Genomic DNA, 54144 nt, shown 5'->3' with positions numbered 1-54144 from the left:
GTCGACGTAGTGGGTCGCGTCGCCCTCCCAGATGACGCTGGTGCCGAGGGCGACGTAGAGCGTCTCCGAGGATATCTCTGGCGTCGTCCACTCGAAGCTGTACTCCCGCCAGCCGTCGGTGAGCCAGAGCGGTTCGCGGAGGCCGCCGTACGGCGTCTCCCCGAGGTCGGTCGTGTTCACGCCCGGTTGCGGGAAGTCCTCCTCTACGTCCGGCGGTTCGGGTCCGAGGCGCACCACGGCGTCCCGGAGCGTGTTGAACGACTCCGATTCGCTCCAGAACTGCGCGTTCACCGTCGCCTGATAGGACCGCCCGGACTCGACGGGGACCGGGTGAACGCCCCACGTCACCCCGTCGTCGTAGTCGCCCTCGTTCCAGATACGCAGCGACCGGTCGCCCGTCGCGGCTTCCGCGTCGGACACCCCGAGTTCCCACTCGAACTCCTCGATGTCGACTTCCGGGCCGATGGCCGCACCGCTCTCCCAGTCGCCGATTCCCTCCTCGAACCCCTCCCGAAAGGCGGGAGAGTCCGAATCTCCCGCACAGCCCGCGACGGCGACGGCACCCATCGTCGCACCGCCGCGGAGCACCTCGCGTCGTAACATGAGCGTTCATCGAACCGCTTCCGTTTAAACCCGTGTTCGGCGGGTTCGCCCGTCCGCGGTACGACCGGCACGCCGGTCTCACCCCTACCGCGACCCCACTCGAAATCGGTGATTCACCCGAATCCGACGGGCCCGAACATACTTTGCCGTGTCACCAATCACCACTAGTGAAATGCCCCAACTGACCATCTCTGAGGACCTCTACAGACAACTGGAGACGGCGGCGGACGGCGAGGAGATAGAGCAGATACTGTGGGAGATGGCCGCGATGTACCGACGCCAGCAGAATCCGGAAGCGGACACGGAGTGAGGCGTTCGACCCGGGGAGAGCCCGGTCGAACGCGCGGCCGGCAAGCGCGGCGGAACCGACGGTTCGCGACTTATCCTCGCAGTTCGGAGACGTCGAAGACGGGCTTGCACGTCCCGCCGGAGACGAACGTCTCGAACGCCTCGTCGGCGTCGAGAAGCGAGAACCGGTCGTCGAGGAACGTCTCGCAGTCCACGTCGCCGGAGGCGATGAGGCGAAGCGAGTGCTCGAAATCGTCGTACATCGAGGCGTACGAACACTGGAGGTCTACCTCCGCGCGGACCAACGGCGAGTACGGCATCGTCGTCTCGCCCGTCTGGCCGACGAGGACTATCTGTCCGCCCTTTCGCACCTCGTCTACGGCCATCGTCAGTCCCGAGGGGTGCCCCGTCGTGTCGAACACCACGTCGTAGCCGACGCCGTCGGTCAGCGTCTCGCGGTGGGCGTCCAAATCGTCGCTCTCGACGTTTATCGTCCGGAAGCCGAGTTCCTCCGCGAGGGGCAGGCGGTACTCGGTGTCCTGTCCGACGCCCGCGACGACCACCTCGCCGCCTTGGGCGTCGGCGATTTGGGCCGTGAGGAGGCCGATGGGACCGGGCCCTTCGACCATGACTCGGTCGCCCGCGCCGACGCGGGAGTTCTCGATGACGGCGCGCGCGCCGATGCTCGTCGGTTCGACTATCGCGGCGTGTTTCGGCGGCACGTCGTCGGGAACGGGGTGAAGCGCCGACTCCGGCACGGCGATGTAGCCCGCGTACGCTCCGTCGTGGTCGACGCCGGTGATGACCGCGTTCTGACAGACGTTCTCCTCGCCGATTCGGCACTGATAGCACTCGCCGCATCCGCGAATCGGTCGCTCGACGACTCGGTCGCCGACCGAGAAGTTCGTCACCCCTCCGCCCACTTCGACGACGCGGCCGGAGTACTCGTGACCGATGACGTTGGGGAGCGTCATCCGTTCGAACGCCGACTCGAACTCGTATATTCCCGCGTCGCTTCCGCACAGTCCGGCGTAGTCGACTTCTATCAACGCTTCGTCGGGCCCCGGGTCCGGTCTCTCTCGGTCGACCAGTTCCATCGAACCGTGGCTCCGACTCGTCTTGGCAAGTCCGCGCATACCACCCTCTCTCCCGCCGACGGGTATAGTTCTGTGGGAGCGGAGATGCCGAATTGCGTTCTTTCGAGGCTTCTCGGCGCCGGTGAGGGAACTCTCTCGTTTCGTCACGTCGCACCGAGACCCCGTCGGTTCACTCATGTCGCACGGCGTTTCGACGCGGCGCGACTCCGACGGCGTCGACGCCCGCCTCGCCGAGTCGCTTCCGACGGCCGCGACGTGGGCGGCGTCCGGGAACGCTGACGGCATACCGGGCAGGTACGGGAGCGACCCGAGTAGCCTCTGGGATGCTCTCGCCCGGTTACAGGCCGAGTACGTCGCGGACCTGCGAGGGAGTGGCGACTTCACGCCCGAGTTCCTCCGCGACGCGGACGGTCCGTTCGACCAGTTGCGCGTTGCTCTCTGCGAGTTCGCCCCGGCGGTAGTAGACGTTGTCCTCCAGTCCGACGCGGACGTGCCCGCCCAACAGGACGCCCATCGTCGCGAACGGCAACTGGTGCGGGCCGAATCCGAGCGTGTTGAACTGCGCGCCGTCGGGGAGGTTGTCGACGGCGTTCAGCAGGTTCCGCGGACGCGGCCGAGTGAGCGTTCCGCCGCCGAAGATGAGCGTCGCGTACACCGGGTCGGCCACCTCTCGCCGTTCCAGCAAGCCGTACACCTCGTTGAGGTGGCCGTCGTTGAACACCTCCAGTTCGGGCTTGATTCCTCGCTCTCGCATCTCGTCGTGGAGCGAATCGACCATCGCTCGCGTGTTCTCGCTGGTCAGGTGATCGTATCTGTTCAGCGGACCCATGTCGAGAGAGGCCATCTCCGGCGGCGGGTCGGTCCGAAGCGGTAAGTGGCGGTCCTCGGCGGGCGCGCCGGTGCCGCCCGTCGAGTGTTGGAGTATCACGTCGTCGGCGTACCGCCGCACCGCGTCGTCTATCGCCTGAAAACGCTCGGTGTCGAACGACCGTTCGCCGTTCGGTCGCCGGGCGTGGAGGTGGACCACCGCGGCGCCCGCCGCCTCCGCCGCCGCGGCCGCTTTGCCTATCTCCTCGGGCGTCTCCGGCAGGTTCGGGTTCGCCTCCTTCCCGTGGACGCCGCCCGTCAACGCCGCGGTGACGACGAGGGGGTCGCCCGCGAGATACGACTCGTAGGTCACGACTCTCCCTCCCCGTTGCGGGCGCGGTATATCTCGCAGTGGTCTGCGTGGTCCAGACCGTAGCGGTCGTTGCAGATGTCGGCGCGCATCGGTTGGACGAACCGGTCCGCGACGGTGCAGTACGCTCGCGGTTCGTCGAACTCCTCGCCGTTAGCCGACCGGTGGTACGCGAGGTGAGGACAGGCCATACGGACGCGTCGCCTCGAGGTAGATTAACGGTTTGCGGGCGTCCGCGTCACCGGGTGACGACGTCGCCACCGCCGCGCCCCCGCGCCGACACTCCGGGCGGGACGCTTAATCCGCTCTGGGCGTACTGTCGCGTGTGGCTCCCGCCCTCGAAGACCCGATCGAAATCTCCGGACTCGACGTTCGGAACCGCCTCTATCGCGCGCCACTGTTAGAGTGCGCCGGCGAGGGGCCCGACGCGGTGGACGTCCTCCGCGAAGAACTCGAACCCGCGGCGGCGTCGGGCGTCGGCCTCATCTGTCAGGGGGCCAGTCCCGTCCGCGAGGAGACGGGGCACGTCGCGCCGAACATGACGAGTTTCGCGGACCGGGAGTTCGTCCGCGGCCTGCGACCTCTCACCGACGCGGTGCACGACCACGGCGCCAAGATACTCGCGCAACTCGACCACGGGGGGATTCGGAGCCTCGAAACGTGGCACGCCGCCTACCGAAAGGAGCGTTCCGCACCCGAGCAACTCGCCGTCTCGCCGTTGCCGATGCCGCTGAAACTGCTCGACGCGGCGGGGATTCTCTCGTACGACGCGCGCGTTCTCACGACGGCGGAGGCGTACGAACTGGCGGCGGATTTCGGCCGGTGCGCCGAACACGCGGTGGCGGCGGGGTACGACGGAATCCACATCGCGGGCGCGAACATGGGCATCGTCCAGCAGTTCCTCTCGCCGTTCTACAACGCCCGAGACGACGAGTTCGGCGGGAGTCTCCGAGAGCGGATGCGGTTTCTCGAACTCGTCTACGAGGAGATTCGAAAGCGGGTGGGCGAGGACGTGCCCGTCGTGACGAAGGTGCCCGCCGAGACGGCGTCGCCTTCGGTCGTTCGCTCCCGTCTCTCCGTCGAAGACGGCGTCCGCGTCGCCCGGCGACTTGAGGAGGTGGGATTCGACGCCGTCGTCCCCGTCGAAGGCTCCGTCTTCTGGGACATGAGTCTGATTCGCGGCGAGTTCCCCGAACGCGCGTGGTCGGGGTCGCAGTTCCGCGAGGGCTACCGAGAGGCGTTCGGCGGGCGACTCCGCCCGCGCCTCGTCGCCCTCGCGCACAGACTCCACGCGCGGAGTCAGTCGTTCGACCCCGCGTGGAACGAACCGTTCTGCGCTCGCGTCCGTGAGGCCGTCTCGATTCCGGTCCTCGCGGAGGGCGGCGTCCGGCGGCGGACGGAGATGGACCGCCTCCTCTCTGCGAACCGGTGCGACATGGTGGGGATGGGCCGCCCGTTCTACGCCGAACCCCGAATCGCCGCGCGACTCCTCCGAACCGAAGGAGAGGAGGTGGAAGCGACGTGCGAGAACTGCAACAACTGCACCGTGCCGCAGGTGACGGGCGCGCCCGGCGTCTGCCGAACGCCGAGCGTCCTGCGGAAGACCGGCGAACTCCGGAAAGAAGGCGCGTACGGCGAGACGCAGGGCACCGACGGCCGGTAGCCCCTCGACCGGTTCTCGCTCTCGCCGCCCCCGCGGACGCCGTGTTCGCCCCTTCGCACTTCGTCTCGTCTCCCTCTGCGACGCGCGACTATGTATTCTCGACTGATGTGTCTATCAGGATTCGACGGGCACGTCGCGCAGAAATCGCCGGGAGAACTAGTTCGTATATGTCGTCCCAATTACTTATGCTGGCTCTGTCCTAGGTCGATACCGTATGAGCGCAGACGACGTTCCGACGTCAGACCGCATCGACGAGACGACGACGTGGCCCGAACTCGCAGTCGGGTTGTACGACCGACTCACGGGCCGCGGAGCCGAGATAACCTACGAGTTCGAGGAGATGACCGTGGACGTTCCGAGCAAGACGGGCGAGGACGCCGAACACGCCCGCTGGGGACTCGACGGGACGATTCGAGTCCGAACCTCGGAATCGAACGACTGAGCGACGGATGTCCGACGCATCGAGCGTCCTCCGCGTCGAAGCGGACCTGACGCTCACCGTCGACGGAGAGACGGCGACGGTGTCTACGGGGCCGTTCGGCGAACTGTACGTCGACGCCCCGTCGCTCTCGTCGGCGTTTCGCGTCGCGCGCCACGTCGGTGACCTCCCGCCGCCGTTCGAACACTCGGGCGAGAGGCTGGCGGAGACGGGACTCACCGTCGTCGTCCGCGTCCGCCGGGCGATAGTCGCCAGAGTCGGCGACGGCGTCGAAAGCGGCCCACTCGAACGGCTTGCGGGCGAAGAGCGGACGCGAATCTATCCCGACGGCGTTCTGACGGCGACGGTGAGGGAACTGCGCGGCGTCGAGTGAGACGCGGCGGGCGTTCGCGGGCTATCGGACCGACCGCGGTACCGCGCCAGCGCCCGCATCGAAAGAATCAGCGGAAGTCTTCGACGAACCGGTTCGGCACGTACACCAACACGCCCGCCGGAAGCGCGTCGACGACGCGTTGGGCTATCGTCACCATCGGCTTTCGGAGGACTACGTAGGCGGCGGAGACGCCGAGAGCGACGAGGACGCCCGTTCTGACGTGACCGTCGAAGACGTACAGCGTCGGCGCGGCGAAGACGACGGCCGCCGCCAGGTCTTCTGGCGCGCCGTCGTAGCGAATCCACCGTCGCGGCGGGACCCACCGGCCGTGGTAGTGGCTGTAGACGGCGCGGTCGGACGTGCCCAGCCACGGTTTCAGCTCTAGCCCGCCGCCGAAGGCGTCCATCACGGAGTGAAGCGCCGCGGCGGCGAGAAACAGCGCTACGGACAGCGTGAGCGTCGTGGGAACGACGGCGGCGACGGCGAGTGCGGGCACCGCGAGCACGCTGAAGTACACCGGAAAGTGCAGCGTCTTTCGGTGTGCGACGTACAGGTCGAAGTCGGGGAACAGACCCCCGAGCGCCGCGGCTACGACCGGTATCGGTATCGTCCCCGCGGCCGTTTCCGGAAACAGCGTCGCGAACACGACGGCGAGCACAACCCCCGCAAGGGCGTGCGTTGTTGCCATCATCGCCACCACGTAGGAGGATGAAGGGAAAAACGTTGTCGTGTCAAGTGTTATCACTCCTACATCACGGCCGTTTATCCCGCTCGGCTCGTAGAGTGAGGGTATGAACAGTCGGCGACGGACGTTCGCGCCGCGCCAACTGGCCGTCTACGCGATGCAGTTTGCCATCGTCGGCATCCTCGTCGCCGGCCTCCTCGCGCGGAACGTCAGCATCGTCGTCAACGGCGTGTTGGCCCTCGCCGTCACGTTCCTCCCCGCCCTCGTGAGTCACGACTGGGAAGTCCGCCCGTCGCCGGGAGTGACGCTGTGGATAACGCTCGCCGTCTTCCTCCACGCCGTCGGGATGTTGGGCCTGTACGACCACGTCTGGTGGTACGACCACGTCACGCACACCCTCTCTGCGACAATCGTCGCGGGCGTCGGCTACGCCACCGCGCGGGCGATAGACCGGTACACGGACGCCGTCTACCTCCCCCGTCGGTTCATGTTCGTGTTCATCGTCACGTTCACCCTCGCGTTCGGCGTCTTCTGGGAGGTGTTGGAGTTCTTCGTGCGCCTCGGAGCCGACTACTTCGGCGCGGAGGCGGTGCTCGTCCAGTACGGCCTGGAGGACACTATCATGGACCTGCTGTTCGACACGGTGGGCGCGATTCTCGTCGGTCTGTTCGGGACGCGGACGCTCTCGTCCGTCGTAGACTCCATCCACTACCGAATCGAGGAACTCCGCGCGGGCTGACCGACGGCGGACGCCCGTTCAAGCTTTTATCCTCGGCGGTCGTCAGGTACTGTCATGAGATTCGTTATCGTGGGGTACGGCCGCGTCGGCGCCCGCGCCGCCCGAGTGCTGCAAGAGGAGGGACACGACGTCGTCGTCGTCGACAACCTGGACACGAAAGCCGAACGCGCCCGAGATGCGGGATTCGAAGTCGTCGAGGGAGACGGGAGCAACGAGTCTGTGCTTCGCCGCGCGGGTATCGAAGACGCCACCGCCGTCGGCGGACTGACCGGCGACCCGAACGTCAACTTCGCGGCGTGCATGATCGGCGCGGAGTTCGGCTGTCGGACCGTGATGCGAATCAGCGAGGACTACAGACAGGAGATATACGAGCAGTACGCAGACGACGTAGACGAAGTCGTCTACCCCGAACGACTCGGCGCGGCGGGCGCGAAGACGGCGCTTCTCGGCGGGAACTTCAACGCCATCGGCGACCTGACCGAGCAACTCGGACTCTCGACCGTGAACGTCCCGGAGGACTCGCCCGTCGTCGGCCGGAAGATATCGGACATCGATCTCGGCGAGGACGGCATCATCTACGCCCACGGGCGGCAAAGAGAGGCGATGACGATTCCGCTCCCGGGGACGAAAATCGAGTCGGGCGACCAACTCGCTCTCGTCACGGAACGGGACGGCTTAGACAGCGTGCGCGCGGTGCTTCTCGGAAGCGAGACGTAACACGTCGAGCGAACGTGAGCGGTGGCGGCGCGATGGGGGGGAGGAGTGCGCCGCCGGTGGGTGTGCCGGGCGCGCGTCGGGAGGATGGGAACTGAGGCCGTCGTGCGCGCCCGGGAGGATATCGGAAACGACTCGCCTTAAATCCGTGTCAGACGGACGCGTGACCCGCGACGTCGCCGGAACGGGCACCGAGAGCAGACCCTATCGATTGCCGACGCACGGACTCGCGCCCCCGCCCGTCCCGCCCGATTACGCTCCCTCTCCGTCCCTCTCTGTGACCGTCTCGACGGCCGTGGCCCGCGTCGCCGTCGCCTTCCACGACGCGACGACGCCCGCACCGGGAGCGAGTCCGAGTCGGTCCGCGCTATCGGCGGTGACGAGCGCCCACAACGGGTCGGAAAAACCGACGTCCACGGCGACGCGGACGACGGCGTCGCCGCGTTCGACCGCTTCGACCGCGCCGTCGAGTCGGTTCCGTGCACTCGTCGCCCCGGGCGCGGGCGCGTCGTCCGGCGCGTGAAGCGTCACGGCGTCGGCTCTGACGCTCACTTGGACCGGGCGGCCCGGTTCTCGAACCGCCTCGTCGCCGATGGCGCGGACCCGGCCCGCCTCCGTCTCGACGTCGCACAGTTCTCCCTCGACGCCGGTGACGGTTCCGGGTGCCATCGTCTCGGGGACGCCCGCGGTGCCGGAGAGGGCGGCGTGGAGGCGGTCGAACCGCGCGAGAACGTCGCGCCCGGCGGGGGTGAGTTCGCTTCCGCCGCTGTCGGACCCGCCGCGACGGCGTTCGACGAGCGACCCCAACGCGTCTTCGAGTTCCTGCAGTCGCGAGAGACACCGGGGACGCGACCGTTCGAGCGACGAGGCGGCAGCGCTGACAGACCCCGTCTCGGAGACGGCCCGCAGGAGTGCGGCGTCGTCGTCGTCGAAACTGACGCCGTCGGCGTCGAGGTACGCCTCGAACCAGTCGTCGACCATACGCGCCCCGACGGCCCCCGGCGGTAAAAATCAGTAGACGAGTTCGCCCGCGACGAACTGCCGCGTTCGCTCGTCGTCGGGGTCCTCGAACACGCGGTCGGTCGGACCGCACTCGACTATCGACCCGTCCAAGAGAACTTCGGTGCGGTCCGACACCCGTCGGGCCTGTTGCATGTCGTGGGTCGCGATTGCGACGCCGATACCGCGGTCTCTGGCCGCCTCGACGGCCTCCTCTACGAGCGCGGTGTTCCGCGGGTCGAGGTTCGAAGTCGGTTCGTCCAGAAGCAGTACGTCCGGGTCGGGCGCGAGTGCGCGGGCGATGGCGACCCGTTGGGCCTCCCCGCCCGAGAGCGACGAGGCGTGTCGGTCGGCTTTGTCGGCCATTCCGACCGTCGAGAGGGCGTCTTTTGCCGCCTCGGGCACCGAGTCGCGGCCGACGATCCGACGCATCGCGGCGCGGAGGCGGTCGCTCCACGACTCGCGGACGCGCAGTCCGTAGGCGGCGTTCGTCGCCGCCGTCGCAGAGAAGAGACTCCGAACCTGAAACACCATCCCGACGCGGCGGCGGACGGCCAACCGGTCGGCCGGAGAGAGCGTCCACACGTCCGTTCCGTCGGCGCTGACGACGCCCTCCGTCGGTGGATGGAAGCACGCCAGCAGTCGCAGGAGCGTCGTCTTTCCCGTCCCGGAGGGACCGACGACGGCGAGCACTTCCCCGGGTTCGACCGCCAACTCGACCGACTCGAATATCGGACCCCCGCCGAAGCCGTGAGTCACGTCTTCGGCGGCGAGGCGAGTCCCCTCGCGTTCGGCGCTCTGCGTTCCGTCTCTCCCCTTTCGGTCCGTCTGCTTGCGGCCGTTACGGGCGTGGTCGGCGTCGGTCACCTGTCGCTCCCTCCGTTTCCGGTCGGGCCGTGCGACCCCCGCCCCCGACTTCCCGACGCCGAGTTGCCGGGCGTCCGGTCGCGGAACCGCGAACCCAGTGCGTTCACGCCGAGAACGAGTGTCAGGAGGATGACTCCGAGTGCGATGCCCGTCTCGACGTTCCCCTTACGGGCCTCGACGGTGATGGCCGTCGTGAGCGTCCGCGTGAAGGACGTCTGGTCCGAGAAGACGATGTTGCCGCCGACGATGAGCACCGACCCGACTTCGCTTATCGCGCGGCCGTACCCGGCGAGAACGGCGGTGACGATGCCGTACCGCGCCTCGCGCAAGACGAGAAGCCCCACGTCCGTCTGCGTCCCGCCGGCGACGAACGCGGCGTCGCGCAGGTCCGCGGAGACGGCCTCGACGGCCGACAGCGACACGCTGAGGACCACCGGCGTCGCGAGGATTGTCTGCGAAATCATCATCGCCTGCGGGGTAAAGAGCAGGTCGAAGTCGCCGAGGGGACCGGAGTTCGAGAGGGTGAGCAGGACGACCAATCCGACGACGACGCTCGGAAAGCCCATCCCCGTCGAGATGAGAGAGGTGAGAAGCGACTTTCCGCGGAAGTCGCCGAACGCGACGGCGACGGCGACGGGGAGGCTGACGGCGGTGCTGGCGACGACTGCGGCGGTGCTGACGTACAACGAGACGAGCGTGATGCTGACGAGATACTGCGTGTTCAGGTCCCCCAACGTGCCGCCGAGAAACATGGGTAGTTCTCCCTTCCCGTCGGATTAAAAGTCCTCGGGAACGCGCTGGTCGACCCACGACTGGAACGTGATGTCCTCTCGGGAGGGGTTCGACCCGTCCCAGTCTTCGGGTACGTACTGCGCGAAGTTCGGCTCCTCGGAGAGAGCGTTCGGGAAGAACAACTGCGACCCGTTCGCCGTGTAGTTGTCTATCAGGTCCTGCCCCTCCGGACCGGTGATAAAGCCGACGTACGCCATCGCGAGTTGGTAGTTCACGTCGTCGTACTTCGCGGGGTTCACCGGGATGACGCCGTAGGGGTTCTTGAGGATGGTCGGGCCGTCCTTCAGCGGGCCCTGCACGTGAATCACGAGGTCGATTTCGCTCTGCATCGAGAGATACGTCCCCCGGTCTGCGAGGGTGTACGCCCCGGATTGACTCGCCTGCACCAGCGTGTCGCCCATGCCTTTTCCGACCTCTTGGTACCACTGTCCGGACGGTTCGACGCCGGACTCGGCCCAGATGTTCAGTTCCTTCTTGTTCGTCCCCGAGTCGTCGCCGCGGGAGACGAACGTCGACTCCGTCTCCGCGATGGTGGCGAACGCCTCCGTCGCCGACGACGTTCCGCCGATTCCCGCGGGGTCGTCCTCCGGGCCGACGATGACGAAGTCGTTGAACATCACGTCGCGACGGTTGACGCCGAACCCGTCCCGCAGGAACTCGTCTTCCGCGCCGCGGGCGTGGACGAGAATGACGTCGGCGTCGCCGTTCCGCGCCGTCTCGATGGCCGCCCCGGTTCCCTGCGGCACCGCCTTGACCGTCGCGTCGAACGACTCCTCGAACGCCGCGTTCAGTTCGTCGAGCAGTCCGGTGTCGTACGTGCTCGTCGTCGTCGCCAGGGTCAACTCCCTGTCGCCTGACCCTCCCGACTGCTGCCCTCCGCTCTCGACGCTGTCTTGCGTTTCGTCTTCCTGCGTCGCCGTCGATCCCGTCTCGTCGCTCGTGCATCCGCTGAGACCGAGAACCGTTCCGACGCCCGCCGCTTGGAGGAACCGCCGCCGTTGTATCGACATGGGAACAACGATGGCAGCGCCCGAAATAAATGTACTCCTCTAAACGTAACTCCGCGCGGTTTCGTTCGCCCGCGACATACCCGGTGAAGGTTACCGAAAACGTTGAAGTGAGGCCCCCGTGAGCGACTCTCCGATGGGTCTCACCGACGTTCACACCGGTCGTTCGCTCCGCTTCGACGCCGGTGAGGCGGCGGGTGCGCTCGGGGACTCCGTGACGGTTCTTCCCCTCGTCGTCGCTCTCGGAGCGCTCACCCCGATTTCGGTCGGCACCGCGTTGCTCTGGTTCGGCGTCTTCCAACTTCTCTGGGGTCTGCTGTACGGGCTTCCGCTCTCGGTGGAACCGATGAAGGCGCTCGTCGGACTGGCCATCGCGGGGACGATAACCGCGGGCGAACTCGTCGCCGCCGGCTTAGCGGCGGGTGTGGTCCTCGTCGTCGCCGCCCGCTTTCGCGTGCTCGGCCGGGTCCAGTCGCTCGTCGGCGAGGCGGCGATTCGCGGCGTCCAACTCGCCGTCGCACTCCTGTTGGCGACGACGGGCGTCGAACTCGCCGCGGGCGACCCGACGCTCGCGGCCGTATCCGTCGGTCTGGTCGCGCTCGCGGCGGCCGCCGGACGCGCCCGCCTCTCGTCGCTTCTCGTCCTCGGCGCTGGCGTTCTCGTCGCCGTCGCCGCCGTCGGCGGCGTCTCCCCGTCGCTTCCTCCTCTCGCCGCCGTCCCGGTGACGCCGACGGCGACGCTCGGCGCGGCGGAGGCGACGCTCGGACAACTGGCGATGACGGCCGGAAACGCCGCCGTCGCCACCTCGCTTCTCTGTTCTGACCTGTTCGACGCCGACGTGCCGCCGGACCGACTCGCGGGGAGCATGGGCGTGATGTGTCTCACGGCGGTTCCGTTCGGCGGCCTGCCGATGTGCCACGGAAGCGGCGGACTGGCCGGGAAACACGCCTTCGGCGCGCGGACCGGCGGCGCGAACGTCCTTCTCGGCGTCTGCTACCTCGCGGCGGCCTGCGTCGCGGGCGTCGTCGTCGCGTTCCCCACCGCGTTCCTCGGCGTCCTCCTCCTTCTCGTCGCGTGGCACCTCGCCCGGGCCGCCGCCCGGAGCGACCGACTGTTTCTCGTCTGCGCCGTCGGCGTCGTCGGACTTCTGACGAACGTCGGCGCGGCGTTTCTCGTCGGCGCAGTCGCTGACCGTCTCCTCGACCGAGCGCTGTCGGCCTGACCGGGTTCGAGGACCGAACCGCCCTTCTATCCGCGGACCGAACATCCTCGCATGAACTCGTGGACCGACCTGTTCGACCGCGCGGCGTCGTTCGAGCGGACGGTAGACGACGTGCGCGAGACGCTCGATTCGCGACGAGAGGGCGACGATGAGTGACGGTTCGGACGTCCCCGACCCCGAGGACGTCGAACGGAATCCCGCCCGCGTCGTCGCCGACGCCGACGTTCTCGCGGCGGACCTGTTCGGCGACGACGACTCCAGAGAGGCGTTAGACGCCCTCCGCGAGCACTCGTGGACGACGCTCGTCGCCAGCGACCCCCTCCTCGACGACGCCCGCGCCGTCGTCGAATCGCTGGGCGACGAATCGCTCGCAGAGGCGTGGCGAGAGCGAGCCGAAAACTGGCGCGACCCCGTCTCGCACCCCCCCGAAGACCACCCGGCGCTCGGGTCGGCGTACCGCGGCGGGGCGATGCACATCCTCTCGTTCGACGACCGACTGACGTCATCGGAGGCCGGTGCGACGCTCGGCAGTCAGTTCCCTGTGAGCGTCCACCACCCGCGAGCGTTCGCGACGCTCTTCGACGCGGAGAGCCTCTACGCGGAAGTCGTCGGCGGCGACTATCCCGGACCGGACCGCGACCCGCGGGAGTGATTCTTGCGGTACAGACTCCCGATATTTCCGTTCGCTCTTCACCTCGCTCACTCCGTTCGTTCCGAGCACTCCCCCTCGGTCGCTTCGCTCCCTCGCGGGACCTCCGTGAGACTCGCTACGCTCGTCTCACGAGGTTTGCCTCGCTCACTCCGTTCGCTCGGCAAACCACTCCCCGAACTTCGCCAACGCCCGCCCGCGGTGGGACACCGCGTTCTTCGCTTCGGCGTCCATCTCCGCGAACGTCGTCCCGTCGTGTTCGAAGATGGGGTCGTAGCCGAACCCGCCGTCGCCCCGCGGCGGGACGATACGCCCGCGAACGGTTCCCTCGAACAGTCTCACGGGGAGGAGTTCGGTCTCCTCGCCGTCACGTTCCGCACCCGCGGCGGCCGCGGCGGTTCGGTCATCTCTGTCTATCGGGTCGGGACTCGCCTCGAACTCCGTCCCGTCGCAGTACGCGAGCGTGCATTTGAACGCCGCGCGGCGCGGTTCGTCCAGTTCTCTCTCGACGAGTCGGTAGACCGCTTCGACGCCGAGTGTCTCTTCGACGTACGACGAGTACGGGCCGGGGAACCCCTCGAACCCCTCGACGAACAGTCCGGCGTCGTCCACGAGGACGGGTTCGCCGGCGTGTCGGTACGCCTCGCGTGCGCCGTGGGCGGCGATAGGCCCGAGATTTGAGCCTTGTACCTCGGTGTAGTCGTAGTCGAGTCGCTCGACTTCGTCGAGATACTGAAGCGCCTCGCGGACCTTCCCCGGATTCGTCGTGACGTATCGGAGCATCCGCTCTGGAGTCGGGCGGGTCGAGAGAAAGAGGCGTCGGTGTCCGACGGTCAGTCGTCGTCGACGACGACTTCGACCGGGCCGTCCTCGTCTGCGGCGGCAGCGGTGTCGGACCCCGAGGAACGCTCCTGCCAGAGGAGGACGCCGACGACGACCAGCGCGACCCACGAGCGCCAGTTGGCCATGTTCAGCGTGTACCCGATTCCGAACGGCTTCTCGACGAGCATTCCCTTGTCGGGCTGCCAGTACGACGAGAGCATCCGACCCATCGACGGTCGCTCGAAGTTGTACGGAACGCCGAGAATCTCACCGGTCTGCGGTTTGTCTGCCATACTACACGATTACGCGGGCGGCCGATAAATCGTTTTGGTGTCCTCTCGAACGGTGCGCCTCGCGAGGCGACGTTCGGAACGCCGCCGCGCCGTCGGCGACGACCGCTACTGATAGCGGCCGCGACCCTCTATCTCCCGCAGGCGTGCGAGAACCGCGTCGTCGCCGACGCTCTCGTATCCCGCCTCGAACGCCCCGAGGAGTGGGTCGGGTTCCGTCGCCGTCCCCTCGACGCTCTGCCCGAACACGTGGAGGTCCATCGCGTGGTCCTCGACGTGACCGGTGTGGTATCCGAGGCCGAAGTCGATGAGGTACGTTCGGTCCTCGCCGACGCGGACGTTCCGCGTGGTCGGGTCGCCGTGGACGAACCCCGCGCGGTGGATTCGAGCGAGATGTTCGCCGACGGTCCGGCATCTGTCGGCCGTGAGATGTCCCGCGAGGTCCGCCTCGCCGACGTAGTCGAAGACGATGACGCCCTCTGTAGGGTCCACGTCCCGGACGACGGGCGTCGGGACGCCGACGCGCCGCGCTTGACTCGTCAGGCGTGCCTCGGCGACCGTCCGCTTTCGTCGGAGCCTGTCGTCCAGTTCGGGATGACGGTACGTCTTCGGAACGCGCCGCTTTTCGACGCGTCCGGACTCGACTGTCACCGTCGCCTCCGCGCCGCGAATCGCTCCGTCCGTGGTCGGGGCGCGCGCGACGGACTCCTCGCCGTCACGCCACGTCACCGGCACCTGGTCGGGCCGGAAGTTCGGGTCTACCGAGGACTCGGACACCGAGAGCGTGTCGCCCGCCTCGTACATCCGCGCGCCGAGGACGGCTATCATCCCGGCGTTGTCGCGGAGGAACCGCGGTTCGGGCGCGTAAAACTCCGCGCCGCGTTGCTCGCACATCGTCCGGAGCATCTCGCGCAGGCGGTCGTTCTGCCCGACGCCGCCGCCGAGGACGAGTTCGTCCGTCCCCGTCAGCGAGAGGGCGCGTTCGGCCACCTCCGCGAGCATCCCGAAGATAGTCTCTTGGAGGCCCGCGCAGATGTCTTCGACCGGGACGCCGTCGTCCGCGGCCTGTTTTGCGGCGCTCATGATGCCGGAGAAAGAGAAGTCCATCCCCTTGACGACGTACGGGAGTTCGTGGAACTCGCCGTCTCTCGCGGCGCGTTCGACCTTCGGCCCGCCGGGATGCGTCCACCCGACGTGTCGGGTGAACTTGTCGATGGCGTTGCCGACGCCCGTGTCCATCGTCTCACCGAGGACGCGGTATCGACCGTTGTGGTAGCCGAGCAAGTGCGCGTTCGCGCCCGAGGCGTTCAGACAGACCGGCGAGTCGAACCCCGACTGGTACCGGCCGATTTCGAGGTGCGCCACCATGTGGTTGACGCCGACTAGCGGGACGTCGAGCGTCTGTGCGAGCGCGCGCGCGGCGGTGCCGACGATGCGGAGACACGGGCCGAGACCCGGCCCGCGGGAGAACGCGACGGCGTCTATCTCTATTGTCTCGCCCTCCGCCGTCTCCGCCGCCCTGTCGAGAACGGTCTCGACCACAGACGGAATCGCCTCGCCCATGTGTTCTGCGGCTTCGCGCGGGTGGATGCCACCGCTGTCCGGTTCGTACGGGTCCGACTCGATGACGACTTCGTCGGCGTCGCTATCGAACAAGGCGGCGCTGGCGGCCCACGCGGTACCCTCTATTCCGATAACTCGCATCGAAAATTCGAAGACGGGTTACGAGTCCGTTCGACCCGGAGTTAGGCCTCTTCGGCCTCTGCCTCGGCCTCTTCGGCGTCGGCAGCTATCTTGTTTCGGTCGAGCATGTAGTCTTGTTCGACGTCGCGCGCGAAGTCGGGCGAGTCGTAGACTTTCGCGTAGCCGACGGTCTTTCGCATGCCGAACTTCGTCGCGAGTTCGTGGACCACGACTTCGTCGGAATCTTTGTTCAGCTTCGCTGCGAGGCTGTCGCGGACCGACAGACGGGACGGCGAGGCTTCTTCGTGCACTATCTCGAAGCGAACGTCGCTCCGGTGTAACATCGGGTTCTCATCTTCAGAGATGACTTCGATTTCCATGGTTCAGTTGGGTTAAAATGCTCCCGAGGCAAGTAAAAGGATTTCGAAGGGACGAACAGACGCGGGCGGGCGTGGCCGTGGCTCCGACGCCGGCGTCCGGACGGCGACTCCGGTGCGGCGTTCGACCGCTTCGGGTCCGTCGCTACGGTTCGACGCCGAGAACGCGGAGGGCGGCGTCGGCGTCGCCCTCCATCCGGGCCAGCAACTCGCGCATCTCCCGTTTCGTTTCCTCGGTGACGGAGACGAGGACCATCCCCTCGTTCGGTTGCCCGTAGACGACGCTCGCGCCGACGGGCGCGGCGACGACTGCGGGAAGCGTCGCCAAATCCTCTTCGCCCTCGACGACGACGGTGACGGGCGCGTCGCCCCCGGCGAGTGCCGCTTCGAGGGCGGCCAGTAACTCCTCGCCGATGGTTCCGGCTTCGTTCGCCACCTCGACGGGGTCGTCGGGGTCGGCGACGGCGCGGCGAACCGTCTCGTCGACGGCTTCGCGCTTCGTCTTCCCGTCCACGACGGCCACGTCCGGGACGCGTCCGGCCTCGCGGAGGTGGTAGGTGACGACGTCGCCGACGGCGACTATCGGCGCTCCCGCGTCTTCGAGAAGCCGGTCCGCGCTGCGGTACACCGGCCCGAACGGGGTTTTGAACTCGTCGCGAAGGTCGCGAGGCAGCCGGAGCATCGTTCTTCGGCGTCAGCGAACCTTCAGCGCGTAGCCGCCGGGTTCGTTGACGTTCATCTCCTCTGCTATCTCGCTCTCTTCGGGGTGCGTGATGACGACGTACCCCGCCCAGTCTTCCGTGAGTGTGGTCGCGCCGCAACTCTCGCAGACGTTCGCGTCCGGTTGGTTGATGTAGTGGCACTCCCGGCAGGCGAGACGCGGCTTCGCCATCTAACTCCCCTCCGCTCCGGTGGCCGCCTCGTTTTTCTGACGGTCCTCTTCGAGCCAGCCGTGTTTGCCGAGTCCCGGCTGTTTCGCCGTGAGACCGATCTTCGAGTCGCGGGGGTTCCGCTCGTCGATGCTCTTCGTGACGATGCGGACCCGCACCGAGTCGCCGACGCCGAGCGTCCGCCCCGACTCCGTCGAGGCGAGCTGCTGGTTCTCGCCGTCGTAGGCGAGGTACTCGTCCGATATCTGCGAGACGTGCAGCAGTCCGTCGACCGGACCGATTCCGACGAACGCGCCGAACTCGACCACTTCGACGACCTCTCCGTCGACGACCTCCTGCATGTTGGGGTCGTAGGTGAGCGCGTCGAACTCTGCTTCGTAGTAGACGCCGGCGCGGCCGGGGAGGACCGTTCCCTCACCGATGTCGTGTACGTTCACGACGCTCACGACGCTGCCTACGTCTTCGTCCATCCGTCCTTCGAGCTTATCCTGCAGGAGTCGCTTGACCCGGTTCGGGGTCACGTCAGCGAGATGCTCCGGCGGGACCTCGACTGTGTCCTTGAGTCGTACCCGTTTGTACATCGTATTGGCTATGGTTCCGTTATTGCGAGTTTGTCCCGACCCCTTATACCGATTACTCGAACGCCGCGTTCGAGCAGTCGGTCCCGAAGGGGCTTGTCGTTCGTGACGACGTAGTCGCACCCGCGTTCTGCGAGTTCGACGACTGCGTCGTCGGCGTACTGTGCGTCGGTCGCTTCGACGCGACACCGGTCCGCGGCGAGGTCGGCGCCCACGCTGGCCGCCACGCCCTCTGTGCCGCCCCCGCGGGAGAGTTTCTCCAACTCCGCCGTGACTGCACGGGGGACGACGAGGTCGAGGTCGGCGGCGAGTATCCGGTCGAGTTCCTCGAACAGTCGCACGTCGAGTTCGACCGGTGCCATCAGTGCGTTCGTGTCCATGATGACCGTCGTCACGCCTCCCTCCGGGTCCGGGTCACGTCTCCGTCCTCACTTCAGCGTCCCGATGCCGATGAGCCGCCACCGCGCGCCGACGCGCCGGTTGATGGCTATCTTCGCGCCCTCTTGGGCGCAGACGGGACGCTTCAGCGACACTTCGGCTTCGCCGCTTCGCGCACTCGTGACGGCACCGACCGTGGTAGCCGTCCCCACAGTGAGCATGAGGGGTTCACCGGTGGAAATCTCTTCGACCGAATCCTCGTCTTCGCCGACGACTCTGTCGAGGAGTTCGACGTCCATCGTGAACTCCTCTCGCGTCGGCGGAAGCGTGCCGGGTTCGCCCGCGACCTGTCCCGCGAGGGCGTCGCCCTTCGTGAGACTCGGGTCGAGGCCGGTCCCGACGCCGCAGAGGCCGCCGGGCCGGACTTCGTCGACCGTCTGGCCGCCCGCCTGCAGCGAGCGAATCTCGGTCGTGATGGGCCGCCACTCGGTCTGGCCGCCCTCGTCGACTTCCCGCCCCGGGCGGAGTTCGAGTTCGTCGCCGTCCGAGAGTTTCCCGTCGACGACGGACCCGCCGATGACGCCGCCCGAAAGGTCCTCCCACGTCGTGCCCGGGCGGTTGATGTCGAACGACCGCGCGGTGAACATCCGCGCGTCCTCGCCCTCGTCGCGTTCGGGCGTGGGAATCTCCTCTTCTATCGTCTGGATGAGGAGGTCAACGTTGACGCCTTGCTGTGCGCTCGTCGGGACGATGGGGGCGTCTTCTGCGACCGTGCCCTTCACGAACTCTTGGATCTGTTCGTAGTTCTCGACGGCCCGGTCGCGGTCGACGAGGTCGACCTTGTTCTGGGCGATGACGATGTTCTCGATACCGATGATATCGAGCGCCATCAGGTGCTCTTCCGTCTGCGCTTGCGGCACGTCCTCCGTGGCCGACACCACGAGCACCGCACCGTCCATGATCGCTGCGCCCGACAGCATCGTCGCCATCAGGGTCTCGTGACCCGGTGCGTCGACGAACGACACCGTTCGCAGTATCTCCGTCTCGTTTCCTTCCTCGTCGGTCTCTTCGACCGTGTAGCACTCCGGTTCGTCCGCGCCGGGAATTCGGCGGAACGTCGCGTCCGCGTACCCGAGTCGGATGGAGATTCCGCGCTTCATCTCCTCCGAGTGCTGGTCGGTCCACGACCCCGACAACGCCTGTACGAGGGTCGTTTTGCCGTGGTCTACGTGACCGACGAGTCCGATGTTCACCTCCGGTTGTTGTGGATTTTGCGTCACCATTGACCTCTTGAAGTAATCTTGGGGAAGTTTCGCTCCGAACGCCTGATAAAGTTGCTGTTATAGTCGCGGGGCGGCCGCTATACGGCCCGTGACGTGTGAACTCCCCGCAGTAGGGAGTATCTGTCGTCTCCGTCGGCGCGGCGTGAACCCGCGGTTCGACGACGACGCGGTTACCGAACCCGCTTCATCAGGCCGAACAGTTCCTCGCGGTACGTCTCCGGGTCGAGGCCCAAATCCACGTCCACGGTCAGAGAGATGGCCTCCGAGGGCGTCTTCGTCACCTCCCGCGCGAAGTTCTCGGCGGGGTAGGCGCCACCCGTGACGAGGACGGAGTCGTCCCCTATCCACGCCGCGAGGTGGCCCGCGACGGGTATCTCGCCGCCGTCGATGGTTATCTTCCGGTCGCCGAACCCGACGGAGAAGCCGTCGAACGCGTACGCCGCCTCGAAGTTCGTCAGTCGCGCCTCCGCGCCCGACGCCGTCTCCATCGTCTCCTCGTCGACCCGTTCGACGCCCGTGAGGCCCGCCTGTTCCATGCGCGAGGTGAACGCCCGCCGCGATTGGCTCTCGACTCTGTCGAGGAGTTGCTGTCGCCCCGCGCCCGCCGGGAGACTCGTAATGTCGGGGTCGAACGTCGCCCGCGTGGCGAAGAACGTCGCGAGTTGCGCGTCCGCGCGACCCAACGTCTCGTCGGCTATCTCCGTCCGAAGCGTCGTGTCCTCGTACAGGAGCGTCCGCGTGGATGCGGTGAGCGTCACCGGTCCGACCGACTGCTCGAAGGCCGGGTCCTCCGTCACGTCGTCCATCTGCTCCCACCCGCCGTCGTCTATCCGGCCCTCGGGGACTCGCGGTGGCCGCCGCGCGGCACTCACCGTCGCCTCCTCGCCGGTACATCCGGCGAGTGCGGACGCCGCCGCAGTCGCCGCGAGTCCGAGATACGCCCGCCTCCTCACTCGATTCGTCTCCTCTGTCCCGTCTCGATTCGTTCGTGTCCGCTCGTTTCCGGGGTGCATCCGTCGGCGGAGGTGAGGCGTATTCACTAAAGTAGTTATTTTCTCCTATCCGACATCTCCCGGGCGATTGCAACCGACGCCGGGCCGCAGTCCGCGAGTTTCGGCGGTCGTTCCGGAGTGCCGAATTTCGTGACTGTCTCTCGGACGCCACCGGACTCTCGTGTCGTCTCCCCGTCATCATCTATCGGCGGTCCGGCGAGGCGCTTTTGTCCGCGCCGCACGGAGAGTCCCCCGTGTCAGTCTCGGACGACCGGACGCGGGAATTCGCCTTCGAAGTCGCGCTGTGCGCCCACCTCGAATCGGACGAAGAGTGGGTCCTCGGCCGACAACTCGGTTCCGCAGTCGTCGCTCCCGGCCGCCGCATCGCCGACATCTGCGCGGTCGTTCCGGGGCCGCGGTTCGACGAGCGAACGGCGATTACCGCCGACGCCATCCCCGGACGGGCGATAGAGAGCGACGTCGGCGTCGGGCGGGCGGTGTACTGGCGCGACGCGTTCGACTGCTCTCCCGAGGCGGCCCGAACCGCGGTCGAGAGAGCGGTCGAGAGCGGCTTCTTCGAGCGCGAACGCCGCGGGGCCCGCGAGTACGTGCGCCGGACGACACACTACCCGACCGAGTGGTTCTCCGGCCTCGTCGGGATAGAGAACAAGCCCGACTTGGACGCGCCGGGCGCACTCGAACGCCAACTGCGGACCGACGTGAGCCTCGGTCTCTTCGACCGCGTCGTCCTCGCCACCGAGAGTTACGTCACCCGCGCCCACCTGAACCGCCTGCCCGAGGAGGTGGGCGTCTGGCGGTTCGACCCCGAGACGGGCGACCGGACGGTCAGACGGGAGGCGACGCCCCTCCCGACGGACCGACCGGGCGTCGAACTCGTCGCGGAACGGCCGCTCCGGACGGACGTGGCGGTCGTCTCCCCAGACGAGAAGGCGCGCGCGCGACGCCGCGTCGCCGAACGCGCCTACGGGAAGGGCTGGCGGACGTACGACCTCCCGTCCTGCGTCCACGCCGACGCGACGGCCGACGGCAGACCGCGGTGTTCGGAGTTCGACCGCATCGTGGACCCCTCTCGGGAGTGCGGCGCAGACTGCGCGGCGCGCGAGGACGGGGACGCGCCCGACGTGGACGCCGCCGCCCTCCGAGACGCCCGGACCCCGTGGGTCGCAGACGCCGAGGGCGTCGCTCGACGGCAGAGCGGACTCGACCGGTTCGTCTGACACCCCCCGCGACGCTCTCGTTCAGAGGTCGTACGTCTCACCGTCCACCGCCAGCGGTTCTTCGAACGCCTCGTCGGACGGGTAGAAATGCGCGGTGTGGACGAGACGCGTCCGCGCCGCGTTCAGGTCGTCGGCCAACGCGAGTGCGCCCTCTCTCGTCATGTGTTTCGTCCCGAACGTGCGCGGGATACCCTCGTCGTCGTGATGTTTACCGCCGAGCGGGTGGTGTTCGCAGAGCGACGCCGGGACGATGGCGTCCGCGAGAAACAGGTCCGGGTCCCTGAGCGCGTTGCGGGACGCTTCGGGGACGGCGTAGTTCGTGTCGCCGGATATCGACAGTTTCGCGCCCGTCTCGGGGTCTTCGACCGCCAGCCCGTAGCAGAGAAGCGGCGGGTGGTCGACGGGAACGAGCGTCAACTCCAGCCCGCAGACGCGGAACGGCTCTAGGGGCGCGTGGTCGTGGACGCTCACCTGCTGTAGGTAGTCGTACTTGTCGGCGACGGTTTCGGCGACGCTCTCGCCGGTTTCGGGGTCCGTCTCGTCGGCCGCGTGAACCGGCAGACGGTCGAACACCCGGTAGGCGTTGCCGAGGCCGTCGATGTGGTCGAAGTGGACGTGCGTCACGACGCCCGCGTCCGGGAGCGGAACGTCGCGCGTCAGGAACTGGTGCCGGAAGTCGGGGCTGAAGTCCACCAGAAGCGACTCGTCGGTTCGCTCGTTCTCGACGTGGACGGAGAAGCGACTGCGTTCGACGCCGCGTTCGCGCGCCGACCGGCAGGTGTCGCAGTCGCACCCGACGGTCGGCGTTCCCGTCGTGTCGCCCGTGCCGAGGAGAGTGACCCGCATCGTCACGATGTACGTCTCCGCCGGTTGATAAGCGTAGTCGAAGCGCCTCGGCGCGGGAGTCAGTCGCCCGCCCGTCCGACCGCACCGGCCGTCTCGCTCACGAGGTCGGCTATCGCCCGCCGCTTCAGGACGACGAACCCCGCGAAGACGACGAGAAAGCCCGCGAGCGTCGCGAGCGTAACCGTCTCGCCGAGCACCGCGACGCCGACGACAGTCGCCACCACCGGGACGAGATACGCGACGAGCGACGTTTCGAGGGCGCCCTGCGTCTCCAACAGGTGAAAGTAGATGAAGAAGGCGGCGGCGGTGGCGAAGATACCGAGATACGCGACTGCGGCCCCCGTCTCGACGGTGGCCGGGAGCGCGAACGGTTCGCCGACGCCGATACTGGCCGCGTGGAGGAGTAGTCCGCCGACGAGCATCGACCACCCCGACAGCGCGGCGTTGTCCAGCGTCGGGCGCGCCCGTTGGATGAGGACGCCGCCCAACGCGACGCCCGCGACCTGTACGAGGATGAGCAGTCGCCCGACGACGCGGTCACCGAGGAGGTTCGCGGGGTCCGGGCGGACGATGAGAGCGACGCCGAGGAATCCGAGACCGATGCCGACGGCTCCCACCGGCGAGACGCGTTCTTCCGGCAGGAGTCCGAGCGCCCAGATGGACGTGGCGATGGGGATGAGACTCTGCATGATGGCGGCCACACCGCTCGGAACGGTCTGCTGGCCGACGAACAGGAACGCGTTCATCCCAACGAGGAACACGCCGCCCCCGAGGATGGCCGTGGCGTTCGCGCGGTCCGTCGGCCGCCACGTCGCACCGCTGAAGAGGGCGTAGCCCAACAGCAAGACCGCGCCGAGGTCGTACCGGAACGCCGCGAACAGCACCGGTTCGAGCGCTTCGAGACCGACCGAGATGGCCAGAAAGGAGAGACCCCAAAGCGTCGCGAGCGTTCCGAACAGGCCGACGGTGACGAAGCGGCGGTTCACGGACGACTAACCGCCCGCCGGACAATTAGTCGTCTCGGTTCGGCGGTGTCGCGCGGGTCCGTGCCGTCGAGAGAAAACGGCGAGTCGAGTCGCCTCAGTCGTGGTCGTGCCCTTCGTCGTGGTCGTGGTCGTGTCCCTCGTCGTCGTCGTGACCGCTGCCGTCGCCCGCGACCAACTGCTCGCCGTCCGACATCATGTTCATGTTCTTGAGGTTGTCGCGTTCCTCGAAATCCTCGACTGCGTCGATGATGTCCTCTTGGGTGAGCGACATCCGCTCTTCGGTGAGGGCTTCGAGGACGGCCTCTCGGAGCACCATCCGCAGGTCCGACCCGGTGAGTCCCTCGGTGCGGTCCGCGACGGCGTCGGGGTCGAACTCCGCGACGTCCATCCGCTTCGTGATGATGCGGAGGATGTCCGACCGCATCCCGCGGTCCGGCTTCGGGAAGTTCACGATTTCGTCGAAGCGACGCCACGCCGCGGAGTCCAGTTGGTCCGGGTGGTTGGTCGCGCCGATGAGGATGACCTCGTCGCGGATGAGCGAGATGTCGTCGATGCTCTTCAGCAGGGTGTTGACCGCGCGCTTGAGTGCGGCGTGTTCGTCGGACCGGCGGGTCTTCGCCACCGAGTCGAACTCGTCGATAAAGAGGATACACGGCGAGAGCCGTTTCGCCACCTCGAACGTCTTTTCGACGTTCTTCGCCGTCTCGCCGAGATACTGGCTCGTTATCATCGAGAGCTTCACCTCGACGAACGGGAGCCCGAGTTCGTGAGCGAGAGCGCGCGTGACGGTGGTCTTACCGGTCCCCGGCGGACCGACGAAGAGAATCTTCCCTATCTCGCGCAGGCCGATGTCCGCGAGGTACTCGCGGTGTTCGATGGCCTTCATCAGCTTTTGAATCTCGCCCTCTTGGTCCTGCGTGAGGACCAAGTCTTCGAGCGTCATCTCTATCTCTTCGGGCGCGCGGACCTGCACCAAGTCCAGCATCTCGGCGTCCTCTTCCTCGTCGAAGTACTGGTCGAGGAGGCTGTCTATCCAGACTCGGTCGGCCTGAATCGGCCGGGTGCGTTCGCGCGCCTCGGCGTGGGTGACGTCCACGTCGTCGCGGTCCTCCACGGTCGCCGCGATGGTTGGGTTCGTCTCCAACCGGTCGGGTTCGGCCCGTTCGAGATACCACTCCGTCGCCATCTCGGGCTGCGTCAGCGAGATGCGGCCGGAGAAGTCCTCTTTTTGGGTGAACATCAGGTCGGAAATCGCGTCCCACGGATGTTCCACGCCAGTTGCTTTTCTCGCCGTACTCTCGGTAACCACGAGCGGTCGCTCGATACCGATTGGGGCGTCTTCGTCCGTCTCGGCGTCATCTTCCGGTTCCGACCAGAACACCCGCCGATACCGCGGCGGCAGGTCGTTCTCGTCTAACCCCCGGTTTTCCCCGTAGAGATGAGCCGTGAGGAGAAATTCGACTACCTCGAGAGCCCGATTACTCATCCGTAAGAAGTTCCGTCCACGAACGCTTAAGACCGTCGAAGAGCCTTCGCCCTCGCCGCCGCGTCCGACGAACCGCCGTCGAGGACGCTCTCGGCACCTTATATCGGTTATACGTCACCAAGGTCTGACCCCCACTACCGAACAGTACACGGGCAACTTATCTGTTCAACGATTAGCGATTTATACTCGCATATGTCTCGTAATACTGTGAAACGGTGTATGTTCGAACAGGAGAACAGGGGAAGAGAGTCGAATACCCGCTGTGAGTGGTCGCAGTGGTGAGGCAGGTTTCGACCACGTGCATGCGGTGTGCGGTCGGGTGCGGCCACGTCCACAGGGAGAGAGCGGACGGCGCCGGCGTCGAATCGGTCCGCGGCGACCCCTCCCATCCGGTCAACCAGGGCCTCGCGTGCGGACGGGGTATCCGCGAGTCCGCGAACCCCGAGGGCAAGTGGTTGACCCGGCCGCACGTCCGGCGCGACGGCGAACTCGTCCCGACGACGTGGGAGAACGCCCTCTCTACCGTCGCGGTGCGCCTCCGAGAGGCCCGCGACGCCGACCCCGACGAGGTGGCGGTCCTCGGAAGCGGGCAACAGACGAACGAGGCGGCGTACGCCCTCGGGAAACTCGCCCGCGGTGGAATCGGGACCCGGATGTACGACGCTAACACGACGCTCTGCATGGCGAGCGCCGTCACGGCCTACTACAACGCGTTCGGAAGCGACGCGCCGCCGCCGACGTACGACGACGTTCCCGACGCCGACGTCCACGTCGTCTGGGGCGCGAACCCCGCCGTCGCCCACCCCGTGATGTTCCGGTGGATAGCCGACGCCGCCACCGACGGCGAACTCCTCGTCGTCGACCCCGTGGAGACGAAGACGGCCGGGTTCGCCGACGGCCACGTCCAACCCTCCCCGGGCGGCGACCTGGCCCTCGCGAAGGCGGTTCTCGCCCGACTGGTCGAGACCGACCGCGTCGACGAGGCGTTCGTCGCCGACAACGTCGAGGGGTTCGCGGAACTCCGCGCGTCGCTTCCGACCGTCGCCGCCGCCGCCGACGCCGCGGGCGTCGAAACCGGGGACGTCGACCGCCTCGCGGACGCCCTCGAAGACCGGACGCTCCTCTACTGGGGGATGGGAATCAACCAGAGCGTCCGCGGGACGGCGACGGCGGGCGCACTCGTCGACCTCTGTCTGGCCTCCGGCAACCTCGGCCCCGGGTCGGGACCGTTCTCGCTGACGGGACAGGCGAACTCGATGGGGACGCGCGTCTGCTCTTCGAAGGGGTCGTGGCCGGGACACCGTGACTTCGACGACCCCGAGGAACGGCGGGCGGTCGCCGAGGCGTGGGACGTCCCGGTCGAACGCCTCCCCGACGACCCCGGCCCCGGACCGGTCTCCATGCTCGATTCGGACCCCGCCGTCGTCTGGACCGTCGCGACGAACCCCGCGGTGGGGTTCCCCGACGCGAACCGGGTGCGAGAGGCCCTCGACGAGACGTTCCTCGTCGCGCAGGACGCCTTCCGGACGGAGACGACGGAACTGGCCGACGTGGTTCTCCCGGCGGCGACGTGGGGCGAACAGGGAGGGACGACGATGAACATGGAGCGAACCGTCTCGCGCGTCCGGGCGGCGACGGACCTGCCGACGGGCGTTCGAACCGACCTCGACATCGTCGCCTCGGTGGCCCGCCGCGTCTCGCCGGGTCTGCTCTCCGACCCGAGCGTCGACCCCGAGGCGGTGTTCGACGAGTTCCGAGCGCTCACGGCGGGGACGAAGGCCGACTGCGCCGGTATCTCCTACGACCGACTCGACGCGGAGGGCGCGGTTCGGTGGCCCGCGCCGACTCTCTCCTCATCGGGCGGATACCGCTACCGGACCGACGGCGGGTGGGCGTTCGAGACGCCGTCCTCGAAGGCGCGCGTCTCGACGCTGGCGTTCGACGCGCCGGACCTTCCGGAACCCGCGGACGACGACTTCCCGCTGGTTCTCACCACCGCCCGCGAGGAGGACGGATACAACACGGGGGTTCGGTCCAGAGAGGTGGCCGACCCGGACCCCCTCGAAATCCGCGCCGCGCCGCGGACGCTCGACGCTCACGCGGACGCACTCGACGAGGCTCCGAACGGCGATGACGCCGATTCGGACGCGGACGACGACCGCCCGACCACGCTCGTCGACTCCCGGCGCGGCACCGTCTCCGGGGTGGTCGAACCCGACGAAACGGTTCCGGAAGGGATGCTCTGGTGCAGTATCCACCACCCCGCGACGAACCGCCTCACCGTCCCCGCGGTGGACCCCCACTCGAAGGAGCCGAACTTCAAGCAGTGCGCCGTTCGCCTCCTCCACCCGACGCGAGAGTCGAGACGGACCGCCCTCTCCGCGGAGGCGGACGACTGATGCCGGTCGTTCGTCGGCGGTACCGGGGGAGACGCGCCTCCGAACGACCCCTCGACGGCGCGCGACGCACGACAGATGGCGCGTGAGGAGACTGCGGGCGCCCCCGACGCGCGGCGACTCGACGCGGGGACCGCCGGCATCGTTCTCGCGGGCGGCCGTTCGACGCGCTTCGACGGGGGCGACAAGGCTCTCGCATCGCTCGACGGCGTCCCACTCGTCGCCCGCGTCGCGGACACGCTCGAACCCCTCGTGGACCACCTCGTCGTCAACTGCCGGGAGGACCAACGCGACTCTCTCGCGGCGGCCCTCTCGGACGTCGCCGTCCCGGTGACGTTCGCGCCCGACCCCATGTCGGACCGCGGTCCGCTGTTCGGTCTGCGAACGGCGCTCAGAAACACCGACTGTCGGTACGCCGTCGCCGTCCCCTGCGACATGCCGGCGCTCACGACGACGTTCCTCGCTCACCTTCGCGCCCGCGCGCGAGGGTCGGTCGGGGCCGTCGTCCGGTGGAACGGGATGGTCGACCCGCTTCCGCTGGCGGTGCACGTCCGCGCCGGAGAGGTGGTCTGCACCGAGACGCTCCGAGACGGACGACACGACCTTCGGAGCCTCGTGTCCGCGCTATCGCCCGCCGTGGTCTCCGAATCGACCGCCGCCGCGCACGGCGCGCCGGGCATCCTCCGTGACGTGGACACGCGCGCCGACCTCGGGTCCGTCGCGCGCGAGTGAGGGGTCGATTCCCCCTCCCGTCTTTTTTCGCGCGTTCTCGCCGCACCGGAGCCCGGCGGCTCTCCGCGCGGAATAGTTAATCATCGTTCGTTATACCCGTTCGAAGATGTCAACTTTTGACTTCGAGAAGTGGAAGTAAACCACCTTATATTCTGCACTGGTGATTATAAATACGAAGAAGCCGGGAATATATGCTCATATGTTTTGTTTTTCAACGGTTAACACTATGTGCGTGGCTGCCACAGCCATCACCGACGAATGAACGTTCACACGCACACGCAACCGAAGGCGGAGACTCCGTCGGTGATTCGCGATGGCGCATAAGAAAGAAGCGTACAAAGAGGAGATGTACGGCGACGCCGTCCGCGAGAAGATTCTGGAGTTCGCGGAAGACGGCTGGGAGTCCATCCCGGAGGACGAACGCGAGGAGTGGTTCACCCGGTTCAAGTTCTGGGGTATCTTCCACCAGCGCACCGGGCAGGAGGGCTACTTCATGATGCGGTTGACGAACGCGGACGGCCGCCTGAAGCCGGACCAACTCCGCACGATAGCCGAGGTGGCCCGCGACTACGCGAGAGGCCCCGTCTCGAACCCCGAGTTCGGCAACGGCTGGATAGACCTGACGACCCGGCAGTCGGTCCAACTGCACTGGATTCGCCTCTCGGACGTGCCCGAGATATGGGAGACGTTGGAGTCCGTGGGCGTCTCGACGCGTTCGGCCGGGGGCGATACGATGCGCAACATCGTCGGCTGTCCGGTCGCCGGCAAGGACGCCGGTGAACTCGTGGACACGACGCCGCTTCTCGACCGGTTCCAAGAGGAACTTCGCGACGACGACGCTCTCGCGAACATGCCGCGGAAGTTCAACATCAGCGTCACCGGCTGTCACGAGGGCTGTGCCCAAGACAGCATCAACGACGTGGGCCTCGAACCCGCGCGCAAGGACGTCGAGGGAGAGACCGTCCTCGGCTACAACGTCCGCGTCGGCGGCGGACTCGGCAGCCGAGAACCCCGCGTCGCCCGCCCTCTCGACGTGTTCGTGGCGGACGAAGACGAGGCGTACGAGGTGGTCAGCGGGTTCGTACGACTCTACCACGACCACGGCGACAGAGACGTTCGCTCGAAGAACCGAGCGCGCTTCTTCGTGGACGACCGCGGCCCCGCGGAAATCCGCGACCTGTTGCAGGCCGAGTACGTCGATTTCGAACTCGAACGCGCCGGAGAGAGCCTCCGCGAGGAGTACACCTACAACGCGGGTCGGTCGCCGGACGAGGGGAAAGCCGACCACGTCGGCGTCCACGACCAAAACGACGGGCGGAACTACGTCGGCCTGAGCGTCCCCGTGGGACGCATGCCCGCCCGGGACGCGATAGCGCTCGCCGACCTCGCGGACGCGTACGGCTCCGGGGAGGTTCGACTCACTCGTCGGCAGAACCCCATCGTGGTGGACGTTCCGGACGACGAACTCGACGCTCTGCTCTCGGAACCGCTCTTGGAGACGTACACACCCGAGCCGACTCCGTTCACTCGCGGCGCGATGGCGTGTACGGGTACGGAGTTCTGTTCGCTGGCGCTGACGGAGACGAAAGCCCGGACGGCGCTTTTGCTCAGGTGGCTCACCGAGAACGTGAACCTCCCTGACGACGTAGAGACCATCAAGATTCACTACTCGGGCTGTACCGCCGACTGCGGGCAGGCCAACACCGCCGACATCGGCCTGTTCGGGATGCGCGCGCGCAAGGACGGTCAGATGGTCGAAGCGTTGGACATCGGCGTCGGCGGCGGCGTCGGCGAGGACCCCTCGTTCGTCGAGTGGGTTCGCCAACGCGTCCCCGCGGACGAGGTGCCCGGCGCGCTTCGAAACCTACTGGAAGCGTTCGCGGCCCACCGCGAGGACGGCCAGACGTTTCGCGAGTGGGTCGACGCGTTCGGCACCGAATCCATCGTCGAACTCGCCGAACCCGAGGAGACCGACTACCGAGACCCGTACATGTACGACGCCAAACAGGCGTGGTATCCGTTCGCCGACGACGAGGAGGTGTCGCCGGCCGACGCGACGGGGACGGCGGACGACTGAGACGGTGCCGGACGGGGAGTCGTCCGCGGCGAACGACGCCGCACCGGACCGGTCGGAGGCGACGCGAACCAGACAGCACGCCTCCGCCGACGTCGCGCCGGAACTGTTCGCCGTCGCGGACGCCCGAGGCGGCGTCCGCCGTGAAACCCCGGACACGTGAAACTCCGTGCGTTCTCCTTCGAGTTCTGCCCCATTTATGGCTACAGACGTTCGAACCGAGAGTATGCCTACGCCAGTCATCGCGGCCGCGTACCGAACCCCGTTCGGAAAGGCCGGCGGCGTCTTCGAAGACACGCGAAGCGAGGACCTTTCGGTCGCTCTTATCGACCACATACTGGAAGAGACCGGAGTAGAGAGCGCCGACGTGAACGACCTGATGTGGGGGGTCGCACAGCAACGCGGCGAACAGGACAACAACGTCGCGCGGGTCATCGCCCTCCTCTCGGAACTCGGCGAGGGCGTGCCCGCGACGAGCATCAACCGCTGGTGCGCCTCCTCGATGCAGTCTATCATCTCCGCGTCCGACGCCATCGCCGCGGGGAACCGCGAGTGCATCATCGCGGGCGGCGTCGAGAGCATGAGTCGCGTCCCGATGGACGGCGACTCCTACCAGCATCTCCACCCCGAACTGTCGGAGAAGTACAACATCTTCCAACTCCAGATGGGGATGACAGCGGAGAAGGTGGCAGAACAGAAGGGCGTCTCCCGCGACGAGCAAGACGAGTACGCCGTCCGGAGTCACCGTCGGGCGACGGAGGCGACCGAATCGGGTCGCTTCGACGACGAAATCGTCCCGATAGAGACCGAGGACGGCGTCGTCACCGACGACGAAGGAATCCGCCGCGACACCTCCGTCGAAGCGCTCGCGGACCTCTCGCCCGCGTTCACCGGCGACGGAACCGTCACCGCGGGCAACTCCTCGCAGATAACCGACGGCGCGGCGGCGGTTCTCGTCACGAGTCGGGAGTTCGCGGACGAAAACGGCTTAGACGTGCTCGCGGAGGTCGGAACGAACGCCGTCGCCGGGGTGGACCCGACGGTGATGGGTATCGGTCCGGTGCCGGCGACGCGGCAACTCCTCGAACGTAGCGGCCGCGATATCTCGGACTACGGTCTCGTCGAACTGAACGAGGCGTTCGCCAGTCAAGCCGTCTACGCCCGCGACGAACTCGGTATCGACGAAGACCGATACAACGTCAACGGCGGCGCGATAGCCCTCGGTCACCCCCTCGGCGCGTCCGGCGCGCGCCTCCCGGTGACGCTGATTCACGAGATGATAAAGCGCGACGAAGAGCGCGGACTCGCGACGCTCTGCGTCGGGTTCGGTCAGGGCGCGGCCATCGAATTCAGCCGCTGAGTCGGCTGAACCGGCGGCCGAAGTCGGCCACGATTCTTTTCGGCCTTCCGGACGAACGACCTCCCGTGACCGACGGACACCGAACAGACGGTTCTGGGTCGGGTCGGGACGCACAGACGGTGACGCGCCGACGACTGCTCGGAGGCGCCGCAACCGCCGGTGTCGCCGCCTCATTTCCGGCGTTCGTCGGCGGCGCGGCGGCCCAAGCCGAGACCACGGGAGAGTCACAGACGGGGCCGCCGGAGACCGACGACACCGCGGAACCGGTGACCACACAGGCCGCCCTGCCGACGGACGCGCCGACGTTCGACCAGTCGAACTACGTGGGCCTGTTTCTTCAGGTGACCGGATTCGACCGTCAGGCCGACGCCACGGGCGTCGGCGACTGCAACTTCGTGGGCGCGGAAGACGACATCACCGCCTTCGACGCCACCATCTTCGAGACGACGGGCGACCGACCCTCAGAGGAGGTGACGCTCTACACGACCACCCAACAGGGCACCGTCATCGACTCGGGGAGCGTACTCGTGATAAACAGTCAGTCCGAGTGTCCGAGCGACTTCGTGACGCTCGGAGTCGAAGAAGTCGAAGCGAGCGACGTCGGGACGCCCGCGGCACCGGGGACGGAAACCGGCGGAGCGATTCCCGGATTCGACGCCGTCGCGGGCGTCCTCGGCGTGACTGCGGCGTCCGCCGCCGCGGCGTTTCGACGTCGCGGCGACGAGGGGTGAACGCCGCCGAGGCGCGAGTCCCCGCCGCGACTACCGGTCGTCGGGGTGGACGTACTGTAGCGCCTCGCGAACCGATTCGTTGGCGCCGATGACCGTGATTCGGTCACCCCTCTGTAGCGTGAAGTCGGCGGTGGGAACGCGCGTGTTTCCGTCTCTGGCGACCAACACGATGATACATCCCTCGGGGAGTTCCGGCCCGACTTCGCGGACGGTGCGTCCGACGTGCTCTTCGGCCGTCAGTTCGACCTCTTGGATGTCGCCGGTGTGACCGACCTCGCCCATCCAGTCCATCATCGCCGGCCGTTCGATGTAGTTGTCCATCGCCTGCGCCGTGGCGCGGGTCGCCGAGATGGTCCGGACGCCGAGTTCCTCGAACGCGTCCACGTTGTCGGGGTTGTTCGCCCGCGCGAGAATGGTCTCGGGGTCGAACTTCGAGTTGACGAGTTGGGCGACGAGCAGGTTCACGTCGTCGTCGCCCGTCGCGGCGACGACGATGCGACTGTTCTCCGCCCCGGCCGAGCGGAGCACGTCCGTGTCGGTGCCGTCGCCTTTGTGGACCGTGAACCCGTCGTTGCGGGCGATTTCGACGGCCTCTTGGTTTTGATCGATCAACACTACGTTCTCTCCGCGGTTTTCGAGGCGGGCGGCGAGCTCTCTGCCCACCTTTCCGCCTCCGATGACGAGTACACGCATTGGTATGATGTCGAGGTATTCTGCGATTCGGCGGGCGAACCCGCCTTCGAGGACGACTGTCGCGAGGATGACGAGAAAGACGGTTCCGACGAGGAGGTCGGCGGCCTCCGTCAGCCCCTGTGCACGAAATTCGATGGCGAAAAGCGTCGCGACGGACGCCGGGATGATGCCGCGCGGTCCGACGAGGCTCATGAACGTCCGCTCTTGTCGGCTGAACCGGTCGCCGACGGTCGAGAGGAAGACGCCGAGCGGTCGGACCACGAGTGCGACGGCGACGACGACGCCGAGTCCGCCCACGCCGAGAGCGAGGAGGGTCTCGAACTGCAAGAGCGCCGCCAAGGCGATGAAGACGAACGAGAGCACGAGGAGGGTGATGTCCCCCTTGAACGCGGAGATGTCCTCCTCGTAGGGCACGTCCAGATTGGCGAGGAGGATACCGGCGGTCGCCACCGCGGCGATGCCGGCTTCCGTCGCAATCGTGTCGGCGGCACCGTAGGCGACGAGTGCGCCGGCGAGGACGAGCAATCGCGCGTTCTGCGGGGCGTTCCCCGGCGAGAGGTCGACGTACCGGAGCGCGTAGTAGACGGTCGCCGCGACGAGTCCGCCGACGAGGATGCCGACCCCGAGACGTTCGGCAAACAGGGTGAGCAGTTCCGGAGCGCTGGTGATGCCGGAGATGATGGCCTCGAAGATGACGATGGCGAGGATGGCGGCCGTCACGTCGTTGACGATACCCTCCGCCTCCAACGCCGCCTCGACTCGGTCCCGCGCCGGGACGACTTCGAGAATCGGCGTGATGACCGTCGGTCCCGTGGCGACGAGCAACGCGCCGATGAGAAAGGAAATCGGCCACGCGGCGTCCAGTAGGAAGTGAACCGCGACGGCCGTTCCGAGGAGCGATAACACCGCGCCGACGGTCACCAACCCGAGCGTGGCTGACGGCGCTTCCCGGAGTTTCGACGCCCGGAGGTGGAACGCACCCTCGAAGACGATTATCGCGACCGAGAGGCCGACGATGGCCGAGAGCGCGTTCCCGAACGAACCCGGACCGATGACTCCGAGTACCTCCGGGCCGAGGACGATTCCGGAGAACAGCAAGAAGACGACGCTCGGAACCTGGAATCGGTCGGAGAGGATCTGTGAGACGACTCCGATACCGATGATGGCCGCGACGATAGGGATAAGATTCGCACCTTCGGCGGTAGCCACTATGACACCTCCATGTGACTGGGGCGATGCGACGAACACGCATAAGTCCATACATTTCAGACGCTCTTTCCGGGGACGGAACTGGATGCCTGTCCGGAAAACGTGACGAAACCACGCGAATGCTCGAAAACGGACGGGTCGGTCAGGCCGGTCGTTCGTCCCCGTCGTCGGAGTCGCGGTACAGCATATCTATCTGGTCTGCGTACCGGTCGAGGATGTTCCGTCGCTTCTTTTTCATCGTCGGCGTCATCATCTCGTTTTCCTCCGTGAACTCCTCGGGGACGAGGCGGAACTGCTTTATCCGCTCGTAGGACTCGAGCGACTCGTTGACGCGGTCTATCTCCGCGTCCACCCGCGCCTGCACTCTGTCGTCTCGACAGAGGTCTCTGGCGTCCTCCGGAAGGTCTATCCCCTCGCTTTCGGCCCACTCGCGGACGCCCTGGAAGTTCGGGACGACGAGCGCGGAGACGAACTTCCTGCCGTCGCCCAAAACCAGGCACTGTTCGACCACCGAACTGGAGGCGAAGGCGTCTTCGATGGGGCCTGGTGCGACGTTCTTCCCCGTCGAGAGGACGAGAATCCGCTTTGCTCGCTCTCGGAAGGCGACGTAGCCGTCCGGGCGGAGTTCGACGATGTCGCCCGTCCGGAACCACTCGCCGTCGAACGCCGCGGCCGTCTCCTCGGGAAGATTCCAGTAGCCGTCGGTCACGTTCGGGCCGCGGACGAGCAGTTCGCCCACGTCGCCGCCCGCCGCGCCCCGGATGTCGTCGCCGACGACGGTGTCGTCTACCTTCACCTCGACGTCCTCTACGGGGGGTCCGATGGTCCCGACTTTCGGCTCCTCGACGGGGTTGACGGCGATGACGGGCGACGTCTCCGTCAGCCCGTAGCCCTCCAGAATCGGCAGCCCCATCGCGTGATACAGCGCACACAGGTCCGCAGAGAGGCTCCCGCCGCCGCTTATGAAGAAATCGATGTTGCCGCCGAGGGCCTCTCGAACCTGCTCGAAGACGAGTCTGTCAGCGAGTCTGCGCTGGGCTTCGAGGAGGTAGCCGGGGGCGTCGCTCTCGTGGTGGCGTCGCCCCACGTCGACGGCCCACTCGAAGATTCGCTCTTTCAGCGGCGACTCCGAGGCCTGCGAGCGGATGGCATCGTACAGTTTCTCGTACACCCGCGGAACGCTCGTCCCCGTGGTCGGTTCGACGAGTTGGAAGTCCTCTCTGAGGGTGTCGGGACTCTCGGCGTACGCGACAGTCGCGCCCGCCGCGAACATGAGGTAATGTCCCGCCAGGCGTTCGAAGACGTGCGCCAACGGCAGGAACGACAGCGTGACCGACCCCGGAGCGATGCGTGGCGCGTCGCCTTTGTCGGGTCGCGGTCCGAACCGCCGGTAACACTGGTTGACGTTCGACCGGAAGTTCCGGTGGGAGAGTCGCACGCCCTTCGGCGTCCCCGTCGTCCCCGACGTGTAGATGAGAGACGCGAGGTCCTCCGGGTCGCGTTCGTCGAGCCACCCCTCGTACGTCGCCTCGTCGAACGCCGCCGCGCCGAGTTCGTGCACGTCGCCGAGAGTCAGCAGGTCGTCTCTGTCGCGGACGGCCCCGGCCATCCCGCTTCCGTCGGGTATCTCGTCCATCACGACGACGAACTCGAGGTCCAGGTCGTCTTCGACGGCGAGAACGCGCCGGAGGTGGTCCGCGCTCTCGACGACGACGCCCGTCGCGTTCGGGTCGTCGAGGAGATACCGCACCTGTCGCTCCGAAGAGGACGTGTAGACCGTCGTGGCCGCCGCACCCGCGGCGAGGAGCGCGAAGTCGCACTGTGCCCACTCCATCCGCGTGTGCGCGAAGATTCCCACGCGGTCGTTCGTCGTCACGCCCAGTTCGCGAAAGCCCGCCGCGAGGGCGCGGACGACGCCGCGCATCTCTCCGTACGTCAGGTCGGCGTAGTCGCCGTCCGGCGCTTCGGGGACGACGCCGCGTCCGACGAGCGACCGGTCGTAGATGCCGCCTTTGTACCGTTGGGCGACGCGCTCTGCGTTCCGCTCTGCGCTGTCTTCGAACATTCTCGAAAGCGTCGTGTGGCCGATGGCCTCGTCGTCGAAGGCCGATTCGGCGTCCCGCCAGTCCATACTCCTCACTCGGTCGTTCCCCACGTAAAACGATGCACGTTCGTGTAGTCGAACGTTGTTCGTCGTTGAACTGGCCGTCCCTCGAAAGGAGTTGTTTTACGCCCGCCGACGCCGGGTCACTCCTCGGTTTCGTCCTGTTTCGCCCGCCAGTCGAGATAGCCGAGGACCCCCCGGGTGTTCAGGCGTTCCTCCTCGCGGGCTTTCGTCTCGCCCCACACGTCTATCATCTCGGTGTGTTCGGCGAAGTGTTCGACGACGGCGTCGTCGTCGCCGAGTTCGTCGCGTTTCCGCCTGACCGCTTCGACCCACTCGACGAGCGTTCGCTTGTACGCCTCCATCAGGTCGTCGTCGTACTCTCTGGGGCCGAAGTGACCGAAACAGAGGGTCTCGGGCGACAGTTCCTCGATGGTCCGAACGTCCGCCAGACAGGCTTCGAGGTCGAACTGCGACGGCGGCGACGTCTGGCGGATGTCGCGCGTCGAGGGTACCCAGATACCCGCGGCGTCGCCGGTAAAGAGCACCTCCCCGCCGGGTTCGTAGAACATCGTCTGGTGCGGCGCGTGCCCCGGCGCTTCGATCACGTCGAGCGTCCGGTCGCCGAGCGATATCTCGTCGCCGTCGGAGAGCGGTTCGATTCGCCCCTCGGGGACCGGTTTCGGGTCGACGTAGAACGTCCACTGGTCGCCGACGGCGGCTTTCGTCCCCTCGACGAGGCGTTCGGGGTCCACGAGGTGCGGGACGCCGATTTCGTGGGTCATCACCGTCGCGTTCGGGCACGCCTCCGCGAGGTATCCCGCCCCGCCCGCGTGGTCGAGGTGGATGTGCGTCGGGAGTATCAACTCGACGTCCTCTCGGTCGATTCCCACCTCGTCGAGAGCCTCCAGGGTTCGTTCGTAGTGCGTCCCGATGCCCGAATCGACCAGCGTCGGCCGGTCGGCGTCCACGATGTAGACGGACCCGTACGCTTCGGTGTCGTACATCCCGGTGTCCAAGTAGTAGATGTCGTCGTGGCCGGGTACGGCCTTCACGTCGCCAATCGCCATGCGAGAGGGGGGACGCCCGGCGCCAAAAGCGTTCGGACGGGTGCGGCGGCCCGGCCTCGGTTCGGTACCGTCCCGAGCAGTCGGCTCGCACCGCGACGCCGGCACGCGGATGCGACACGGTTTTGCCTCGTCCGTCGAAATCTCGGGGCAATGATCAGCAGGCAGTTCCTCCGCGAGAACCCGGAGACCGTTCGGGAGGCGCTACAGAATAAAGGCGTCGACGACGTGGACTTAGACCGAGTTCTCGAAGTCGACGAGGAGTGGCGGTCGCTGAAGAACCGCGGCGACGACCTGCGGCACGAACGCAACCAGACGTCGTCGAAGATAGGCGAACTCAAAGCCGCCGGCGAGGAGGAGGAGGCGGAGGCGGCCATCGAACGGTCCCAAAAGCTCAAAGACGAACTGGCCGACGTCGAGAGCCGGGCCGACGAACTGGAGGCGGAACTGGAGGACGCTCTCATGGAGATTCCCCAGATTCCCCACGAGGAGGTTCCCGTCGGCGAGGACGAGTCCGAGAACGTCGAACTCCGCCGCGAGGGGTTCGAGGACCTGCGAGGCCTCCCCGAGGAGGTGACGCCGCACTACGACCTGGGCGAGGAACTCGGTATCTTGGACTTCGAACGCGGCGCGAAGGTGACCGGCGGTGGGTTCTACTTCACGAAAGGCGACGGCGCGATGTTGGAACACGCGCTCATCCAGTTCTTCCTCGAAACGCACCGCGAGCAGGGGTACTCGGACGTGTTCCCCCCGGTTCCGGTCAACTCGCGGTCGATGGAGGGAACCGGCCAGTTCCCGAAGTTCACAGAGGACGCCTACCGCCTCGGGGAGTCGAACGAAGCCCCGTACGACGACGACGACCTGTGGTTGTGCCCGACGGCGGAGGTACCCGTCACGAACATGTACCGCGACGAGATTCTGCTCGACGACGACCTGCCGCTGAAACTGCAGGCGTACACGCCGAACTTCCGGCGCGAGGCGGGCGAACACGGCACGGAGACGCGCGGCATCGTCCGCGTCCACCAGTTCAACAAGGTGGAGATGGTCAACTTCGTCCGCCCCGAGGAGAGTTACGAGCGATTCGAGGGACTCGTCGACGAGGCGGAGGAGGTCCTTCGTCGCCTCGGCCTCCCGTACCGCATCTTGGAGATGTGTACCGGCGATTTGGGTTTCACGCAGGCGAAAAAGTACGACATCGAGGTGTGGGCACCCGGCGACGACATGGAGGACGGCCCCGAGGAGGGCGGTCGGTGGCTCGAAGTGTCGTCGGTGTCGAACTTCGAGGCGTTCCAAGCCCGCCGCGCCGGACTGCGCTACCGGCCCGAACGCCACGAGTCGGCGGAGTACCTCCACACGCTCAACGGGTCGGGCCTCGCCGTCCCGCGCGTCATGGTCGCCATCCTCGAATACTACCAGAACGACGACGGCACCGTCACCGTTCCGGAACCCCTCCGTCCGTACATGGGCGGCCGCGAACGCATCGAGGGACACGACCCGGTCGGCGAGTCGGCCCTCGGCGCGGGAACGGACTGACCGCGACGCGTTCTCGTTTAATCGGTCGTTTAACGGGCTAACTCGGCTGAAACAGACGAAACTCGCAGTCACAGACGGTTCGTTACTTACCCCTTCGCGGTGAGCATCGAATATGCCCAGACGGACCCACTGCACCGACCCGGGTGAGAGTCGATGATGCTCGACGAAGAGGCGGAGTGGGACGCGGTCGGACGCCACCGCTTCGACGCGTCCGACGAACTCGACGCGTCCCTCGCGCTCTCGCTCGGCGTGGACGCTCGACGCGTCAGCCGACGCTACGGCGTCGACCCCGAGGCGGCGGAGAACCTACTCGCCACCGCCCGGGAGGCCGACACCGACCTCTCGGTGTCGCTGCGAATCGCGGACAGAGAGGTCAAAGTGGACACGGACGGCGTCATCGCGGTCAGAACCGACACGTGACGCTCTCTGTCACCGCGTGAACGTCTCTATCTGACGGATTCGCCCGCCGTCGAACGCGAACACGTCGACGAACTCGAAGCGCACTTCGCCGTCCGCGCCGACCAGTCGCCCGTGGACCGCCCGCCCGTCGCCGTTCGCGGCGCGGTACGCTTCGACCACGTCGTGTCTCGTCTCCGTCTCGGGGCGGTCCTCGCGCATGAACGCGACGAACGCCTCTCGCCCCTCGAACGTCCGGTCCGGCCGGTGCTGGACGAACCGGGGGGTCAGAAGCGACGCGAGGCGGTCGTAGTCGCCCGCGTCGATGGCCTCGTAGTAGTCGCGTGCGACCGCCCCTTCGTCTCGTTCGGTTCCGTCCGCGCCGCTTCCGTCGTCGTCACCAGAACGGTCCGCGTTCCGGCCGGCGGACGAAGTGCTCTGCGTCTCGTCGGCGTCCGTCGGTTCCATACCCACTTCCTCTCCGAGGAGACGCATGCCTCTGTCGCCCGCGGCACGACGAACCCCTTTTGTCGGCGCGTCGCCTGCGACAGGACGTGACCGCGGACAGAGACGCCGACGGAAGGCGAGGCGGCCGGGAGTACGACATCCACGTCCGCTACGAGGGCGACGACGACCCGAAGAAGTGCACCGCGCGAAAACTCGCGAAGTTCGGCCTCGCGGACCTCCATCGGTCGGACCGCGCGACGCCGTACGGCGTCGTGTTGAACCCCCACGCCGAACGCGCACTCTCTCCGGCCGACCGCGACGCGTCGAATCTGGTCGCTCTCGACTGCTCGTGGGAGTCGGCCGGCGAAGCGATGTTTTCGCTTCCTGGCGACCACCGCGCCCTCCCGTATCTCGTCGCCGCGAACCCCGTCAACTTCGGGCGGCCGATGGAACTGACCACCGTCGAGGCGTTGGCCGCGGCGCTTTGCATCTTCGGCCGAAACGACCGCGCGGAGGCGCTTCTCTCGAAGTTCACGTGGGGCCACACCTTCCTCGAACTCAACGAGGAACCCTTGCGGCGCTACGCCGACTGCGAGGACTCGACCGACGTCGTCGAAATTCAGCGCGAGTATTTAGAGCGCGGCGAGGGGTAGTCAGACGCCCTTCGCCCACGACCCGACTGCGCCCGCGAGTGCGCTGTCGACGGCGAAAAGCAGCGTCACGAACAGTCCGACGACGAAGACGCCCGCGCCGCCGAGTATCGACCCGACCGGGCCGCCCGCGAGGCCGACGAGACTGCCCAACAGGGCGAGTCCGACCGTGAGGATGATGCCCGCGACCGACCCGGCGACGAGTCCGTTCCACGCGCCGTGCCCGACGCTCCCGCCCGCGAGGTAGCCCGCGGCGAACCCGCCGAGCAGTCCCGCGCCTATCTGTCCCACGACCGGCAGACTCAGACCGACGGCTCCGACGACGACGATGACGACGAAGCCGACGGCTACCGCGCGCCAATCTATTGCCATAGTCGAGCGTAGCGTCTTCGCGAGCAAAAGCGTCGTGGCGGTCAGTTCGTCTCGGACCCCGGAAGCGTTTTCCTGTCGGAAGGCGGACCCGTCTCCGTGAATCGCCGCCGATTCCTCGTCGCGGCCGCGGGTCTGTCGGTCGGTGCGGGCGTCGTCTACCGCTCTCGGCGGTACGAACTCGCCGCGAGAGCCGAACGGTTCGACTACGGACTCCGGTTCAACGACCTGGGGACGGACCAACGCGGAGAGAGCGTCGAACTCTCGGCGTTCTCCGCGCCGGTCCGCCCGACTCTCCGGGCGGCCGCCGCGGTACCGGGCGTCTTCGGCGCGAACGACCTGCCCGACTCCGCCGTCGAACGCCTGCGCGAGGCGGAACTCCTCCGCGCGGACGGCCGGTACTACACGACGTACGTCAGCGACGTGCGCGACGTTCCCCTTTCGGTCGAGGCCACCGTCCGCGAGTCCGCCCGCGCGCCGTTCGACCCCGCCGCGTTCTCGCTTTCCCTCCGCAACGACGGCGCGGAGACGGTTCGCGTCTCCGAGGGGCCGCCGATGCCGTTCGGCGTCGTCGGCGCGCACCGGGCCGACGACCGAGAGACCGAAACGACGCTTTGGAGCGACGAGTACCGCGACGCCCGCGGCGTGAGCACGGTCGGCCGCCGCGTTCTCTCGGTCACCGGTCTCGGAACCGAAATCGCGGTGAGTCCGGGCGAAACCGTCGGCACGGTGTACGAACTCGGACGCGGCGGGGCGGGGACGTGGATCCTCGCGGGGGACGTGAGCGTCTCACGCCGCGACGACAGAGCGGAGAGTCGCGACGGAGACGGAGGCCGCGACGGCGGCGACTTCCCGTACCGGGTCCGACTGGCGGTGAGCGAACGGCCGCCGTGGTGAACGCGGCCGTGAGACGCCGTCTCGGGCCGGGCCGCCAAAGGACGCTCTTTTACCCTTCGGCCGAGTAGACGGTGCAACATGATTTTCGAGTCCCTACCGACGACGCCGCGGTCGGAGGAACTTATCGACAAGGCGTTCTCTCGCGCGGCGCGTTCCGGTCGCTCCAAGTCCGGGTTAGAGGCCCAGCAGTCGATGCTCCAGACGGCCTCCTCCATCCTCTCGGACAACTTAGAGAACGTCGTCACCGAGTGGCCCGATTTCGGCACCGTCGACCCCTTCTACTACGAACTCGCCGACGCCATCGTCGACGTGGACGAACTCCGACAGGCGCTGTCGGAAGTGACGTGGGCGAGCCGGCAGATTTCGGAGATTCGAAGCGAGTACCAGCCGAAACTCCGGAAGACCGACCCCGACAAGGCGCGGAAGCACCGAAAGCAGGCGTTCGCCCGGATGGCCGACATCGTCGAGGAAGTGGCCGACGACCTGCTTCTCATCGGTCAGGCACGCGACGACCTGCGGGACCTACCCGACATCCGAACCGACGAACCGGCTATCGTCGTCGCGGGCTACCCGAACGTCGGCAAGTCGTCGTTCGTCAACACCGTCACCCGCGCCTCGAACGAAATCGCGCGCTACCCCTTCACGACGCGCGGCGTCCAGATCGGACACTTCGAACGCGACAGAGTTCGCTACCAGATAATCGACACGCCGGGACTCCTCGACAGGCCCGAAGAAGAGCGAAACGACATCGAACGGCAGGCCGCGAGCGCGCTTCAACATCTCGCGGACGCCGTCATCTTCGTCGTCGACGCGAGTGGGGCCTGCGGCTACCCCCTCGACGTACAGTTGGAACTCCGCGACGCCGTCGAAGACCGGTTCGGCTCCGTCCCCGTGCTGACCGTCTGCAACAAGAGCGACCGCTCGACGGACGTGGAGGCCGACCTGTACATGAGCGTCACGAATCACGAGGGCGTCGACGAAGTGTTAGACGCCGCGGTGGACGCGGTCGGATACGAACCCGACATCCCGCCGTCGCGAAAGGAGTGAGGTCGGACGGACGTATCCGCTGAGATTCCACCGAGCGACGTGTTTTGACCGCCTCGTGGTCGATACGGCCGAGTCGGCTCGGCAGTAACCCTATGACTCACCCCCGACTGTCACCGTACTGATGTACTCACAGAAACGGTGTCCCGACTGTGGAGTCGAACTAGAAGCGCTCGAAATACGGACGGCTGAAGGGTTCACGCTCCACGTCGAGACGAACGAACCGAAACAGGGCATACTCGGCGGACTCGGCGCGAAAGAGAAACTCACACCGACCGCACACGTTTGCCCCGAGTGCGGACTCACCCGTCTCTACGTAGAGCACGACTCGAACTGACGCCCAGAGACTTCGAACTGGCGACCACCGAACCCGTCTCACTACCCCCAGTGAAGACACGGTAATTCGCACGACTGACTGGCGTGCTGTGTTTAGGACGGCCGCTGAAACGGAGGCACAGACCGACGTTTTCGAGACGACCGGAAAGATGGGTTTTGCGGGGTTTCGGTCGGGCGAGTGCCGGACCGGGAGTTCTCCGATTACTCGGCTTCGTACGTGACGCTGACCGTCGCGGTCACCGTCACCGGGCCGGGTTCGAAGGAGGTGCCGCCGCCGGCGGTGTCTTCGAGGGCGGCGCGTTCGTAGTACATCGGCTGGACGCCGCCGTCGGTCGAGGCGGACCGAACGTCGCCGAGGGTGAGATTGGACGCGGACGCAACCGTCTCGGCGTCCGTGCGGGCGGCGTCGACGGCGTTCTCTATCGCCCGTTCTCTGAGTTCGGCGCGCGTTTGGTCGGTGAGGGTGAAGGCGACGTTGTCGATCTGGTCCGCACCGTTGCCGACGGCGACGTCCACGACTTCGCCCGCGCGGTCGGGTTCGACTTCGACGCTGTAGGTGTGGACCGCGCGGTAGCCGACGATATCGCGGCTATCTCCGGAGTGGTCGTACTCGGGGTTGACGCGGTAGGCAACCGTCTCGACGGCGTCGTCCGCGATGCCGGCGTCACGGAGGGCCTGTCGCATCTGTTCTGCGTCGGTCGCGACCTGCTGGCGGGCGGCGTCGGCCGAGTCGGCGGTGGCGGTCACCGAGACGGAGACGACCGCTAGATCGGCTTCCGCGGTCACTTCCCCGGACCCGGTGGCGGAGATGGTCGCGGGGTCACTCGCCCCGGCGTCGCTTCCGCCGCCCGCCTGCAGAGGTGCGAGACACCCGGATAACAGGACGAGGGCGGCCAGTGCAATCGGAACTACGTACGCTCGTTGTCGCATGAACGTATATCGACGGCTCAGCTATTCAACCCGCCGTAGAGACAAAGACCTCTTTCAGTCACTCAGACCGCGGGCGAACGCGGGGTCGGTCCGACTCCCCTCGCGGCCACCGCGGGGCGTTCGGGGTCGTCCTCGGCCGTCGAGTCCGCCGCACCGCCCGGTCGTTCGATGGCGATGTACCGAAGTTCGACTTGGACGCCTCCCTCTCTCCACGGGTCGATCGTCTCCGGCGCCTGTTCGTTGAGTCGGCGCTCGATTTCGTCGCCGACGCGCGGCGGCGGTTCGCCCGGCGGATAGCCGACGGTAACCGTGATCCGTTCCGGGGTTAAAAGCGGGAAACTCCGGTATCCGACGTCCATCGAGACCAGCGACGCGTCCGGCGGAAGCGCTTTGTCGATCGCGGCCCGCGCGTCCTCTTCGAACGCCGCGCTCCGAACCGACCCGTACGTGGCGACGCCGAGGACGGACGTGAGGATGAGCAGAATCACGGCGAACGTGGTGACGCGCGTCATCATTATCGACCGCGCCTCGTTCTGTTGGACCCACAGTTTCGGTCGGTATCCCATCCGCCACAGCACGATGAGTGCGACGGCGTTGATCGAGAGGACGTTCACGAGGACGAGAACGGCCGATCCGAGCACCGCCATGGGTGACCCCCACGCGAAGCCGATACCGACCACAGCCATCGGCGGCACCAACGCCGCGGCTATCATGACGCCGACGAGAGCGGTGGAGACGCCCGAGGCGAGAGAAAACGCACCGGCGGCCCCCGCGCCGAGGGCGATGACGAGAGACAGGACGTCCGGCGAGAGGCGCGACTCCACCTCGCCGATGGAGAACACCTCCGGTCCGCTGAGGGGGACGATGCTCGTCGTCCGGAGTATCACCGCGAAGACGGCGGCGCTTACGATGCCGAGGAGGACGCCGGACACCTGCAACTTCGCTCCGCGGAGGAACATCTCTCGGTCGTCGATTATGGTGCCGACGCTCGTCGTCATCGCCGGCCCCACGAGTGGGGCGATGACCATCGACCCGACGACGACGGCGGGCGAGTCGAGGAGCACGCCCGCGGTGGCCACGAGGGCGCTGATGACGGTCATCACGACGAACGTCGTCGTCTCGGGGGCCATCTCCTCGGCGCGGGCGATGAGTTCCTCTCGGGCGATTCGGTTCTCGCCGTCCGGGTTCTCGTCTTCCCACTCCTGTTCGAGCTCGTCGAACCGCCGGGAGACGACCGTCTCGGCGGACAGGACCACGATGTACGAGTCCCGTTCGATACCCACGTCTCGGAGGCGGTTCATGATGTGTTCGACCGCCGCCTTCGGGATGGGAAACGTGACGATTGCGGCGTACTGACGGTTGCTCGACTCCGCCGAGAGGGCGTAGTCGATGCCCTCCTCGTCGAGGACGCCAACGACGGCTTCGCGCTTTCCCGTCGGAACCATGACCTGTACGAGACGCACGTCTGAGAGTTGGCGGGGGAGGGGAAAACTTCAGGGGATTACCGTTCGGAACGCGGAGACCACGGACCCGCGCTGTCGGTCAGAAAACGGTCGGTTCCGACGGGAACGCTCTCACTCGACATCGGCCGTGTCGCTTCGTCGATAGCGGTTGATGCGGCGGTAGCCGTGGATAGCGCCGCCGGTTCCGAGTTCTATCTCGTAGCTCCCGAGGATGTCCTGTGAGTCGGGCACCGCCGGACGTTCTATCAGGTCGACGACGACCAACCAGCCGTCCTCCTCGGCTCTGATCTCGGAGATACCGTCTAACTCCCGACCGATGAGGTCCGAGGCGGTCGTCTCGACCAGTTTCCGGACTTCGAGGATGTCGACGGACTCGTCGTCGCTTCCCTCGGATTCGTCGTCCTCCGCTTCGTCGTCAGGTTCGATTCCACCGGCGGCGTCTTCCAGTTCGTTTACTTTGTCCACGTCCGACTCCTCGTCGTTCTCGCTGTCTCGACTCTCGCTTTCGGTGCCGGAACCGCCGTCGGCGGCCGCCGACCCGTCCACGGTTTCGTCGCTCTCGTCGTGTTGATAGCAGAAATCGCCGTCCTCGGCCTCCCGAGAGCAGCGCTCTCCGCCGCCGGTGAGAGCGATGCACTGCTCGGTCTCGTCGCTCGTCTCTGTGTCGTCGCCCATAGTGTCACATTCCTCCCACTATGGAATCAATCTGGTCCCTCAGCTCCTCGACTTCCTCGCGAGAGGACACCTTCGAGGCGAGGACGTCCGTGCAGATATCGACGATGAGGTCGTCTCTCGGCGGGAACGCCGTCAGTCCGCGCGCCGCCATCACCGCCGCCCGCGTTCCGACGGTCACGTCCATCTCCTCGCGGAGGCCGCGCACGATAGTCACTATCTTCTCGATGTTCTCTCGGTCCAAGTCGTCGACTCTGGAGTCGACGATTTCGACCTCGGTCTCTCGGTCGTAGAAGCCGAGGTGGATTCCGACGAGTCGGTCGAGTAAGGCGTCTTGCGGCCGGTGGACGCCCGCGTACTCGACGGAGTTCGAGGTGAGTATCGCCCTGAAATCGGGGTGGACGTCGATGGTTCGGTCAGCCCCGCGCCCGGTGGAGCGTTCGAGTATCCCCTCTTCGAACGCCGAGAGGAGGACGTTGTTCGCTGCGGGTTTCGACCGCGAGAACTCGTTGTAGATGAGGGTCGCTCCCTCTCGGGCCGCGACCGACAGGGGGTTGTCGACCCAGCGGTCCCGAACGATGGACTTCTTTTTGACGACGTCTCTGACGTACTGGTCGCGCTCTGCGTACTGCTCTTTACCGGCGTGTTCGCCGACGAGTGCGGCCGTGTCCACGGCGTCGTCGCCTTCGAGCCAGACGATCGGCCGTCCGCGGGCGACGGCCGACTGGACGGCCATCGTCGTCTTGCCGCACCCGGTCGGACCGATGAGATGGACCGGTTGCTCGGCACCCCACCAGTTTCGGATGCGCTCTACGAGCGCTTCGGTCTCGTCGGTTTCGACGAACGGCTCGAACCGTCGGGCGACCTTCTGGGCCGATTGGGGTCCGTCGTTTCCGTCGTCGCCGTCGACTTCGGACCGCTGTTTGTCGAGGTCCTTCTTTTCGCGACTGCGACGTTTCGTCTCTTTGCCGTCGGACCGTACGCTGAGGCCGCGCACCTTCCGTTTGTGGTCGGAGCCGTCGGTCATTCAGTCGGTTACTGTGTCTGCGCCGGCTCGGTTTCGACTTCTATCTCCTCGAGTTCGTCGATGTCGCCGGATGCGCTCGCCTGCTCTATCTTCGCTATCTCCTCCGCGTAGTGGAGGAAGGTGTCGACGGACGCGACGACGACGCGCGCCTCGACGGTGAGCAGTTCGATGCCGACGACGGAGATTCGAGCCCAGACGTCGATGACGACGCCTTTGTCGAGGACCCGGTCGAGGACTTCCGCCAGACTTGACGCGTTCGGTGTTCGTTGTGCCATTGTGATAGACCTGAAATCATCTTCGAGCGCCCACCGTAATGAGGCTTGAGGCCGAGATGTGAAGATGAACAGGGAATGTGCCGTGATTGTTTTTATTTCCTGAACGACTGCCGGAGTCGAACCCGTATTCGTCCATATTTCATTCATCGAGTTTGATATACACCATCGCTTATCCCGCTCGCACCCCTCAGAGACTGGTGTGCGGATAGCCGCCGCTGACGGCAGTGGTTCCGCGCGACCATTCACATGAGCGAAGAGAACCTGTACGTCTACGGAGCAACCGACGCAGAGGACCTCGATTTAGAGCTATCCGGAGTCGGAGGTGCAGACCGGGTGTACACTATCACCCACAAGTCCATCTCGGCTATCGTCTCCGACATCGACACGACCGACCCCGAACGGACCGACGAGAACGTACAGACCCACGACGAGGTGCTCCGGGAGGTGATGGAACACGGCGACGGCCGGACGGTCGTTCCGATGCAGTTCGGTATGGCGTTCAAAGACGCGCGGGCGCTGAAGAACGTCCTTCGGGGCACCCGCCCGGCGTTCACGCGAGCGCTCAACGACGTGGAAGGAACGGTCGAACTCGGCGTGAAAGTCGTCTCCCAAGAGGGGACCGACCTCTCGCAGGACGCCGTCGAAGCGGCGGCCGAACGCCTCACGGACGCGAGCATAAACGAAGTCGAGAACGGCCAGTTCAGCGACCGACTGCTGTTGAATCGCTCGTATCTGGTCGAACGCGAAAACCAAGACGAGTTCGGCGAAGCGGTCGACGAACTCGAAGCCGAACTCGGCGACGTGTTGGTCCAGTACACCGGTCCGTGGGCGCCCTACAACTTCGTCGACATCCACGTCGGCGTCGACAGATAACCCATGTTCCTCCTCGACGACTTGCTCGTCCGGCCGTTCGTCTCGCTTCTCGACGTCCTCCAGCAACTGGCGTTAGAGGAGATGTACGACATCGAATCGCTGCGGGACGAACTGAAGGAAAACCAGTTGCTGTACGAACTGGGAGAACGCTCGAAACCGGAGTACGAGCGCCGCAAAGAGGAACTCGAGGAGGAGTTAGAACTGGCCGAGGAAGTGCGCGACCAACTGTCCGGCGGTAAGATAGAGGTGAAACGCTAATGCACGACGAAAACGACCCAAACGACGACGAGAACCGATCCGACGACCGGGACGGCGTGTCGCTCGGTGCGGGGTTTCGGGCGCTGACGAACGTACTGTCTGCGCTCGGAAACCGCGGCCGAAACAGCGGTTCGGGCCTGTTCGATACCGACCGGTCCTCGGTCGAGTACCGGTACTCGGTCGACACCGGGCTGAACGACAGACCGGACCGCGACGGGCCGAAGCGTACGCCGCGCACGGAGCGCTCGCGGACGAAACGCCACGCGAGCGCCGACCTCCCGTCGACGGTCTCCCACGAGGGGGATACGGCCGTCGTGACCGTCGACCTCAGCGACTTCGACCCCGACGACGTGAAGGTCGGACTGGACGACGGTGAGTTGGTCGTCACCGTCGACGGCCGCCGACTCGACCGGATTCCCATCGACCTCCCGTCGTACGACCGGACGAACGCGCGAATCAACAACGGCGTCCTCCAGGTTCGCATCCACTCCGACGAGGCCGGTGGCGATGACTGACGACGTCGACATCGACGAACTGCTGACCCGGACCCGAGAGGAGATGGCTGACCTCGAAGACTCGGTCGAGGAGGGGAGTCTCGAAGACGCCATCCGGACTCTCAGGCAACTGATTCACACCGCCGACGAAGTGGAGGACGTCGTCGACGCCGTCGACGTGAGCGAACTCCCCGACGCCGTCGACGGCGGGGAACTCCTGAAGGCCATCGAGGCCGGCGAGGTTCCGGACGCCGTTCGCGACGGCGAACTCGGGGACGCGGTCGATTACCGGCAACTCCTCGGCGCAGTCGAACTCCGCGAGATGCTGGGTGCCACGGACCTGCGCCGACTCTGGAAGGAGTCACAGGACCTCGATTTCGGCGGGGAGTCGGACGACTCCGGCATCCTCGGGGACGAAGGCGACGGCGAGAGCGACGGTGTCCTCGGCTCTGGACTCCTCGACGACTCGGAGGACGCGGAGGCAAACGACGCGGAAGACGACGTAATCGCGGAACTGGAAGGCCTCATCGCCGAGGACGACGGGGACGAAGACGACGGATTCGTCGAAAGTGCGACGGACGCTCTCACCGGCGACGCGGACGACGCCGAAGACGACGGACTCCTCGGCGGGTCCGACGCCGGCGACTCCGACGGCGGACTCGTCGGCGGCGACGACGAAATCGGCTTCGACGAGTACGACCAGCGGGCGGTCCAGATGGGAATTCAGTCGAAGGCGATGGACGCCGTAGACGAGTTCCGCGCGGGGATGTTGGAGGCCCACGAGAAGCTGAAGAAGGTGTACGAGAAGAACCAACAGCGCACCAGCAATCGGAGCAAGGGCACCTCGTCGCGGAACCCCACCGCGGTCAGGACCATCCAGAACGACCGCGGGGACATCGGGCACGCGACCCACTACTCGACGATTCCGCGGGAGACGCGCTACTCGACGGCTCCGAACAGAAAGCGCATCTACGGCTCTCGGTTCGACCAAGAGACCGGAAACTCGGAGACGGGTGAGTCCGATGGTTGAGCAACCCTCCCGCCAGAAGACCGACCTCGCGGAGATGGTCGAGATGCTCTTGGACAAAGGCGTCGTCGTCAACGCCGACATCGTCGTCTCCATCGGCGACACCGAACTGCTCGGCGTGAAAGTCCGCGCGGCCATCGCCTCCTTCGAGACGGCCGCCGAGTACGGACTTGAGTTCCCCGAGGGGACCGACATGGACCGCGTCGAGGCCGCCGCCAAGGGCGGACGCCGCGAGGGCATCTCGGAGGCCGAGGCGCCCGTGACGGTGACCGAGTCGTCGGAGGCGGAACTGGACGCCGCGGAGGCCAGAGGAACGCAGAGAGACGAGGCCGAAGACGAGGAAGACGGGGGAGACGGGGAAGACGACTGGGACGAAGCGGAGTTTCTGACCGAGAAATCTCCCGTGACCGCTCAGACGCCCGCGAGCGGTCAGACCCCGGCGACGAAGGAGACGCCCGCCGCGTCGGACGACTCCGCCGACGACGAGAGCGGCGAGGACGGTCGCGACTCCGACGAGTCGGCTGCCGACCCCGCCGACGTCGACCCCGACGCCGAGTCCGTGCTCGTCGAATCCGACGACGAGGACGGCGAACAGGCCGCAGAACGGACGAGCCGAGACGACGGAGACCGAGACGACAGATGACCACCATCGAGATAGACGAGGAGAGCGCCGGAACCGGGCTCGTGGCGTTAGTCGTCACCGTGGTCGAACTGCTCGTGGAGGCGCTCGAACGCGAGGCGGTCCGACGCATGGAGTCCGGCCACCTCACGGACGAGGAGATAGAGCGACTCGGCCAACAACTCGCCGCGATCGAAGCCGAAATCGAGGGGCTCAAAGAACAGGAGGGAATCGAGGAACCGGTCGAAGAGCTCAGAGCCGACTTGGACGGACTGGTCGAAGACGCCATCCGACAGGTCGAAGATACGAACTGGGTAGAGCCCGCACCGGAGGTCGAACGCGATGAGTGACGCCGCCCCCGCATCCGACACCGAGTTCGAGGACGGACGCTACCTCTACTGCGTCGTCCGCGTGGACGACGACGCCGAGTTCGACGTCGAGGGCATCGAAGACGAACCCGTCCACGTCGTGACCGACGGAGCTCTCGGCGCGGTCGTTCACCGATGTGACTCGCTGTACGACAGCGACGACCCGACGACGCTGAAACGCTGGCTGTTGGCTCACCAGCGGGTGATAGACGCCGCCGCGGACGCCTTCGGGACGCCGCTTCCGGTCCGCTTCGACACGGTGTTGACCGGCGACGACGGCGTCGTCCGAAACTGGCTCCGCGAGTCCGACGCGGAACTCCGCGACGCCCTCGACGAACTCGCCGGACTCAGAGAGTACCGCATCGAGGTGCGCCGCGACTACGACGCGTTGGCCGACCGCCTCGCGGAGACGGACGACCGCCTCGGGGAACTCCGGACGCGAAAAGAGGAGTCCGGCGAAGGGACGGGATTCCTCGTCGGAAAGCAGTACGAACAGCGGTTAGACGACCTCGTCCGCGACCACCGCGAGACCGAGGCCGAAGACATCGCCGAGCGACTGGCCCGGTACGCGGACCGAATCCGCCGGTTGGGAGAGAACCGGAGCGCCTCTCTCGTCGGCGCGGAGTCCGACGACGACGATTCGACCGTTTCGGTCCGGTTCGCGATTTTGGCCCCGTTGGACCGCGAGGACGACGTCGGGGCGATACTGGACGACATCGCCGCCGAGGACGGCGTCGAGGTGCGGTTCAGCGGTCCGTGGCCGCCGTACACGTTCGCTCCGGAACTCGACGACCTGGAGGGAGCGTCGCCGTGAAGCCGAGCAAGGGCGACCAACACGCCATCGTCGATCTGGTGGACATGCTCCTCGACAAAGGCGCCGTCGTCGAGGCGGACGTGCTCATCACCGTCGCGGATATCCCGCTCGTCGGGCTGAAACTCCGGGCCGCCTTGGCGGGGATGGCGACGATGCGGGAGTACGGCATGTTCGAAGAGTGGGACGAGATTCAACGCGAGTTGAACCGAGAGGACGAGTCGAGACACCCGCTCAAATCTCACCGCGTCTCCACGTCGGAGAAGAAACCGAAGCCGAACGAACGGTAGTCGGCGTCAGGCCGTCTCTTCTTGTCGCTGTTTGAGTTCGTCGACGAGGTCCTGTGCGAGTCCCTGGAGGTCCTCTTTCGACATCTCGTCCAGTTGCTTGCTCATCCCCTCTTTGGTCGCGTCTCCGTCGGACCCGTCTCCGTTCGCTTCGGCCGCGTCGGAGTCGGATGTCTCTGACTCGTCTGCGTCGGATGCGTCGGTGTCCGACTCTTCGGGTCGCTCTTCGCCGCCCGCTTTCTCCTCGGACTCGGTGCTCGCCGTCTCGTCGGCGGTTCCGTCGTCGCCCGACGCGTCGTCGCCGTCGTTGCTCTCTTCGGACTGGTCCGTCTCGGAGTCGTCGGAGTCGTCGGATTCGTCGGATTCGACGAGCACGGACTCGGCGTCGGGGTCGACGTCGGCGGGGTCGGTCGCCGACTCGTCGGAGTCGCGACTGTCCTCGCCGCTCTCGTCGTCGGCGCCGTCGGACTCCGCCTCCCCGCCGAGAACGGGGATTACGTCTTCCGCCTCCTCTCCCGCGTCGGGAATCGCCTCTCGGGCGCTCTCGCCGACGCCGGGAATCGCTCCTCCCACGGCCGTTTGAAGCCACTCGACGATGGCGCTCACCCACGACCGGAGCATCTCCGTGAACGACCCTGCGTCGTCGCTGTCGCCGCCCCGTATCGCGTCTCGCGTCCGCAGTCCGATCCACTCGCCGAGTTCGCTCCCGAGGCGCGCGCCGATTTCGCGCCCCAACGCCTCGCCGATCGCGCGTCCGACCACCTCCACGGAGAGGTCGCCGTCGTTGATGTCGTCTATGTCCTGCAACACCGCCCGCGACACCTCGGCGATACCGGCGTCCTCCGGCGACGTGTCTGTCTGTGCGTGATCGAGCACCGTCTCTACCGCGTCCGTCTGTGATTGGGTTTCGCTCATGGCTTCAGGTCTCCGCTGGTTCGTCGTTCAGTTCGCCCCGACGGGCGGCAGTCGACAACTCCAGTCAGTGACAACGGTTCGGCACAAAAACGGATAACTGGTGTGGCCGTTCGTTCCAGAATACGTGTATATGGGGCGTCACCCCCCGAGAGACGGCGGATTACTCTTCGCGCTGCACTCCTCGACCCGACCGAGACGGGTGGGATGCGTCTGTCCTCTCTCGCCGACACTTTCCGGCGGCGGGTGCCCGACGGCCCCGCTCGCTTCGAGCGGTTCGGCCCGGCGAGCAGTCGGCGCGGAGAGACCGGCGTTCGGGGCTACTCCTCGGAGACGTCCTGCGGCGGGAAAAGCGGCGTCGGGTCCTCGTGGTCGAACTCGAGACGCTCCTCGCCGGACAGCGGGTGGAGATACGTCTTCATCGCGTCCCCGGCGCGTACGCGTTCGAGCATCCGGTCGGCTTCCGTCACCCGGTAGTAGAGGGGCAGACAGACCGCCGTCTCCGCGTCGGAGGCTCGAAACAGCAGCGTCAGGTAGACGATTCCGTTCTCGTAAGCCCGGAACGCCTCGAACTCGTCGAAATCGACTGCGTCGACGAGGGCTGACAACTCCGCGAACTCCTCTCCCGAGAGCAGTACGTCTATGCCGGTCTTCTCCGTCCGGGAGTCGCCCGGGGCCGGAACCGGGACGACGTCGCCCGGAACGGCGGTGAACACCTCCCATCCGCGCTCGCGGTAGTCGTCGGCCAGCGCTCGACACTCCTCGACGACGGTCTCCCACTCGTCTCGTTCTTCCGCCAGCGGGTGTTCGTCAACGTCCATGTCTGGCATAGGCCAACTGTCCCGGGTAAAGGTTCCTCTCGGGCGGCGTCGGACGCGGAAAGCAAAGATATTTGCACCGAGACGGAAAATCCCGCCGTATGTCTCC

The 54144-nt window shown here is 66.6% G+C and carries 64 protein-coding genes (2 of these 64 cut by a window edge); 30 read left to right on the top strand and 34 right to left on the bottom strand.

The features are described 5' to 3' along the window. Positions 1–603 carry the 5' portion of a hypothetical protein gene (locus tag BM167_RS12355; protein ID WP_092892883.1) on the bottom strand. It extends 30 nt beyond the left edge of the window, so the window shows 603 of its 633 coding nt (coding positions 1–603); the start codon lies at positions 601–603; its stop codon lies off the left edge, out of view. A 172-nt stretch (positions 604–775) separates the two neighbouring features. On the opposite strand from BM167_RS12355, the gene BM167_RS18540 reads away from it, so the two are divergent. Then, positions 776–913, top strand: a complete 138-nt coding sequence (locus BM167_RS18540; RefSeq protein WP_177213350.1) for a hypothetical protein — start codon at positions 776–778, stop codon at positions 911–913. A 70-nt stretch (positions 914–983) separates the two neighbouring features. Here BM167_RS18540 and BM167_RS12350 read toward each other — a convergent pair whose 3' ends face one another. The 3 genes from BM167_RS12350 to BM167_RS12340 all read right to left on the bottom strand — a co-directional run bounded on the left by BM167_RS12350 (position 984) and on the right by BM167_RS12340 (position 3356). Continuing rightward, positions 984–2027 carry a zinc-dependent alcohol dehydrogenase gene (locus BM167_RS12350; protein WP_092893099.1) on the bottom strand — a complete coding sequence of 348 codons (1044 nt, stop codon included), beginning with the start codon at positions 2025–2027 and terminating at the stop codon, positions 984–986. A 298-nt stretch (positions 2028–2325) separates the two neighbouring features. Beyond that, the gene (locus BM167_RS12345; protein WP_092892881.1) at positions 2326–3168 is read right to left on the bottom strand and encodes a beta-keto acid cleavage family enzyme; all 843 of its coding nucleotides are present in this window, start codon (positions 3166–3168) and stop codon (positions 2326–2328) included. After that, complete coding sequence (locus BM167_RS12340; protein ID WP_092892879.1) at positions 3165–3356, bottom strand: hypothetical protein; 192 nt, start codon at positions 3354–3356, stop codon at positions 3165–3167. The genes BM167_RS12345 and BM167_RS12340 overlap by 4 nt, the downstream gene beginning before the upstream one ends. A gap of 134 nt (positions 3357–3490) precedes the next feature. On the opposite strand from BM167_RS12340, the gene BM167_RS12335 reads away from it, so the two are divergent. The 3 genes from BM167_RS12335 to BM167_RS12325 all read left to right on the top strand — a co-directional run bounded on the left by BM167_RS12335 (position 3491) and on the right by BM167_RS12325 (position 5640). Continuing rightward, complete coding sequence (locus BM167_RS12335) at positions 3491–4828, top strand: oxidoreductase (protein WP_092892877.1); 1338 nt, start codon at positions 3491–3493, stop codon at positions 4826–4828. 214 nt (positions 4829–5042) lie between these two features. Further along, a complete protein-coding gene (locus tag BM167_RS12330; protein ID WP_092892875.1) occupies positions 5043–5270 on the top strand; it encodes a hypothetical protein in 228 nt (75 codons plus the stop codon). Positions 5271–5277: 7 nt separating this feature from the next. Then, on the top strand, positions 5278–5640 hold the full coding sequence (locus BM167_RS12325; RefSeq protein WP_092892873.1) for a hypothetical protein: 363 nt from the start codon (positions 5278–5280) through the stop codon (positions 5638–5640). A gap of 67 nt (positions 5641–5707) precedes the next feature. Here the strand turns inward: BM167_RS12325 and BM167_RS12320 are convergent, their stop codons facing one another. After that, positions 5708–6331, bottom strand: coding sequence for a hypothetical protein (locus BM167_RS12320; protein ID WP_092892871.1), 624 nt, complete (start codon positions 6329–6331; stop codon positions 5708–5710). Positions 6332–6431: 100 nt separating this feature from the next. On the opposite strand from BM167_RS12320, the gene BM167_RS12315 reads away from it, so the two are divergent. Both BM167_RS12315 and BM167_RS12310 read left to right on the top strand, forming a co-directional pair. Then, on the top strand, positions 6432–7064 hold the full coding sequence (locus tag BM167_RS12315; protein ID WP_245781346.1) for a DUF2238 domain-containing protein: 633 nt from the start codon (positions 6432–6434) through the stop codon (positions 7062–7064). A 54-nt stretch (positions 7065–7118) separates the two neighbouring features. Beyond that, the gene (locus BM167_RS12310) at positions 7119–7781 is read left to right on the top strand and encodes a potassium channel family protein (RefSeq protein WP_092892869.1); all 663 of its coding nucleotides are present in this window, start codon (positions 7119–7121) and stop codon (positions 7779–7781) included. Positions 7782–8030: 249 nt separating this feature from the next. Here BM167_RS12310 and BM167_RS12305 read toward each other — a convergent pair whose 3' ends face one another. The 4 genes from BM167_RS12305 to BM167_RS12290 all read right to left on the bottom strand — a co-directional run bounded on the left by BM167_RS12305 (position 8031) and on the right by BM167_RS12290 (position 11446). Next, positions 8031–8759 carry a TOBE domain-containing protein gene (locus tag BM167_RS12305; RefSeq protein WP_092892867.1) on the bottom strand — a complete coding sequence of 243 codons (729 nt, stop codon included), beginning with the start codon at positions 8757–8759 and terminating at the stop codon, positions 8031–8033. Positions 8760–8789: 30 nt separating this feature from the next. Further along, positions 8790–9536 (bottom strand): amino acid ABC transporter ATP-binding protein, encoded by a 747-nt coding sequence (locus BM167_RS12300; protein ID WP_245781358.1) that lies wholly within the window; start codon positions 9534–9536, stop codon positions 8790–8792. Positions 9537–9640: 104 nt separating this feature from the next. Beyond that, complete coding sequence (locus tag BM167_RS12295) at positions 9641–10396, bottom strand: ABC transporter permease (protein ID WP_092892863.1); 756 nt, start codon at positions 10394–10396, stop codon at positions 9641–9643. 24 nt (positions 10397–10420) lie between these two features. Then, entirely contained in the window at positions 10421–11446 is a 1026-nt protein-coding gene (locus BM167_RS12290) for an ABC transporter substrate-binding protein (protein WP_092892861.1), read from the bottom strand. A 133-nt stretch (positions 11447–11579) separates the two neighbouring features. On the opposite strand from BM167_RS12290, the gene BM167_RS12285 reads away from it, so the two are divergent. Beyond that, the gene (locus BM167_RS12285; protein ID WP_092892859.1) at positions 11580–12665 is read left to right on the top strand and encodes a putative sulfate/molybdate transporter; all 1086 of its coding nucleotides are present in this window, start codon (positions 11580–11582) and stop codon (positions 12663–12665) included. 148 nt (positions 12666–12813) lie between these two features. Further along, entirely contained in the window at positions 12814–13317 is a 504-nt protein-coding gene (locus BM167_RS12280) for a DUF7384 family protein (protein ID WP_092892857.1), read from the top strand. Between the two features lie 144 nt (positions 13318–13461). On the opposite strand, the gene BM167_RS12275 is transcribed toward BM167_RS12280, so the two are convergent. The 10 genes from BM167_RS12275 to BM167_RS12230 form a co-directional block, all read right to left on the bottom strand. After that, positions 13462–14097, bottom strand: a complete 636-nt coding sequence (locus tag BM167_RS12275; RefSeq protein WP_092892855.1) for a non-canonical purine NTP pyrophosphatase — start codon at positions 14095–14097, stop codon at positions 13462–13464. 50 nt (positions 14098–14147) lie between these two features. Further along, positions 14148–14429, bottom strand: coding sequence for a DUF5808 domain-containing protein (locus tag BM167_RS12270; RefSeq protein WP_092892853.1), 282 nt, complete (start codon positions 14427–14429; stop codon positions 14148–14150). A 105-nt stretch (positions 14430–14534) separates the two neighbouring features. Further along, positions 14535–16130, bottom strand: coding sequence for a bifunctional N(6)-L-threonylcarbamoyladenine synthase/serine/threonine protein kinase (locus tag BM167_RS12265; protein ID WP_092892851.1), 1596 nt, complete (start codon positions 16128–16130; stop codon positions 14535–14537). Positions 16131–16171: 41 nt separating this feature from the next. Then, the gene (locus tag BM167_RS12260) at positions 16172–16489 is read right to left on the bottom strand and encodes a 30S ribosomal protein S24e (protein ID WP_092892849.1); all 318 of its coding nucleotides are present in this window, start codon (positions 16487–16489) and stop codon (positions 16172–16174) included. Between the two features lie 142 nt (positions 16490–16631). Beyond that, a complete protein-coding gene (locus tag BM167_RS12255) occupies positions 16632–17168 on the bottom strand; it encodes a GTP-dependent dephospho-CoA kinase family protein (protein WP_092892847.1) in 537 nt (178 codons plus the stop codon). A 12-nt stretch (positions 17169–17180) separates the two neighbouring features. Next, positions 17181–17378 (bottom strand): transcription elongation factor subunit Spt4, encoded by a 198-nt coding sequence (gene spt4, locus BM167_RS12250; RefSeq protein ID WP_092892845.1) that lies wholly within the window; start codon positions 17376–17378, stop codon positions 17181–17183. Further along, positions 17379–17957: a DNA-directed RNA polymerase gene (locus BM167_RS12245; RefSeq protein WP_092892843.1), complete on the bottom strand. Its 579-nt coding sequence runs from the start codon at positions 17955–17957 to the stop codon at positions 17379–17381. Positions 17958–17965: 8 nt separating this feature from the next. Further along, on the bottom strand, positions 17966–18334 hold the full coding sequence (locus tag BM167_RS12240) for a type II toxin-antitoxin system VapC family toxin (protein WP_092893097.1): 369 nt from the start codon (positions 18332–18334) through the stop codon (positions 17966–17968). Between the two features lie 48 nt (positions 18335–18382). Further along, positions 18383–19612 (bottom strand): translation initiation factor IF-2 subunit gamma, encoded by a 1230-nt coding sequence (locus BM167_RS12235; RefSeq protein ID WP_177213349.1) that lies wholly within the window; start codon positions 19610–19612, stop codon positions 18383–18385. 173 nt (positions 19613–19785) lie between these two features. Next, positions 19786–20568, bottom strand: a complete 783-nt coding sequence (locus BM167_RS12230) for a DUF6517 family protein (protein ID WP_245781345.1) — start codon at positions 20566–20568, stop codon at positions 19786–19788. Positions 20569–20861: 293 nt separating this feature from the next. Here BM167_RS12230 and BM167_RS12225 point away from each other — a divergent pair, with 293 nt between their 5' ends. Continuing rightward, positions 20862–21845 carry a DUF5787 family protein gene (locus tag BM167_RS12225; RefSeq protein WP_092892837.1) on the top strand — a complete coding sequence of 328 codons (984 nt, stop codon included), beginning with the start codon at positions 20862–20864 and terminating at the stop codon, positions 21843–21845. Between the two features lie 21 nt (positions 21846–21866). Here BM167_RS12225 and BM167_RS12220 read toward each other — a convergent pair whose 3' ends face one another. From BM167_RS12220 to BM167_RS12210, 3 genes are all read right to left on the bottom strand, one after another. Beyond that, the gene (locus tag BM167_RS12220) at positions 21867–22691 is read right to left on the bottom strand and encodes an MBL fold metallo-hydrolase (RefSeq protein ID WP_092892835.1); all 825 of its coding nucleotides are present in this window, start codon (positions 22689–22691) and stop codon (positions 21867–21869) included. Positions 22692–22750: 59 nt separating this feature from the next. Then, the gene (locus BM167_RS12215) at positions 22751–23677 is read right to left on the bottom strand and encodes a DMT family transporter (protein ID WP_092892833.1); all 927 of its coding nucleotides are present in this window, start codon (positions 23675–23677) and stop codon (positions 22751–22753) included. A gap of 94 nt (positions 23678–23771) precedes the next feature. Next, the gene (locus BM167_RS12210) at positions 23772–25163 is read right to left on the bottom strand and encodes an ATP-binding protein (protein ID WP_092892831.1); all 1392 of its coding nucleotides are present in this window, start codon (positions 25161–25163) and stop codon (positions 23772–23774) included. A 275-nt stretch (positions 25164–25438) separates the two neighbouring features. Here BM167_RS12210 and nasA point away from each other — a divergent pair, with 275 nt between their 5' ends. The 6 genes from nasA (at position 25439) to BM167_RS12185 (ending at position 32456) form a co-directional block, all read left to right on the top strand. Continuing rightward, entirely contained in the window at positions 25439–27562 is a 2124-nt protein-coding gene (nasA, locus tag BM167_RS12205; RefSeq protein WP_092892829.1) for an assimilatory nitrate reductase NasA, read from the top strand. Between the two features lie 75 nt (positions 27563–27637). After that, positions 27638–28291: a molybdenum cofactor guanylyltransferase gene (locus BM167_RS12200; RefSeq protein WP_092892827.1), complete on the top strand. Its 654-nt coding sequence runs from the start codon at positions 27638–27640 to the stop codon at positions 28289–28291. A gap of 313 nt (positions 28292–28604) precedes the next feature. Continuing rightward, positions 28605–30368, top strand: a complete 1764-nt coding sequence (locus BM167_RS12195; RefSeq protein WP_092892825.1) for a nitrite/sulfite reductase — start codon at positions 28605–28607, stop codon at positions 30366–30368. A gap of 4 nt (positions 30369–30372) precedes the next feature. Then, entirely contained in the window at positions 30373–30528 is a 156-nt protein-coding gene (locus tag BM167_RS18535; protein WP_177213348.1) for a hypothetical protein, read from the top strand. A 63-nt stretch (positions 30529–30591) separates the two neighbouring features. After that, the gene (locus BM167_RS12190; RefSeq protein WP_092892823.1) at positions 30592–31725 is read left to right on the top strand and encodes a thiolase family protein; all 1134 of its coding nucleotides are present in this window, start codon (positions 30592–30594) and stop codon (positions 31723–31725) included. Between the two features lie 65 nt (positions 31726–31790). After that, the gene (locus BM167_RS12185; protein ID WP_092892821.1) at positions 31791–32456 is read left to right on the top strand and encodes a hypothetical protein; all 666 of its coding nucleotides are present in this window, start codon (positions 31791–31793) and stop codon (positions 32454–32456) included. A gap of 30 nt (positions 32457–32486) precedes the next feature. On the opposite strand, the gene BM167_RS12180 is transcribed toward BM167_RS12185, so the two are convergent. The 3 genes from BM167_RS12180 to BM167_RS12170 all read right to left on the bottom strand — a co-directional run bounded on the left by BM167_RS12180 (position 32487) and on the right by BM167_RS12170 (position 37532). Then, positions 32487–34358 carry a cation:proton antiporter domain-containing protein gene (locus BM167_RS12180; protein ID WP_092892819.1) on the bottom strand — a complete coding sequence of 624 codons (1872 nt, stop codon included), beginning with the start codon at positions 34356–34358 and terminating at the stop codon, positions 32487–32489. A 142-nt stretch (positions 34359–34500) separates the two neighbouring features. Beyond that, entirely contained in the window at positions 34501–36489 is a 1989-nt protein-coding gene (locus BM167_RS12175; protein ID WP_092892817.1) for an AMP-dependent synthetase/ligase, read from the bottom strand. Positions 36490–36605: 116 nt separating this feature from the next. Then, the gene (locus BM167_RS12170) at positions 36606–37532 is read right to left on the bottom strand and encodes an MBL fold metallo-hydrolase (protein ID WP_092892815.1); all 927 of its coding nucleotides are present in this window, start codon (positions 37530–37532) and stop codon (positions 36606–36608) included. Positions 37533–37682: 150 nt separating this feature from the next. Here BM167_RS12170 and serS point away from each other — a divergent pair, with 150 nt between their 5' ends. Both serS and BM167_RS12160 read left to right on the top strand, forming a co-directional pair. Then, a complete protein-coding gene (serS, locus tag BM167_RS12165; RefSeq protein ID WP_092892813.1) occupies positions 37683–39062 on the top strand; it encodes a serine--tRNA ligase in 1380 nt (459 codons plus the stop codon). A gap of 153 nt (positions 39063–39215) precedes the next feature. Beyond that, complete coding sequence (locus BM167_RS12160; protein ID WP_092892811.1) at positions 39216–39482, top strand: HalOD1 output domain-containing protein; 267 nt, start codon at positions 39216–39218, stop codon at positions 39480–39482. Positions 39483–39491: 9 nt separating this feature from the next. On the opposite strand, the gene BM167_RS12155 is transcribed toward BM167_RS12160, so the two are convergent. Continuing rightward, the gene (locus BM167_RS12155; protein ID WP_092893096.1) at positions 39492–39926 is read right to left on the bottom strand and encodes a nuclear transport factor 2 family protein; all 435 of its coding nucleotides are present in this window, start codon (positions 39924–39926) and stop codon (positions 39492–39494) included. An 86-nt stretch (positions 39927–40012) separates the two neighbouring features. On the opposite strand from BM167_RS12155, the gene BM167_RS12150 reads away from it, so the two are divergent. Next, positions 40013–40558 (top strand): DUF367 family protein, encoded by a 546-nt coding sequence (locus BM167_RS12150; protein WP_092892809.1) that lies wholly within the window; start codon positions 40013–40015, stop codon positions 40556–40558. Here the strand turns inward: BM167_RS12150 and BM167_RS12145 are convergent, their stop codons facing one another. Then, positions 40559–40927 carry a DUF5518 domain-containing protein gene (locus BM167_RS12145; RefSeq protein WP_092892807.1) on the bottom strand — a complete coding sequence of 123 codons (369 nt, stop codon included), beginning with the start codon at positions 40925–40927 and terminating at the stop codon, positions 40559–40561. It abuts the gene before it with no gap. Positions 40928–41023: 96 nt separating this feature from the next. On the opposite strand from BM167_RS12145, the gene BM167_RS12140 reads away from it, so the two are divergent. The 3 genes from BM167_RS12140 to BM167_RS12130 all read left to right on the top strand — a co-directional run bounded on the left by BM167_RS12140 (position 41024) and on the right by BM167_RS12130 (position 43202). Further along, positions 41024–41821 (top strand): DUF8130 domain-containing protein, encoded by a 798-nt coding sequence (locus tag BM167_RS12140; protein WP_092892806.1) that lies wholly within the window; start codon positions 41024–41026, stop codon positions 41819–41821. A 78-nt stretch (positions 41822–41899) separates the two neighbouring features. Beyond that, entirely contained in the window at positions 41900–42868 is a 969-nt protein-coding gene (locus tag BM167_RS12135) for an NOG1 family protein (protein ID WP_092892804.1), read from the top strand. A 121-nt stretch (positions 42869–42989) separates the two neighbouring features. Next, a complete protein-coding gene (locus BM167_RS12130) occupies positions 42990–43202 on the top strand; it encodes a hypothetical protein (protein WP_092892802.1) in 213 nt (70 codons plus the stop codon). A 200-nt stretch (positions 43203–43402) separates the two neighbouring features. Here BM167_RS12130 and BM167_RS12125 read toward each other — a convergent pair whose 3' ends face one another. From BM167_RS12125 to gvpA, 5 genes are all read right to left on the bottom strand, one after another. Further along, positions 43403–44131, bottom strand: coding sequence for an SIMPL domain-containing protein (locus tag BM167_RS12125; RefSeq protein WP_092892800.1), 729 nt, complete (start codon positions 44129–44131; stop codon positions 43403–43405). 62 nt (positions 44132–44193) lie between these two features. Then, the gene (locus tag BM167_RS12120; protein ID WP_177213347.1) at positions 44194–45594 is read right to left on the bottom strand and encodes a TIGR00341 family protein; all 1401 of its coding nucleotides are present in this window, start codon (positions 45592–45594) and stop codon (positions 44194–44196) included. A gap of 111 nt (positions 45595–45705) precedes the next feature. Further along, positions 45706–46269 carry a gas vesicle protein GvpO, halophile-type gene (gene gvpO / locus BM167_RS12115; RefSeq protein WP_092892798.1) on the bottom strand — a complete coding sequence of 188 codons (564 nt, stop codon included), beginning with the start codon at positions 46267–46269 and terminating at the stop codon, positions 45706–45708. Positions 46270–46273: 4 nt separating this feature from the next. After that, complete coding sequence (gvpN, locus tag BM167_RS12110; RefSeq protein WP_092892796.1) at positions 46274–47293, bottom strand: gas vesicle protein GvpN; 1020 nt, start codon at positions 47291–47293, stop codon at positions 46274–46276. 8 nt (positions 47294–47301) lie between these two features. Further along, positions 47302–47568 carry a gas vesicle protein GvpA gene (gene gvpA / locus BM167_RS12105; protein WP_218153787.1) on the bottom strand — a complete coding sequence of 89 codons (267 nt, stop codon included), beginning with the start codon at positions 47566–47568 and terminating at the stop codon, positions 47302–47304. A gap of 246 nt (positions 47569–47814) precedes the next feature. On the opposite strand from gvpA, the gene BM167_RS12100 reads away from it, so the two are divergent. The 8 genes from BM167_RS12100 to gvpM are packed head-to-tail and all read left to right on the top strand — an operon-like array spanning position 47815 to position 52308. After that, the gene (locus BM167_RS12100) at positions 47815–48441 is read left to right on the top strand and encodes a GvpL/GvpF family gas vesicle protein (protein ID WP_092892794.1); all 627 of its coding nucleotides are present in this window, start codon (positions 47815–47817) and stop codon (positions 48439–48441) included. 3 nt (positions 48442–48444) lie between these two features. Continuing rightward, on the top strand, positions 48445–48699 hold the full coding sequence (gene gvpG / locus BM167_RS12095; protein WP_092892792.1) for a gas vesicle protein GvpG: 255 nt from the start codon (positions 48445–48447) through the stop codon (positions 48697–48699). After that, entirely contained in the window at positions 48699–49214 is a 516-nt protein-coding gene (gvpH, locus tag BM167_RS12090; RefSeq protein ID WP_092892790.1) for a gas vesicle protein GvpH, read from the top strand. Before gvpG ends, gvpH begins: the two co-directional genes overlap by 1 nt. Further along, positions 49207–50223 (top strand): hypothetical protein, encoded by a 1017-nt coding sequence (locus BM167_RS18530; RefSeq protein WP_092892788.1) that lies wholly within the window; start codon positions 49207–49209, stop codon positions 50221–50223. Before gvpH ends, BM167_RS18530 begins: the two co-directional genes overlap by 8 nt. Beyond that, on the top strand, positions 50216–50863 hold the full coding sequence (gene gvpJ, locus BM167_RS18955) for a gas vesicle protein GvpJ (protein ID WP_092892786.1): 648 nt from the start codon (positions 50216–50218) through the stop codon (positions 50861–50863). The genes BM167_RS18530 and gvpJ overlap by 8 nt, the downstream gene beginning before the upstream one ends. Beyond that, complete coding sequence (gene gvpK, locus BM167_RS12075) at positions 50860–51189, top strand: gas vesicle protein GvpK (protein ID WP_092892784.1); 330 nt, start codon at positions 50860–50862, stop codon at positions 51187–51189. Before gvpJ ends, gvpK begins: the two co-directional genes overlap by 4 nt. After that, positions 51182–52021: a gas vesicle protein GvpL gene (gene gvpL, locus BM167_RS12070; protein ID WP_092892782.1), complete on the top strand. Its 840-nt coding sequence runs from the start codon at positions 51182–51184 to the stop codon at positions 52019–52021. Before gvpK ends, gvpL begins: the two co-directional genes overlap by 8 nt. Continuing rightward, positions 52018–52308, top strand: coding sequence for a gas vesicle protein GvpM (gvpM, locus tag BM167_RS12065; RefSeq protein WP_092892780.1), 291 nt, complete (start codon positions 52018–52020; stop codon positions 52306–52308). The genes gvpL and gvpM overlap by 4 nt, the downstream gene beginning before the upstream one ends. Before the next feature lie 6 nt (positions 52309–52314). Here gvpM and BM167_RS12060 read toward each other — a convergent pair whose 3' ends face one another. Both BM167_RS12060 and BM167_RS12055 read right to left on the bottom strand, forming a co-directional pair. Continuing rightward, positions 52315–53220: a hypothetical protein gene (locus BM167_RS12060; protein ID WP_092892778.1), complete on the bottom strand. Its 906-nt coding sequence runs from the start codon at positions 53218–53220 to the stop codon at positions 52315–52317. Between the two features lie 317 nt (positions 53221–53537). Next, positions 53538–54038: a DUF7529 family protein gene (locus tag BM167_RS12055; RefSeq protein ID WP_092892776.1), complete on the bottom strand. Its 501-nt coding sequence runs from the start codon at positions 54036–54038 to the stop codon at positions 53538–53540. Positions 54039–54136: 98 nt separating this feature from the next. On the opposite strand from BM167_RS12055, the gene BM167_RS12050 reads away from it, so the two are divergent. Next, positions 54137–54144 carry the 5' end (the start) of an ABC transporter ATP-binding protein gene (locus BM167_RS12050; RefSeq protein WP_092892774.1) on the top strand. It continues 2701 nt past the right edge of the window, so only the first 8 of its 2709 coding nucleotides appear in the window; the start codon lies at positions 54137–54139; its stop codon lies beyond the right edge, outside the window.

The sequence above is a fragment of the Halopelagius inordinatus genome (genome assembly GCF_900113245.1).
Classification (GTDB): Archaea; Halobacteriota; Halobacteria; order Halobacteriales; family Haloferacaceae; genus Halopelagius; species Halopelagius inordinatus.
The sequence above is the reverse complement of the archived record's forward strand: the minus strand, read 5'-3'. Positions and strand labels throughout refer to the sequence as shown.

Coding starts and splice junctions, on each gene's coding strand:
- BM167_RS12310 (WP_092892869.1), top strand. CDS start 7,119: ATGAGATTCGTTATCGTGGGGTACGGCCGCGTCGGCGCCCGCGCCGCC.
- serS (WP_092892813.1), top strand. CDS start 37,683: ATGATCAGCAGGCAGTTCCTCCGCGAGAACCCGGAGACCGTTCGGGAG.
- BM167_RS12270 (WP_092892853.1), bottom strand. CDS start 14,429: ATGGCAGACAAACCGCAGACCGGTGAGATTCTCGGCGTTCCGTACAAC.
- gvpA (WP_218153787.1), bottom strand. CDS start 47,568: ATGGCACAACGAACACCGAACGCGTCAAGTCTGGCGGAAGTCCTCGAC.
- BM167_RS12210 (WP_092892831.1), bottom strand. CDS start 25,163: ATGAGTAATCGGGCTCTCGAGGTAGTCGAATTTCTCCTCACGGCTCAT.
- BM167_RS18540 (WP_177213350.1), top strand. CDS start 776: ATGCCCCAACTGACCATCTCTGAGGACCTCTACAGACAACTGGAGACG.
- BM167_RS12200 (WP_092892827.1), top strand. CDS start 27,638: ATGGCGCGTGAGGAGACTGCGGGCGCCCCCGACGCGCGGCGACTCGAC.
- gvpK (WP_092892784.1), top strand. CDS start 50,860: ATGACCACCATCGAGATAGACGAGGAGAGCGCCGGAACCGGGCTCGTG.
- BM167_RS12260 (WP_092892849.1), bottom strand. CDS start 16,489: ATGGAAATCGAAGTCATCTCTGAAGATGAGAACCCGATGTTACACCGG.
- BM167_RS12280 (WP_092892857.1), top strand. CDS start 12,814: ATGAGTGACGGTTCGGACGTCCCCGACCCCGAGGACGTCGAACGGAAT.
- BM167_RS12245 (WP_092892843.1), bottom strand. CDS start 17,957: ATGTACAAACGGGTACGACTCAAGGACACAGTCGAGGTCCCGCCGGAG.
- BM167_RS12340 (WP_092892879.1), bottom strand. CDS start 3,356: ATGGCCTGTCCTCACCTCGCGTACCACCGGTCGGCTAACGGCGAGGAG.
- BM167_RS18530 (WP_092892788.1), top strand. CDS start 49,207: ATGACTGACGACGTCGACATCGACGAACTGCTGACCCGGACCCGAGAG.
- BM167_RS12155 (WP_092893096.1), bottom strand. CDS start 39,926: ATGGAACCGACGGACGCCGACGAGACGCAGAGCACTTCGTCCGCCGGC.
- BM167_RS12135 (WP_092892804.1), top strand. CDS start 41,900: ATGATTTTCGAGTCCCTACCGACGACGCCGCGGTCGGAGGAACTTATC.
- BM167_RS12195 (WP_092892825.1), top strand. CDS start 28,605: ATGGCGCATAAGAAAGAAGCGTACAAAGAGGAGATGTACGGCGACGCC.
- gvpG (WP_092892792.1), top strand. CDS start 48,445: ATGTTCCTCCTCGACGACTTGCTCGTCCGGCCGTTCGTCTCGCTTCTC.
- BM167_RS12350 (WP_092893099.1), bottom strand. CDS start 2,027: ATGCGCGGACTTGCCAAGACGAGTCGGAGCCACGGTTCGATGGAACTG.
- BM167_RS12330 (WP_092892875.1), top strand. CDS start 5,043: ATGAGCGCAGACGACGTTCCGACGTCAGACCGCATCGACGAGACGACG.
- BM167_RS12275 (WP_092892855.1), bottom strand. CDS start 14,097: ATGCTCCGATACGTCACGACGAATCCGGGGAAGGTCCGCGAGGCGCTT.
- BM167_RS12175 (WP_092892817.1), bottom strand. CDS start 36,489: ATGGACTGGCGGGACGCCGAATCGGCCTTCGACGACGAGGCCATCGGC.
- BM167_RS12125 (WP_092892800.1), bottom strand. CDS start 44,131: ATGCGACAACGAGCGTACGTAGTTCCGATTGCACTGGCCGCCCTCGTC.
- BM167_RS12240 (WP_092893097.1), bottom strand. CDS start 18,334: ATGGACACGAACGCACTGATGGCACCGGTCGAACTCGACGTGCGACTG.
- BM167_RS12295 (WP_092892863.1), bottom strand. CDS start 10,396: ATGTTTCTCGGCGGCACGTTGGGGGACCTGAACACGCAGTATCTCGTC.
- BM167_RS12315 (WP_245781346.1), top strand. CDS start 6,432: ATGAACAGTCGGCGACGGACGTTCGCGCCGCGCCAACTGGCCGTCTAC.
- gvpL (WP_092892782.1), top strand. CDS start 51,182: ATGAGTGACGCCGCCCCCGCATCCGACACCGAGTTCGAGGACGGACGC.
- BM167_RS12305 (WP_092892867.1), bottom strand. CDS start 8,759: ATGGTCGACGACTGGTTCGAGGCGTACCTCGACGCCGACGGCGTCAGT.
- BM167_RS12320 (WP_092892871.1), bottom strand. CDS start 6,331: ATGATGGCAACAACGCACGCCCTTGCGGGGGTTGTGCTCGCCGTCGTG.
- BM167_RS12265 (WP_092892851.1), bottom strand. CDS start 16,130: ATGCGAGTTATCGGAATAGAGGGTACCGCGTGGGCCGCCAGCGCCGCC.
- gvpJ (WP_092892786.1), top strand. CDS start 50,216: ATGGTTGAGCAACCCTCCCGCCAGAAGACCGACCTCGCGGAGATGGTC.
- BM167_RS12100 (WP_092892794.1), top strand. CDS start 47,815: ATGAGCGAAGAGAACCTGTACGTCTACGGAGCAACCGACGCAGAGGAC.
- BM167_RS12290 (WP_092892861.1), bottom strand. CDS start 11,446: ATGTCGATACAACGGCGGCGGTTCCTCCAAGCGGCGGGCGTCGGAACG.
- gvpO (WP_092892798.1), bottom strand. CDS start 46,269: ATGGGCGACGACACAGAGACGAGCGACGAGACCGAGCAGTGCATCGCT.
- BM167_RS12160 (WP_092892811.1), top strand. CDS start 39,216: ATGATGCTCGACGAAGAGGCGGAGTGGGACGCGGTCGGACGCCACCGC.
- BM167_RS12130 (WP_092892802.1), top strand. CDS start 42,990: ATGTACTCACAGAAACGGTGTCCCGACTGTGGAGTCGAACTAGAAGCG.
- BM167_RS12255 (WP_092892847.1), bottom strand. CDS start 17,168: ATGCTCCGGCTGCCTCGCGACCTTCGCGACGAGTTCAAAACCCCGTTC.
- gvpH (WP_092892790.1), top strand. CDS start 48,699: ATGCACGACGAAAACGACCCAAACGACGACGAGAACCGATCCGACGAC.
- BM167_RS12055 (WP_092892776.1), bottom strand. CDS start 54,038: ATGGACGTTGACGAACACCCGCTGGCGGAAGAACGAGACGAGTGGGAG.
- BM167_RS12285 (WP_092892859.1), top strand. CDS start 11,580: ATGGGTCTCACCGACGTTCACACCGGTCGTTCGCTCCGCTTCGACGCC.
- BM167_RS12190 (WP_092892823.1), top strand. CDS start 30,592: ATGCCTACGCCAGTCATCGCGGCCGCGTACCGAACCCCGTTCGGAAAG.
- spt4 (WP_092892845.1), bottom strand. CDS start 17,378: ATGGCGAAGCCGCGTCTCGCCTGCCGGGAGTGCCACTACATCAACCAA.
- BM167_RS12060 (WP_092892778.1), bottom strand. CDS start 53,220: ATGAGCGAAACCCAATCACAGACGGACGCGGTAGAGACGGTGCTCGAT.
- gvpN (WP_092892796.1), bottom strand. CDS start 47,293: ATGACCGACGGCTCCGACCACAAACGGAAGGTGCGCGGCCTCAGCGTA.
- BM167_RS12145 (WP_092892807.1), bottom strand. CDS start 40,927: ATGGCAATAGATTGGCGCGCGGTAGCCGTCGGCTTCGTCGTCATCGTC.
- BM167_RS12220 (WP_092892835.1), bottom strand. CDS start 22,691: ATGCGGGTCACTCTCCTCGGCACGGGCGACACGACGGGAACGCCGACC.
- BM167_RS12325 (WP_092892873.1), top strand. CDS start 5,278: ATGTCCGACGCATCGAGCGTCCTCCGCGTCGAAGCGGACCTGACGCTC.
- BM167_RS12170 (WP_092892815.1), bottom strand. CDS start 37,532: ATGGCGATTGGCGACGTGAAGGCCGTACCCGGCCACGACGACATCTAC.